Below are 54,973 nucleotides of genomic sequence, written 5' to 3'. Positions count from 1 at the left end.
TGCCTGATCCCGGCCAGCGGATTCTACGAATGGGCCGAAGGCGAAGGCGGCGCCCGCCTGCCCTGGTACATCACCCGCAGCGATGGCGCGCCGATGGCCTTCGCCGGGCTCTGGCAACGCTGGGACGGCGAGGGCGGCCCTCTCGATGCCTGCGCCATGGTCACGACCGATGCCGGCCCGGAAATGGCCCGCATCCATCACCGCCAGCCCGTGATCCTTGGCCCCGCCGAATGGCCGCTCTGGCTGGGCGAGGCCGGGCATGGCGCGGCGGTCCTGATGACGCCCTCGCATCCCGGTGTCCTGACGGCGCATCGCGTCGATCCGAAGGTCAATTCGAACCGCGCCCAGGGCCCCGATCTGATTGAACCGATCCCCGCCTGAACGGCTTGACCCCCGCGCCCCGGATGATAAACAGACGCCAGAGCGGCGGGTATGGTGTAGTGGTAGCGCCTCAGCCTTCCAAGCTGATGGGGCGGGTTCGATTCCCGCTACCCGCTCCAGAATTTCCCGAAAAATCCTCGGTATTCACAACGGTCTGTTCAACCCGGTCCCGATGCCCGGCTCTGACAGCCGCAAAGGATCCATCGCCAGCTACGGGCGGCCTTCCCGGGACCGAAACGGCCGCCGTTTCAACCTGATCCAAATACCCGAAACCCTGAGCCAAGCGGCACATGCCGCGCAGGCGAGGCAAGAGACATGCGCCGAAGGCGCGCAATCAGATCAGAGATTGTCCTGCTGCGGCATGCCGAGGATGTGGAAGCCGCCATCGACGCGCACCACCTCGCCCGTGGTCAGCGCGCCATAGTCCGACGCAAGCCACACAGCCGTTCCCCCCACGGTTTCCAGCGTGGCGTTCTTGCGCAGGGGCGCGTTCGCCTCGGTATGGCGGAAGGTGGCGCGCGCGCCGCCGATCGCCGCGCCTGCCAGCGTCTTCATCGGGCCGGGGCTGATTGCGTTCACCCGCACGCCTTGCGGACCCAGATCGTTCGCCAGATAGCGGACCGAGCTTTCCAGCGCCGCCTTGGCCACGCCCATCACGTTGTAGTTCGGCGTGACGCGGTTCGATCCCTGGAAGGTCAGCGTGATCAGGCTGCCCCCCTCCGGCATCAGTTCGGATGCGCGGCGGCTCACGTCGATGAAGGAAAAGCACGAGATCGTCAGCGAATTCTTGAAATTCGCCCGGCTGGTGTTGATGAACCGGCCGGTCAGTTCGTTCTTGTCGGAATAGGCGATCGCATGGACGAGGAAATCCATCGTCCCCCAGCGGTCCTTCAGCGCGGCAAAGCAGGCATCAAGGCTTGCGTCATCGGTCACGTCGACATCGACAAGGAAATCCGATCCGACCGATGCGGCCAGCGGGCGCACGCGGCTTCCGAAGGCCTCGCCCTGGTAGGAAAACGCCAGTTCCGCACCTTCCGTGGCCATCGCGCTGGCGATGCCCCAGGCAATCGACCGTTCGTTCGCGACGCCCATGATCAGGCCCCGCTTCCCCTTCATCAAATCCGCCATGGACCCGACCTCACTCGTTGTATCTGCTCATCACCAGCGTGGCGTTTGTCCCGCCAAAGCCGAAGCTGTTGGACAGGACCGAATCCATCGCGACACCGTCGCGGTAGGTTGTCGCAATCTCTTCGGGTTTCAACTCCGGGTCGAGTTGGGTGACGTTGGCCGAGGCCGTGATGAAGCCCCCCTGCAACATCAACAGCGAATAGATCGCCTCGTGCACGCCCGTAGCACCCAGGCTGTGGCCGGTCAGCGACTTGGTGGACGAGATCGGCGGCACGGCATCCTCGCCGAAGACGCGGCGGATCGCCTTCACTTCGGTCACGTCGCCCGCAGGCGTCGAGGTGCCATGTGCGTTGATGTAGCTGATCTTGCGGCCCTCGGGCAGGGTGGACAGCGCCAGCCGCATCGACCGTTCGCCACCCTCGCCCGAGGGGGCGACCATGTCATGGCCGTCAGAGGTGGCGCCATAGCCCGTCACCTCGGCATAGATCTTGGCGCCGCGCGCCAGCGCGTGGTTCAGTTCCTCCAGAACGACGACCCCGCCGCCGCCCGCGATCACGAACCCGTCGCGGGTGGCGTCGAAGGCGCGGCTCGCGGTCGCGGGCGTGTCGTTGTATTTCGACGACATCGCCCCCATCGCGTCGAAGAGGCACGACAGCGTCCAGTCCAGTTCCTCGCCGCCGCCGGCAAAGACGATGTCCTGCTTGCCCATCTGGATCAGCTCGGTGCCATTGCCGATGCAATGCGCGCTGGTCGAGCAGGCCGAGGTGATCGAATAGTTCACGCCCTTGATCCGGAACGGCGTGGCAAGGCAGGCCGAATTGGTGGACGACATGCAGCGCGTCACCATGAAGGGCCCCATCCGTTTCGGCGCGCCCTTTTCGATCACGATCTGATGCGCCTGGAAGAAGTTCGAGGTCGATGGCCCGCCCGAGCCCATGATCAGCCCGGTGCGCGGGTTCGAGATGTCGCCGTCCTCAAGCCCGCTGTCGGCGATGGCTTGCTGCATGGCCAGGAAATTGTAGGCCGCCCCCGGCCCCATGAAGCGCAGGTCGCGCTTGTCGATGTGGTCCTCCAGCACGATCTGCGGCATGCCGTGGATCTGGCTGCGGAAGCCGTGTTCGGCGTATTCGGGGGCAAAGACGATGCCGGATTTCCCCGTCCGCAAAGACGCTTCGACCTCGGCGGCGTTGTTGCCGATAGACGAAATGATGCCGATCCCGGTGATGACGACACGACGCATGGGGGCCTCCCTTTCCTTCTTTCGCCTGTGTAGGGCAGCCCGCGCGAAGGGGCAAGCGGGAAGGGGGAGGGGTGATCCCGGGGCCAGCTTCCCGGGCAGGCGGGGATGGTCCTCTTCCGGGTCCGGCCTTCCGCCCCCAGACCTGCCGCCGGTCGTGTCACGGGGCCACGAAACGGTTCTGCCTCGCCCATGTCGCCCCATCGCGGGCCGGGCTTTTCCCCGACGGCCCAATTTCTGACGAAGTTCTCGATCACATGCGATGGTTGTGGAGTATGTGTTGCGGATGTCTGATCATCCGAAGGTAAAGAAAAGCCCGAAATGCAAAGACTGTTTGACGTGCTTTTTGGTGTCAGTCTGATTGCGCTGGCGTTGTCAGGCTTGCTTGCGATCCCATCCGATACTTTGACGACTGGCTTTGCTCGGGTCGCGTTTGCGGCCTTGTCCCCGGTGACGGTTGTTCTGTTCGTGTTACGCCGTCGGGAGCGGGCAAAAGCCGGAACCGGGTTGATGAAGCCCGGCACCCCGGGCCTGACCAAGGCACAGGCCACCTCGATGCGGCTGGCTGTTGCCAACGCCCTGATGGCCGCGAAAACACATCCGAACGCACAGGGCACAGAGATCTATGCCATCGCGCAGGAAATCAGCCGTCTTTCGACAGAATGGAAGGCGGCGCGCAAGACCGGCACCCAAACGGATGCCGAGCTTCAAAGCCTGTTTCTCTTGCTCAGCTACGCATTGGATACCGGGCCGGAAGACCGGCGACAGGCTCTCTTGGTCGATGTTGCCGACACCTCCCCGTTCTTCGCCTTGCGCAAAAAGGTGGAGGAGTTGCGCCGTCGGGACGCATCGGACCGGCAGGCCTACAGCGAATGGATGGCCGCGGTCGGCAACACCAACATGGACCATCTTTTGAAAGATGGCTGGATCCCCTTTCTGCGCAGCCTTTCGCATCCGGACCCGTATCTGTGGCATGGCATTGCGACCGATTTCCACGATATCGATCACCGGGGACGTCTTGAGGCCGCCTTCTGGATTCTTGAACAGCCCGAATGTGATCGTGCGACCGCATCGGATTTCATTCGTGGCTTTGTCGCAAACGAACTGTTCGAGATCGCCGCCAAGACCAAGGACACGGCCCGCCTGAGCGCGTTTCAAGCGGTCATCAACCGATATAACGCGGGTTCTTACACGTGGTTCGGCATGGTGCCGGACGCCGAAGGCATCACGCCGATTGCCGAAATGCTTGACGGGCCCTTTGATGACAAGGCTGTTGCGGCCATGATGAACCGGATCACGTGGTCGGCAGGTATCCCAGCCTTTCCCGCGCCGATCGGTCTGCTGGCAGGGGATGATCGGCCCAAAAACCCGATGCCGGGCCTTGTCCGGTCACCCTATGACTTCTCGGATGATGCCGGATTACACCTCAGGTATCCCGGCCGGGATTGGCGCAAGACCTCTTCGCGCAGCTAGGGGAATGGGGGCGCAGGAGGGCATGGCGAAGCGAGGCCGGAAACGGCACGCGGATTTCCACATCCGGTGCAAACATCCCGACGATGTCGTCGCCAAGGTCGGCCGAGGCCCCCTCAGTTCGCGCTCAGCGCGACCTTCATGTCGGTGACCTGATAGATCACCTCGCCATCGGCCTCGACGATGCCGTTGGCCACGCCCATGGTCAGGCGGCGGGTCTGGATCGCCTTGGTGAAATCGACGCGGTAAGTCAGCATCTTGCGGTCGGGGCGGACCATGCCGGTCAGCTTGACCTCGCCCACGCCAAGGGCATAGCCGCGGCCTTCCCAGCCGCGCCAGCCCAGGTTGAAGCCGGTCAGCTGCCACAGCCCGTCAAGCCCGAGGCACCCCGGCATGATCGGATTGCCCGGGAAATGGCATTCGAAGAACCACAGGTCCGGGGTGATGTCGAATTCGGCCACGACATGGCCCTTGCCGTGTTCGCCGCCATCCCCGGAAATTTCGGTGATGCGGTCCATCATCAGCATCGGCGGCGCAGGAAGCTGCGCGTTGCCGGGGCCGAACAGCTCGCCCCTCGCGCATTTCAAAAGGTCTTCCTTGCTGAAGCTTGTCGGATAGCCCGCCATCTTTCCCCCGGTTCCCTTGTATTGTTGATCTTTCCTCTATCACCCGCGGGGAAGGGCTGGCAAGGGCGCGTCCCTGCCGCGTTTCCGGGACCGGCGGGGCCTGCGGGGCGAAAGGCGTTGAACTGGGCGGGCGCCGGCTCTATATTTGCGGTGTTAACGAAGGGCCTTCGACATGACGACACCGACAGCAACGGAACTCGGAACCCGGTGGCTGGCCAGCGCGGGGCTGCGGCCCACGCGTCAGCGCGTCGCGCTTGCGGCGCTTCTGGTGGGCGACGGGATGGATCGCCATGTGACCGCCGAAAGCCTTTTCGCCGCCTCCATGCAGACCGACGAACGGGTGAGCCTTGCCACCGTCTACAATACTCTCCGCGCCTTCTGCGATGCGGGGCTGATGCAGGAAGTCGTCGTCGACGGTTCGAAAAGCTATTTCGACACCCGGATGGACGACCATCCGCATTTCTTCTGGGAAGACAGCGGCGAGCTGACCGACGCACCCGCCGACCAGCTTGAAATAGCCCGCCTGCCCGATGCCCCCGCCGGGACCGAGGTGGCCAAGGTCGATGTCGTCATCCGGCTGAAGCGGGCCTGACGCCCCGGGGCACGCCCGGCGCACGGGCGATAACCTTTTTACCTGCGCCGGTGATCGGCCAGCGCCGCGCCCCCCCGATCAGCGTGGATTTCCCCGCGCCGGGTCAGCCGGGGATCAAAGCCACTGCCCCGGTTCCATCAGGCCAAGGTCCATCAGTTGCTGGGAATGCCACTGGAACTCGGTCGAGTTGCGCCAGCGGAAATCATGGATGTCCCACCGCGAGCCGGGGTTGGTCTTCAGCGCCTTGGCGGTGCGGAAGGAACAGACCGCAGCTGTCAGGTTATGGTGCCAGGGGCAGGAATAGGTGTTGTATTCCTCATCGTTGAAGGTGAAGTCGGGGCGAAGCACCAGCCCCTTCTTCGCCCGGAAGATCGAGATGCGGTCGATCTTGCGCTTGGTCCAGGTCACGTGTTCCTCGAACCGCCAGCGCAATCCGCCGAAGAAATCCAGTTGCCGTTCCTTGGGTTCCCAGTTCCGCGTTTCGTCCTTGCGGCCAAGCGCGTAATAGCCCGACCGGTCCAGATGCGCCTCTTCCAGCGACACGGCATTGGGGTGGCGGTTCAGGTCGCCCGCGTAAAGGTCGATCACATAGCTCAGCATCGCGTCGCGCCGTTCTTCCGTGTGGAAGGTCAGCAGGTCGCGGATCGTGCGGTTCTCGCAGAATGGAAAGAACAGGTATTCCGCGTTGAAGCAGTAATACATCCAGATCCCCGGTGCGGCTTCGGACAGCCGGTTCACCGCAGAGACCAGCGCATCCTCGCGATGCACCTCGTAATTCACCCGGTGGACCTTGGCGGCCAGATCCGCGGGCAGGGCGATCTCGTCGCTGGCCAGAAGGATCAGTTCGGGAAAGCCCAGCATCAGGTGGTGGCGGATCGTGGTATCGACCTCGACATCGTCCTCGGCCATCACGATGGCCACCGGCCCCTTGGCAAGCGCCTTGCCCCCCTTGGCCAGAAAATCCCGCAACCCTTCGTAACGCATCACCGCCCCTGTCGCCGGTCCGACCGGCTGTCGACTGCGAAAATCCGTCAAAGCCGGGCGCATTGCAAGTCGTCTTGCCCGTATCGGTTCCAGGCGGGAAAGGTCGCCCCCGGGCATCGGCGGGGCAGGTTCAGCGATATCCGTGGCCGAAGGGCTCCTTCAAGGCGGTCGCCGCCATGATCGCCCCGACCGGCGCGGGGCGAGCGGCGTTGCCTGCACCCCCGCTTTCGCCTATGTAGCGGGCTGCAGGAAAGAGGCCGCCGATGTCCGATACGCCCAAAAAGCTGTTCATCAAGACCTACGGGTGCCAGATGAACGTCTATGACAGCGAACGCATGGCCGAGGCCCTTGGGGCCGAGGGCTATGTGACGACCGAGACCGCCGAAGAGGCGGACATGGTGCTGCTCAATACCTGCCACATCCGCGAGAAGGCGGCCGAAAAGGTCTATTCCGATCTGGGGCGTCTGCGCCCGCTGAAACAGGCCAAGCCCGACCTCAAGATCGGCGTGGCGGGCTGCGTCGCGCAAGCCGAGGGCGAAGAGATCATCCGCCGGATGCCGATGGTCGATCTGGTCGTCGGCCCGCAGGCCTATCACCGCCTGCCCGACCTGATCCGCGCAAAGGGCCGCGCCGTCGATACCGAGTTTCCGGCCGAGGACAAGTTCGACCACCTGCCCGAACGCAAGGCGATGCGCGGGCCTTCTGCCTTCCTGACCGTGCAGGAGGGCTGCGACAAGTTCTGCGCCTTCTGCGTGGTGCCCTATACCCGCGGGGCCGAGGTCAGCCGCCCGGTGGACCGCATCCTGCGCGAGGCGCGTGACCTTGTCAGCCGTGGCGTGCGCGAGATCACGCTTCTGGGCCAGAACGTCAACGCCTACCACGGCGAGGGGGAGGGCGGCACCTGGGGCCTGGGGCGCCTGATCCGGGCCCTGGCCGAAATCGATGGCCTGGCCCGCATCCGCTATACCACCAGCCACCCCAACGACATGGATGACGACCTGATCGCGGCCCATGGCGATGTGCCCGCGCTGATGCCCTATCTGCACCTGCCCGTGCAGTCGGGCAGCGACCGGATCCTGAAGGCGATGAACCGCAAGCACACCGCCGAAAGCTATCTGCGGCTGATCGACCGGATCCGCGCCGCGCGCCCCGACATCCTTCTGACGTCGGATTTCATCGTGGGCTTTCCCGGCGAGACCGACCGGGACTTCGAGGACACGATGGACCTGATCCGCGCGGTGGGTTTCGGCGCGGCCTTCTCGTTCAAGTATTCCGCCCGTCCCGGTACGCCCGCCGCCGAACGGGCGCCGGTCGATTCGCAGGTGGCCGACGACCGGCTTCAGGCGCTTCAGGCGCTGATCACCGAACAGCAGCGCCGCGTTCAGGCCGCGATGGTCGGACGCGAGGTCGGGGTGCTTTACGAAAAGGCCGGGCGACTGCCAGGCCAGATGGTGGGCAAGTCCGACCACCTGCACGCGGTCCATGTCGAGGACACCGCGGGCCGGGTCGGAGAACTCGTCCGCGTGCGCATCTCAGCTTCGGCGCCCAACTCCTTGGCCGGGCAACGTCTTTCCTGAAAACGCGACAGTTTCCGTAAGGTCAACAATCCGCAGCCTTTGTTGGCGCAGCGGCCATTTTCGCAACAGTTAGTCGTCGCGACCCGCACCAACCCATAGATTTTGCTTTACTTCATCTCTTTCGAGGGGCAATCCTGCCCCAAATAGACCACAATTTAACAAGTGCAAAAAGGAGCTGCCGCTGTGGAACGCTGGATGTCCAAAGCAGTGCGGATGACCTTGGGGGGGCTGGCCTTTGCGGGGGCTGTCGCGGGGGCGACGGCTGCCATGGCTCAGGGAAGTCCGCAGGTCGTCGGCAAGATCGAGTGGGGTGTTTGGGTCGATGACGACGGCTGCATGCACTGGTGGGCTGACGGCGGGCTTGAAGGCTACATGGTGCCGCGGCGCGATCCGCGGACGGGCAAACCCGTCTGCCTGAAGAAGAACACGTGCCTGGTCGAGAATACCGATGTGCTGTTCGCCACCGACAGTGCCCAGCTGACGGGCCAGGGCCGCGCGCGGCTGCAAAGCTTCTTCCAGAGCAACGGCTCGGTCGGCTATGCGATCTACGGCCATACCGATGCCCGCGCGTCCTCGGGCTACAACCAGCAACTGTCCGAAGAACGCGCCCGCGCGGTGGCCGATGTCGCCGCATCCGTCGGTGCGCCGGTGGAACGGGTGCTGGGCTTTGGCGAAAGCCGCCCCGTCGCCTCCAACGGCACGGCGGCCGGAATGGCCAAGAACCGCCGCGTCGAAATCGTTTGTTACAGGTGGTGACGGAAATGAAAGCGATCAAACTGGGCGCAAGCCTGATCTCGGCGCTGGTCCTTGCGGGCTGTGTGGGCGAGGGCTTCGAGGGAACCGAACGCTACAGCGGCCCGAATTCCGTGATTGCCACCGGACAGGACCAGGGGCGCGATACCGGCGTTCTGGTGGCTGGCCGCGCGGCCATCGCCTATGACCCCGACGGATGCCAGAACTGGATCATTGACGATGGTCTGGAGGGTTATTCCTCGCCGCGCTACGATCCGCGCAGCGGCCTGCCGGTCTGCAACAACCGTTACCCGCCGGGAACGGTGATCGCGAACCCGGTCACGGGGACCTACCAGACCGGAACCGAAGGCATCCAGGACCGCGTCTCGGGGCCTGGCATCGACACCGTGGTCAATCGCCACGTCCTGCCGCCCGGCACCCGGGTGCAGACCCAGTATGTGCTGTCCGACGGCACCCCGATCACCGACAACTCCGCCGCCGTGATCCAGGTCAACCAGTGACGGGCCGCGCCGCAGGAACGATCGACAGGGCCGCAGCGAAAGCTGCGGCCTTTTTCGTTTCCGGTGGCGTTCTGCCGATTGTCACACAAGCTGCACAATTTTTGGGCAACGTCCCTTGCGGGAACAATCGGCACTTGCCAACTCGGCCCGATGGGCCGCAGACTTCTTTCATCAACGCCACCTAGAGGAGACCCACTTGGGCATCAGCGCGCTGACCCCCCCGACCCGTCCCGAGGATGTTGTGGAAACGACCTTGGAATTCCCGGACAATCGCCTGCTGATCGAGCTGTGTGGCGAATTCGACCGGAACCTTGCCCAGATCGAACACCAGATGGGGGTTCATATCCTGCGGCGCGGAAACAGGCTGGCGGTGATCGGCGACAAGGACAGCCGCGAACAGGCCTCGGCGATCCTGCGGTCGCTTTACGCACGGCTGGAAAGCGGGCGCAGCGTGGTGGCGGGGGATGTGGACGGGGCAATCCGCCTTGGCCGGACCCAGCCCGACGAGATGCGCGATGGTGAGCAGATGGAGATGTTCACGGGCGGCAAATACGAATTGCGCACCCGGAAAAAGCCGATCGAGCCCCGGACCGAAGCGCAGAAGGCCTATGTGAAGAACCTGTTCGATCACGAACTGGGCTTCGGCATCGGGCCTGCGGGCACCGGCAAGACCTATCTGGCGGTGGCCGTGGGCGTCACGATGTTCATCGCGGGCGCGGTCGAGAAGATCATCCTCAGCCGTCCGGCGGTCGAGGCGGGCGAACGGCTGGGCTTCCTGCCGGGCGACATGAAGGAGAAGGTCGATCCCTACATGCAGCCGCTATACGACGCGCTGAACGATTTCCTCCCGGCCAAGCAGGTGCAGAAGCTGATGGAGGAAAAGCGGATCGAGATTGCGCCGCTGGCCTTCATGCGGGGCCGGACGCTGTCCAACGCCTTCGTGGTGCTGGACGAGGCGCAGAACGCCACCACGATGCAGATGAAGATGTTCCTGACCCGCCTGGGCGAGGGCAGCCGTATGGTAATCACCGGCGACCGCACCCAGATCGACCTGCCGCGCGGCGTCGACAGCGGGCTGGCCGAGGCCGAGCGCATCCTCAAGGGCGTCCGGGGCGTGAGCTTCAACTACTTCAACTCCAAGGACGTGGTCCGCCACCCCCTGGTGGCGCGGATCATCGAGGCCTACGAGGCCGACGAGGTGCCGCCCGCACGGAAAGGGTGAAGATTTTTCGACGAAAAATCTTCGAAGAAGGGGGGCTGTCTGCCCCCCTCTTGGCCTGACGGCCAATTCACCCCCCGAGGATATTTTCGCCAGGTTGAAGGCGGGTGTTGTCTGGTTGCGCGCGAGGCCCTAAAGGGCGGGAATGGACCCGATCGTGGATTGCATCATCGAGGATGACCGCTGGCAGGCCTTCGGGCTGGAGGCGCTGGCCGACCGCGCCACGCGCGCGGCCCTGGCCGAGTTGGAGTTGCCGGCCTCAGGCTATCTGATCAGCCTGATGGGCTGCGACGACGACCGGATCGCGGCGCTGAATGCCGATTTCCGGGGCAAGCCGCAGCCGACGAACGTGCTGTCCTGGCCCTCCGAGGAGCGGGGAGCCGACGCGCCAGGCGCCATGCCGGACCTGCCGGGGCCGGGCGGCCCGGATGATCCCGAGGAATTGGGCGACATCGCCATCGCCTATGACACCTGCGCGCGCGAGGCGGACGCTCAGGGCAAGCCGATGGCCGACCATGTGACCCATCTTGTCGTGCACGGGGTGCTGCATCTGTTGGGATTCGATCACATCGACGATGCCGATGCGGCGCTGATGGAGGCCTGCGAGGTGCGGATACTTGCCAGACTTGGGGTGGCTGACCCATATTAGGGCGGTGCGGGCAGGACCCGCATCGTTTTGGACAAAGGACCCATGGGCAGTAGCATCAGCGGATCGCCGGCCACGGACACGGCCGGGACCGAAACCGGAGACGACAGTTCCGAACAGGGACAACGCGGTTTTCTTGGACGTATTTTCAGTGTCTTTTCCGGGGGAGAGTCGTCCGCCGACGCGCCAGAGGGGGGGGCGGCACCCGCTGCCTCGGCCAGCCCTGCACCGGGCGCCTCGCACGGGATCGCGAATCTGCGCCGTCTCAGGGTCGATGACGTGGCCATCCCCAAGGCCGAGATCGTGGCGGCCCCGGTGGACATCGGGCGCGACGCGCTGGTCGAGGTCTTCCGCGAACACGGCTTTTCGCGTCTGCCGGTCTACAAGGGTACGCTCGATCACCCGCTGGGTCTGATCCTCCTCAAGGATCTTGCCTTGCAGCATGGTTTTGGCGGGGGCGGCAAGTTCACCCTGCGCAAGATGCTGCGGCCCCTCCTGTATGCGCCGCCGTCGATGCCGGTGGGCGTTCTGCTGCAGAAGATGCAGCGCGAGCGCGTGCACATGGCGCTGGTCATCGACGAATACGGCGGTGTGGACGGTCTGGTCACGATCGAGGACCTGATCGAGACCGTGATCGGCGAGATCGAGGACGAACATGACGAGGCCGAGGGCGCCCTGTGGAAGGAAGAGAAGCCCGGGGTGTTCCTGGCGCAATCCACCGCGCCGCTGGACGAATTCGAGTCCGCGATCGGCATGAGCCTGCGGTCGGGCGAGGATGACGAGGATATCGACACGCTGGGGGGCCTTGTATTCCTGCGCACCGGCCGGGTGCCGGCGCGGGGCGAGGTCGTGCCGCATGAAAGCGGGGTCGAATTCGAGGTGGTCGATGCCGATCCGCGGCGTGTGAAACGCTTGCGGGTGCGCCTGCCGGGCGTTGCCTCGGCGACGGCGACGGCGACGGCGACGGCTACGGCGGCGGCTACGGCGACTGCGGCGGGGCCTGCGACGGTGGGCAAGGCCGGGGAATGAGGCGGGCGTTACGCGCCCTGCGCGCCGTCTGGCAGGCAAGGCCCGACGGGCGCGGTGCGGCAATGCCCCTGGCCGCCGGGGCCCTGGCCTCGTTGGGGCAGGCGCCGACGGGCCTGTGGTTCCTTGCCTTTCCCGCGCTGGCCTGGATCATTCTGGCGGTGGCGCGGGCCGGTGGCGGGTTGTCTGCGTTCTGGACCGGCTGGCTTTCCGGGATCGGGTATTTCGCCGTCTCGCTGCACTGGATCGTCTTTCCCTTTTTCGTCGATCCGCTGCGGCACGGCTGGATGTCGCCTTTCGCGCTGGTCCTGATGGCGGCGGGGTTGGGGCTGTTCTGGGCGGCGGCGGCCGCGCTGTCGCAGCGCCTGCCGCGTCCGGCCCTGGGGTTCGCCGCGCTTTGGGCCGGGGCAGAGGTGCTGCGCGGCCATGTCCTGACCGGCTTTCCCTGGGTTCTTGTGGGGCACATCTGGACCGACAGCCCCGCCGGGCAGGTCTATTCCCTTTTGGGCAGTTACGGGGTGACGGTCGCCACGCTGATCGCGGCGGCCTTGCCCGCGGCGATGGGGCGATGGTCGGCGGTGGTGCTGGTGCCGCTCGCGCTGGGTGCCGCGGGCTGGACGGCGCAGCGTCTTGCCCTGCCCGAACCGCCCCTGCGCGAAGCGGTGGTACGGCTGGTGCAGCCCAATGCCGAACAGTATCTGAAATGGGCGCCCGACTGGGCCGAGCGGCATTTTCGCAGGCTTCTGGACCTGACGGCGGGCGACCTGCGACTGGATCCTGCCTATGATCTTCCGGCGCGTGTCGATCTGGTCGTCTGGCCCGAGACGTCGGTTCCCTACAGGGTGGAACCGGGCGAGGCCATCGCGCGGGCGATCGCGGCCGCGGGGCGGGGCGCGCCTGTCGCCGCGGGTATCCAGCGGATCGAGGGCGACCGCGGCTGGAACGCGCTGGCGGTTTTCGGTGCCGGGGGGATGGTGACGGCCAGCTACGACAAGCACCATCTGGTGCCCTTCGGCGAATACGTCCCCTATGGCGACCTGATGTACGACCTTTTCGGCCTGCGCGCCTTTGCCGCGCAGGTCGGCGCGGGCTATTCGGCAGGCGCGGGGCCGCGTGTCATGGATCTTGGGCCGCGGCTCGGCCGGGTCCTGCCACTGATCTGCTACGAGGTGGTCTTTCCCCAGGACATCGCCCGCGCGCCCGAACGCGCCGACTGGATGCTGCAGATCACCAATGACGCGTGGTTCGGGCCTTGGGCCGGTCCGCACCAGCATTTCGCGCAGGCCCGGTTGCGGGCGATCGAACAGGGTCTGCCCCTTGTCCGCGTGGCCAATACGGGGATCAGCGCGGTGATCGATGCGCGCGGTCGTGTCACCGGGCCGCCGGCGCCCGGGGCGCAGGAGGGACAGGCGCCGCATCTTCTGGCCCTCGGTCAGGCGGGCGTGATCGACGCGCCCCTTCCGGGTGTCCTGCCGCCGACACCCTACGTCCGCTGGGGCGAGACGCCCACGGCGATCCTGTTGCTTCTGGGACTCGGCGCGGGGCTGGTGCGGAGGCGCGGCTTTGCGTCCGCTTGACCTTTGCCGCGCCGAAGCGTAGCGGGGGTTCGTACTCGTCACAACGGCTTCCTGGCGTGGCGATGATATCCCAATGGAGCACTTCTCATGACCAGAAAGAACTATGTCTTCACCTCGGAGTCCGTGTCCGAGGGGCATCCCGACAAGGTCTGTGACCGTATTTCGGATGCCGTCCTCGATGCGCTGCTGACCGAAGAGGCGAACGCACGCGTGGCCTGCGAAACCTTCGCCACCACGAACCGCGTCGTCGTCGGCGGCGAGGTGGGCCTGTCCGACCCCGACCGGCTGAGCGCGTTCATGGACCGCGTCGACAGTATCGTGCGCGACTGCGTGAAGGACATCGGCTATGAACAGAAGAAGTTCCACTGGGAAACGCTGAAGGTGCACAACTACCTGCACCGCCAGTCGGCCCATATCGCACAGGGCGTTGACCGTGACGGCGCGGGCGACCAGGGCATCATGTTCGGCTATGCCTGCCGCGAGACGCCCGAACTGATGCCGGCGCCGATCCAGTATTCGCACGCGATCCTGCGGCGTCTGGCAGAGGTGCGCAAATCCGGGCAGGAGCCGACGCTCCGGCCGGATGCGAAATCGCAGATCTCGCTGCGCTACGAGGATGGCCAGCCGGTCGAGGTGACCTCGATCGTGCTGTCGACCCAGCACGAGCTGAAGAAGCAGACCTCGGGCGACATCCGCGCCATCGTCGAGCCCTATATCCGCGAGATCCTGCCGAAGGCATGGATCACCGACAAGACCGAATGGTGGGTGAACCCGACCGGCACCTTCGTGATCGGCGGGCCGGACGGCGACGCGGGCCTGACCGGGCGCAAGATCATCGTCGACACCTACGGCGGTGCTGCGCCGCACGGGGGCGGCGCGTTCTCGGGCAAGGATCCGACCAAGGTCGACCGTTCCGCCGCCTATGCCGCGCGCTATCTGGCCAAGAACGTGGTCGCCGCGGGCCTGGCCGACCGCTGCTCGCTTCAGGTCAGCTATGCGATCGGCGTGGCCAAGCCGCTGTCGATCTATGTCGATACCTATGGCACCGGCCAGGTCGAGGATGCGGCCATCGAAAGGGCCGTGTCCGAATGCATGGACCTGACGCCCCGCGGCATCCGCGAACACCTGAGCCTGAACCGCCCGATCTACCAGCGCACCGCGGCCTATGGCCATTTCGGTCGCGCGCCCGATGCCGATGGCGGCTTCAGCTGGGAGCGCACCGATCTGGTCGAGGCGCTGAAGAAGGCCGTCCGCTGACGGCGGGGCCGGCGCGGCGGGCATCGAACCCGCCGCACCGGCATTGCCATGGACTGCGGCAAGGTCCGGCCCCGGTGCCGGGCCTTTGTCTTTGCGGTGCCGGGCGGTTTTGGGTATTTGGATCAGGTTGAAACGGAAGGCGCCTCGCGGGTTGTGGGGTGGGGACGGCGATGACGGAACAGGCTGACGCGCGGCCCGAGCGGCGCAACTTCTATGGCCGGGTGCACGGCAAGACGCTGCGCGCCAGCCAGAAGGTCTATCTGGCCGAGGATCTGGGCAAGGTCCGGCTGGAGGGCGTGAGCCGTGCCGACAACCCCGAACGGCGGGTGCTGGACCTGAACGCCGTCGCGGGGGGGCGGCCTCTGTGGCTCGAGGTCGGCTTTGGCGGGGGGGAACACCTTGTCCACATGGCGGCGTGTTATCCCGATGTGGTGATCATCGGCTGCGAGCCGTTCGTCAACGGCGTGGCGATGCTTCTTGGCAAGATCCGGCAGGCGGGGGTGGAAAACCTGTGGCTGCATCCGGGCGATGTGCGCGACCTGTTCGACGTGCTGCCCGCGGCCGCGATCGACAAGGCGTTCCTGAACTATCCCGATCCCTGGCCCAAGGCGCGCCATCACCGCCGCCGCTTCGTGACGCCGGGCTATCTGGACGAACTGGCGCGGGTCATGCGGCCGGGGGCCGAGTTCCGCGTGGCGACCGACATTCCCGACTATGTCCGCCAGACGCTTGAAGAGGTCCCGCCAGCGGGCTTCGAGCTGCTTGCCGAAGGGGGACAACCGTGGGATGATTGGCTGTCGACCCGGTATGAGCAGAAGGCCCTGCGCGAGGGCAGGGTGCCCCATTATCTGACCTTCCGGCGGGCAGGCGCGCGCCCCGGCGCCTGAGGCGGCGTCCGACAGGGTTGCGCACGCTTGCGGCGTGACATGGGGCAGGGAGCACCGCCCGATGCCGGACATCCGCATCACGAATTGTCACGTCCATACCTTCACCGACAGGCACATCCCGCGCCTTTATCCCCATCCGCTGCTGTGGCTGTTCAAGCGGGTGCCGGGGCTGGTGCGGTTGCTGGCCTTCGCGATGCGCCTTGCCGGGCAGGAAGGGCTGGCCGAAACGCTGGACCGGCTGCGCCGCTTCCAGCAGGAGGCGCGGGCGCCCGATCAGGAAACCGTCCTGCGGCAGGTTGCGCGCCATTACCCTCCAAGGACGCGGTTCGTGATCCTGCCGATGGACATGGCGGGGCTTGGCCACGGGCCTGTGCGGGACGGTCTGCGCGCCCAGCACGACGAGCTGGCCCGGCTGGCGGCAGCACCCGGATGGCAGGGCCGGGCGATCCCCTTTGCGACCTGCGACCCGAGGCGCGAGGCCTCGGTCGCCGAGGCCGAACGCGCGATCCGCGATCTGGGGTTCCGGGGGTTGAAACTTTACCCGAGGTTCGGCTTTGCCCCCGATCATCCCGCGCTGATGGAGCGGATCTATCCGATGCTGGTGGAAAGAAACCTGCCGGTCCTAAGCCACTGTTCGCGCGGCGGGGTGCGCGAGGCGGGGCTGTCGGCGGCGGTGGCCGACGAATACACGAAGCCCCAGGCCTTCATTCCGGTGATGCGGGCCTTTCCCGGGCTGCGGGTCAATCTGGCGCATTTCGGGGGGATGCGCGACTGGCGCGCCTATGTGAACGGCGATCTGACCCCGGGGGATGCCGGTGACGAGGCGGCCAACTGGCAGGTGGCGATCCGCCGCATGATCAGCAGCGGTGACTGGCCGGGCCTGTGGACCGACATCTCATACACCCTGTTCCAGTTCGATGATTTCCTGCCGTTCCTGAAGATCTTCCTTCAGGACGAACGGATTGCCGGGCGGGTGCTGTTCGGGTCGGATTTCTACATGACCCGGCAGGAGGCGCTGTCGGAACGCGCCGTCTGCATCCGCCTGCGCGCCTCGCTGGGAGAGGCCCTGTTCCGCCAGATCGCCGAGGAAAACCCGGCGATCTGGCTGGGCGAGTTGTCCGAGGCTCAGGCGAGGGGCGGGATGTCCCACACCTGAGCCGGGGCCAGGGCGCGGAACCTTTCCGGCGCGATCCCGCGCGAATAAAGCGCGGCGGCCAGCGCCGTGACGGGGTCCTCGCGGGCCTCGTCGGTCAACTGGAACGTGCCCCAGTGATGCCCGATGGCATGGGCCGCCCCCGACAGGGCAAAGCCCTCGACCGCTTCGGCGGGGTTCTGGTGCTGGGGTTCCATGAACCAGCGCGGCTCGTAGGCGCCGATCGGCAGGATCGCAAGGCGCAAGCGGCCGAGCAGGGCCGGCAGGTCGCGATAGGGGCGGCCACGGTCAAACCCGGTATCGCCCACGAACAGCACGGCCCCCCCGGCCGTCTCGATCGCGAAGGCGCCCCAAAGCGCCATCCGCCGGTCACGCGTGCCGCGCGCCGACCAGTGGTGGCAGGGCAGGCAATGGAGGCGCGCCGCGCCAAGGGGAAGCGCCTGCCCCCAGTCCATCGCCGCCGTGCGCATCCCCGGCACCCCGGCGCGGACGATCGCGTCATTGCCAAGGGGCGTAACCAGAAGCGGGTCATGCGCTGCCCGAAGCCGGGCGAGCGTAGGAATGTCGAGATGGTCGTAATGGTTGTGGCTCAGAAGCACCGCGTCGATCGGTGGCAGGTCGTCAAAGACGATGCCCGGCGGTGTCGTGCGGCGCGGTCCGGCAAAGCCCACGGGGCTGGCGCGATCCGACCAGACCGGATCGGTCAGGATGTTCAGCCCCGCCACCTGCACCAGCATCGTCGCATGGCCGACCATCGTGACGCGCAGGCCGCCGTCGCCGATCCGGGCCTCGGGCCGCCCCGGCGGGTGGGCCAGCGGCACCGTCTCGGGCCAGCGCGCCTTGTCGCGAGTGCGCCACCAGCGCATCAGGTCGCCCGCGCTGCGGGGCGGGATGCCATCGGGGTTGAAGAACCGCAGCCCGTCGTAATGGTCGCTGGCCGGGCCGTCGTAATAGGGGTTCGACCGGCGCGGCACCAGGCTGCCCCCGGCAAGGCCGAGCGAGGACAGCGTGGCGGACAGGGTCAGGAAGCGGCGGCGGTTCATGCAGCGGTGATATGGCCTGCGGCCGGTCGGGATCAACCCTTGCAGCCCCCATGGACCGGGCCTTGCGCTTGCGCTATCAGGCGGGCTGAACAGCGAAGGAGTGTCCCGCAGATGTCCGGCCATGGTGATGCGCAACCGATGACCGCCCGCAAGTCCGCGCCGCTGAAGGGCGTGGCCCAGGTGCCGGGCGACAAGTCGATCAGCCACCGCGCGCTGATCCTTGGCGCGATGGCCGTGGGCGAAACCCGCATCACCGGCCTGCTTGAGGGCCAGGACGTGCTGGACACCGCCAAGGCGATGCGCGCTTTCGGTGCGGAGGTGACCCAGCACGCCCCCGGCGAGTGGAGCGTGCATGGCGTGGGCGTCGGCGGCTTTCGCGAACCCGACAATGTGATCGACTGCGGCAATTCGGGCACCGGCGTGCGGCTGATCATGGGATGCATGGCCACCACCGCCATGACCGCCACGTTCACGGGCGATGCATCCTTGCGCAAGCGGCCGATGGGGCGGGTGACCGATCCGCTTTCGCTGTTCGGCGCGCGTGCCTACGGGCGCGCGGGTGGACGCCTGCCGATGACCATCGTCGGCGCGGCGGACCCGGTGCCGGTGCGCTATGTGGTGCCCGTGCCTTCGGCGCAGGTGAAATCGGCGGTTCTGCTGGCGGGGCTGAATGCGCCGGGGCAAACCGTCGTCATCGAACGCGAGGCGACGCGCGACCATTCGGAACGCATGCTCGCAGGTTTCGGCGCGACGCTCAGCGTGGAACGGACGTCCGAAGGCAATGTCATCACCCTGACCGGCCAGCCCGAACTGCGCCCGCAGGCGGTGGCCGTGCCGCGCGATCCGTCTTCGGCCGCCTTCCCGGTCTGTGCCGCGCTGATCGTCGAAGGATCGGACATCCTCGTGCCCGGCGTCAGCCAGAACCCCACGCGCAACGGCCTGTTCACCACCCTGGTCGAAATGGGCGCCGACATCGTCTTTGAAAACCCGCGCGAAGAGGGGGGCGAACCCGTGGCCGACCTGCGCGTGCGTTTCTCGGGCAGCCTGAAGGGGATCGAGGTGCCACCCGAACGCGCCCCTTCGATGATCGACGAATACCCAATCCTGTCGGTGGTTGCGGCCAATGCCACGGGCACCACGGTGATGCGCGGGGTCAAGGAATTGCGCGTGAAGGAAAGCGACCGGATCGACGCGATGGCGCGCGGTCTGGAAGCCTGCGGCGTGCGGATCGAGGAAGACGAGGACACGTTGATCGTGCACGGGATGGGCGCAGGCGGCGTGCCGGGCGGTGCCACGGCGGCCACGCATCTGGACCACCGCATCGCGATGAGTTTCCTGATCTGCGGGATGGCCGCGAAGGCACCGGTCTCGGTCGATGACGCCTCACCGATCGTCACGTCCTTCCCGATCTTCGAGGGTCTGATGACCCGGCTTGGCGCGACGCTGGAGCATGGCTGATGCGCGCCGCGCTGCGGCACCTTGCGCTCTGGCTGGACCTTGAACGGTTGCGCAGCCTGCAGGACCGGGTCGAGGCCTGGCATGCCTGGGTAGTCGCGCGGCTCGGGTATCCGTGGCTCAAGGCGCATTTCAGGGAACGCACGGGGTACGATCTGAACCTCGATCAGCCCCGGACGATGAACGAAAAGGTCAACTGGCAGAAAGTGCATGACCGCCGGCCGGTGTTCCGGACGATCCTCGACAAATACGCGGTGCGCCATTACGTCGCCCGCCGGATCGGCAAGGACCGGGCCGAAGGGCTGTTCCCGCCGCTTCTGGGCGTCACGCGGAAACCGACCGCCGACTGGCTGCGCGAGGTGCCGCCGAAGGCACCCCGTTTGCCGAAATGCTTGCCCTTTCCCGGGAACTCGCGCAGGGGTTCGATTACATGCGGATCGATTTCCTGATGGTCGACGACCGGTATTACCTGAACGAACTGACGCTCTATGCGGGCAGCGGGTTCGGACGGGTCAAGCTGCCGGAGCGCGATCTGGCACTGGGCCGGATGTGGCCATTGCCGCGCGGGAGCAGGCCGTTCCGGCGCCCCGGCTTACTGTCGCGCCTGAGGGCCCGGTTCGGTCTTCGGGGGAAAGGGAAAGGAAGGACATGAAGTTCACGGTCGCGATCGACGGGCCTGCGGCGGCGGGGAAAGGCACGATCAGCCGCGCCGTGGCCGATCACTTCGGTTTTGCCCATCTCGACACCGGCGCGCTTTACCGGGCCGTCGGGGCGAAGGGCGGCGATCCGGTGGCCGCCGCGCTGAACCTTTCGGCCGCCGATCTGGCGCGGCCCGACCTGCGCACGCTGGAAGCAGGGCAGGCGGCATCCCGTGTCGCGGTGATCCCCGAGGTGCGGGCGGCGCTGCTGGACTTCCAGCGCCGCTTCGCCGGGCGCGAGGGCGGCGCGGTGCTCGACGGGCGCGACATCGGCACGGTGATCTGCCCCGAGGCCAATGTGAAGCTGTTCGTGACCGCCAGCGCCGAGGTGCGCGCCCGCAGGCGGTGGCTGGAACTGGGCGGAGAGACGGCGCCCCGGCCCTATGCCGAAATCCTCGCCGAGGTCAGGGAACGCGACGACCGCGACATGAACCGTGCCGACGCCCCGCTGCGCGCTGCCGATGATGCGGTGACGATCGACACCAGCGACATGACGATCGACGAGGCGGTGGCGGCGGCCATCGCCCGTGTCGCCGCCCGCCTTTCCGCCCGGCCTGCCTGATCCCCGCGCTTTTCGGCGCCCCCCTCCGCCCGTGTCCTGCGGCCCCGCCTTCTCTGCATCTCCGAACAGCCCTTGTGCGGCGGCCCGGCTTTGCCTTGGGTCGTCCGCCCCCTAGATCCCGCGTCGAGGGATGATCGCGCGGGCCCATCGGGCCGCGCCGGCATGCAAAGGACGCATCATGTTGCTTGAACGGTTGAACTGGCGCTACGCCACCAAGAAGATGGACCCGGCCCGCGCGGTGCCGCAGGACAAGCTGGACCGCATCCTTGATGCGGCGCGGATGGCCCCCACTTCCAGCGGGCTGCAACCCTTCGAGGTGATCGTCGTCACCAATCCCGCGGTGCGCGCCGAACTGCGCGCGGCCGCCTTTGACCAGTCCCAGATCACCGAGGGCAGCCATGTCCTGGTCTTCGCGGCATGGGACAACTACACCGCCGAACGCATCGACGCGGTGGTCGCCCAGATGGCCGCCGAACGCGGCGGCGCCTCCGAGGCGCTGACAGCCTACTACGAGCGTCTGAAGACGATGTACCTGCCCCGCAGCGCCGAGGAAAACTTCCAGCACGCCGCCCGCCAGGCCTATATCGCCTTCGGCATCGCCCTGACCGCGGCGGCCTTCGAAGAGGTGGACGCCACCCCGATGGAGGGCTTCGACCCCGCGAAGGTGGATGCGATCCTCGGCCTGCGCGACCGCGGCCTGCGCGCGGTCACGGTGATGCCGCTCGGCTACCGCGATCCCGCGGGCGACTGGCTGGCCGGCCTGCCCAAGGTGCGCCGGCCGCTGGACCGGCTGGTCTCGCACGTCGGCTGAAGGCAAGGGGGCCCTGCCCCCTCGGGCCTTCGCCCCTCACCCCCGGGATATTGGGGCCAAAGTGAAGACAGTTTTGCTCAAATTGTCTTTCAACCTGGCGAAAATACCCTCGGGGGGTGAATTTGGCGCAGCCAAAGAGGGGGGCAGACAGCCCCCCTTCTTCGTGTTCCGGGCGGATTTCCACGCCCGCGCTTGCGCTTTTTCCCGTTCGGCACTATAGCCCGCCCATCCCGACAGAGTCGCCTTGCCCGGTTTTCCGGCAGGGCCGCGCTTTTTCCGGGGCCACCAAAGACCGGCGGAGCCAACCGCATGGCCTGAAAAACCATGAAAAGGAACTGACTGCACATGTGCGCCAAAGCATCCATGGAAGAATTCGAAGCCCTTCTGAAGGAAAGCTTCGAGATTGACACCCCCGAAGAGGGTTCGGTTGTCAAAGGTCGCGTCATCGCCATCGAGGCGGGACAGGCCATCATCGACGTCGGCTACAAGATGGAAGGCCGCGTCGACCTGAAGGAATTCGCAAATCCGGGCGAGGCCCCCTCGATCGCCGTGGGCGACGAGGTCGAGGTCTACCTGGACCGCGTCGAGAATGCCCGTGGCGAAGCTGTGATCAGCCGCGACAAGGCTCGCCGCGAAGAAGCCTGGGATCGCCTGGAAAAGGCCTATGCCAGCGAGCAGCGCGTCGACGGCGCGATCTTTGGCCGCGTCAAGGGCGGCTTCACCGTCGATCTGGGCGGTGCCGTGGCCTTCCTGCCCGGTTCGCAGGTTGACGTGCGCCCCGTGCGCGACGCCGGCCCCCTGATGGGCATGAAGCAGCCTTTCCAGATCCTGAAAATGGACCGTCGCCGTGGCAACATCGTCGTGTCGCGCCGCGCCATCCTGGAAGAAAGCCGCGCCGAACAGCGCGCCGAAGTGATCGGCAACCTGACCGAAGGCCAGACCGTCGACGGCGTGGTGAAGAACATCACCGAATACGGCGCCTTCGTGGATCTGGGCGGCGTTGACGGCCTGCTGCACGTCACCGACATGGCCTGGCGCCGCGTCAACCACCCGTCCGAGATCCTGTCGATCGGTGAGACCGTCAAGGTCCAGGTCATCAAGATCAACAAGGACACCCACCGCATCAGCCTCGGCATGAAGCAGCTGCAGTCGGATCCGTGGGACACCGTCGAAAAGGCCTATCCGATCGGTTCGGTCCACAAGGGCCGCGTCACCAACATCACCGACTACGGCGCCTTCGTCGAACTGGAAGCCGGTGTCGAGGGCCTGGTGCACGTTTCGGAAATGTCCTGGACCAAGAAGAACGTCCACCCCGGCAAGATCGTCTCGACCAGCCAGGAAGTCGACGTCATGGTTCTGGAGATCGACAGCGCCAAGCGTCGTGTCTCGCTCGGCCTGAAGCAGACGCAGCGCAACCCGTGGGAAGTCTTCGCCGAGACCCATCCGGTGGGCAGCCAGATCGAGGGCGAGGTCAAGAACATCACCGAGTTCGGTCTGTTCGTCGGTCTCGACAACGACATCGACGGCATGGTGCACCTGTCCGACCTGTCCTGGGACCAGCGCGGCGAGGAAGCGATCCAGAACTACCGCAAGGGCGACGTGGTCAAGGCCGCCGTCACCGAGGTGGACATCGAGAAGGAACGCATCTCGCTGTCGATCAAGGCGCTTGGCGACGACACCTTCTCGGATGCCGTTGACGGCGTGAAGCGTGGTTCGGTCATCACCGTGGCCGTCACCGCGATCGAGGATGGCGGCATCGAGGTGGATTACAACGGCATGAAGTCGTTCATCCGCCGGTCCGACCTGTCGCGCGACCGCGCCGAACAGCGCCCCGACCGTTTCCAGGTCGGTGACAAGGTCGACGTGCGCGTCACCAACGTCGACAGCAAGACCCGTCGTCTGGGCCTGTCGATCAAGGCGCGCGAGATCGCCGAAGAAAAGGAAGCCGTGGAACAGTACGGTTCGTCCGATTCGGGTGCCTCGCTGGGCGATATCCTTGGCGCCGCTCTGAAGGGCGACAAGGGCTGATCGTTTCTGCCTGCGAAACAACGGGGCCTCGCCGAACGGCGGGGCCCTTAACGTTTGTCTGCCTGCGACCGCGCATGACGCCCCCGCACCGCCCATTTCCTGTTTGAGCCAAGGTTTTTTTTGCCTATAGTCGCCGGGAAAACAAAAAACGTGGCGAAAGCAGTCCTTCACGCCACAGGGGGGACGTAACGGATGATCCGGTCGGAACTGATCCAGAAGATCGCAGACGAGAATCCGCATCTCACGCAGCGCCACGTCGAGCGCATCGTGAACACCGTGTTCGACGAAATCATCGAAGCCCTGGCACGGGGCGACAGGGTGGAACTGCGCGGTTTCGGCGCATTTTCCGTCAAGTCGCGGGATGCAAGGGTGGGGCGCAATCCCCGCACCGGCGAGGCCGTGGCGGTGGAAGACAAGAAGGTGCCCTTCTTCAAGACGGGCAAGCTGCTGCGTGACCGCCTGAACGGCAAGTGACGGCGCGCGCGGCGGAAAGACAGGAATTGGACCCATGATCCGCCTCTTGCGTCTGTTGTTTCTGGTTGTGCTGGCCATCGTGCTGATGACGGTCGCGCTTGCGAACCGCGCGCCGGTGACGCTGCGCGCCCTGCCCGAGGATATGGCCACGCTCCTGGGGTATTCCTCGGCGGTGGAACTGCCGTTGTTCCTGGTGATTTTCGGCGGCATCGCGGCGGGGCTTCTGATCGGCTTCGTCTGGGAATGGTTCCGCGAACACAAGCACCGTGCCGCCGCCTCGACCAAGGCGCGCGAGGTTGCGCGGCTGGAGCGCGAACTGGCGCAGATGCGCGACGCCAAGGGCAACACGGGCGGGGACGAGGTTCTGGCGATCCTGGAACAGCCCCGCAAGGCCGGTTGATCCGGGAAGGCTGATCCATGCCAGAAATCCGGGTGAAGATCTGCGGGTTGCGAACACCCGCCGATGTCGCCGCCGCCGCGGCTGCGGGCGCGGCCTATGCGGGCTTTGTCTTCTTTCCGAAATCCCCGCGCCACCTCACGCTTGAAGCCGCGCGCGACGCGGCCCTTGCCGCGCCTCCGGGGCTGGCAAAGGTGGCGCTGACCGTCGATGCCGATGATGCGGCGTTGGATGCGATCGTCGAGGCGGTGCCGATCGACATGCTGCAACTGCACGGCCATGAAACCCCCGACCGCGTGGCCGAGGTGCGCGCGCGCTATGGCCTGCCGGTGATGAAGGCCATCGGCGTGGCCGACGAGGGCGATCTGGCGGCGATCTTCGATTATTCCACCGTCGCCGATCAGTTGCTGATCGATGCCAAGCCGCCCAGGAATGCCGCGCTTCCCGGCGGCAACGGCCTGTCCTTCGACTGGCGGCTGGTCGCGCAACGCCGCTGGCTGCGTCCGTGGATGCTGGCCGGGGGGCTGACGCCCGAAAACGTGGCCGAGGCGATCCGGCTGACCAATGCGCGGCAGGTCGATGTGTCCTCGGGCGTGGAAAGCGCGCCGGGGGTGAAGGACGCCTCGCGCATGGCGGCTTTCGTCAGGGCGGCCGTGTCGGCGGGCGGTGGCGGTCTGCCCGGCGGCATCCCCGACCTGCGGGCGGCGCGGCGATGATCTTTCGCGACGCGATCGCCGAGGACGTTCCCGCCATCGCGGCGCTTCTGGCCGACGACCCGCTTGGTCAGGGGCGTGAAGGGGCGGACATGGCGCCCTACCGTGCCGCATTCGCCGCGCTGTCGGCCAATCCGATGCATCAGCTGATCGTGGGCGAGGATGATGCCGGCCGGATCGTCGCCACCTGCCAGCTGACCATCCTGCACGGGCTGTCGCGGCAGGGGATGATCCGGGCGCTGGTCGAGGCCGTCCGCGTGGCGCCCGACCTGCGGTCGAAGGGGGTAGGGGCCGCGCTGATGCGGATGGCCGAGGCGCGGGCCAGGGCCGCGGGCGCGCGCATCATCCAGCTTGCCACGGACAAGTCGCGCCACCGCGCCCATGCCTTCTATGAACGGCTGGGTTACGAGCCGAGCCATCTGGGCATGAAGAAGCCGCTGGACTGATCCCCCTTTCCCCGCAGCCCGAAGGGCGCTACATCCGGTCTGTTCATCAAGGAGGGCGCAGCATGGCCGAGGACGGGATCAACAGCTTCATGACCGGGCCGGACGAAAAGGGCCGTTTCGGCATCTTCGGCGGGCGGTTCGTGTCGGAAACCCTGATGCCGCTGATCCTGGATCTTGAGGCGGAATACGAAAAGGCCAAGACCGACGCCAGCTTCTGGGCCGAGATGGACGACCTGTGGAAGCATTATGTCGGCCGCCCCTCGCCGCTTTATTTCGCGCCGCGCCTGACCGAACAGCTGGGTGGCGCCAAGGTCTACATGAAGCGGGACGAGCTGAACCATACCGGCGCGCACAAGATCAACAACGTGCTGGGCCAGATCATCCTGGCCCGCCGCATGGGCAAGACCCGGATCATCGCCGAAACCGGCGCGGGCCAGCATGGCGTGGCCACCGCCACGGTCTGCGCCAAGTTTGGCCTGGAATGCGTGGTCTACATGGGCGCGCATGATGTGGAACGGCAGGCGCCGAACGTCTTCCGCATGCGGCTTCTGGGCGCCAAGGTGGTGCCCGTGACCTCGGGCCGGGGCACGCTGAAGGACGCGATGAACGACGCGCTGCGCGACTGGGTGACGAATGTGCGCGACACGTTCTACTGCATCGGCACGGTGGCGGGGCCGCATCCCTATCCGGCGATGGTGCGCGACTTCCAGTCGATCATCGGCAAGGAAGTGCGCTGGCAGCTGGCCGAACAGGAAGGCGAGGGCCGCCTGCCCGATGTGGTCGTGGCCGCGATCGGCGGCGGGTCGAACGCCATGGGCTTGTTCTATCCCTTCCTCGACGATCCGTCGGTCCGCATCATCGGGGTCGAGGCGGGCGGCAAGGGCGTGGACGACCGGATGGAACATTGCGCCAGCCTGACGGGCGGGCGCCCCGGCGTGCTGCACGGCAACCGCACCTATCTGTTGCAGGATGCCGACGGGCAGATCCTGGAAGGGTTCTCGATCTCGGCGGGGCTGGATTATCCGGGCATCGGGCCGGAACATGCCTGGCTGCATGACACGGGCCGTGCCGAATATGTCTCGATCACCGATGCCGAGGCGCTTGAGGCGTTCCAGCTGTGCTGCAAGCTGGAAGGGATCATCCCTGCGCTGGAACCCAGCCACGCCCTGGCCCATGTGATGAAGCTGGCGCCGACCCTGCCCAAGGACCAGATCATCGTGATGAACATGTGCGGCCGGGGCGACAAGGACATCTTCACCGTGGCCAAGCATCTGGGCTTTGACATGAAGATCTGATCCCGCCCGGATCGGTCTAAACCTTTGTTTATGGGGCGCGGCCTTCCCGGAGGGCCGCGCCCTAAACATTCGCCAGATGGACTTTCCGGTCCGATTCGCCCTCGCCTGCAGGGGCCGACCGGATCACCCGGCCGGCGTGTAACGGAGGCAGGTATGTTCGAATTCAAACGGACGGCAGGAATGGCGCTGACGCTGGGCGTGGCGCTGACGGCATTGATGACCACCACGGCCGCGGCCGGACCCGTCCGCGCGGGTCTTGTGGTTCATGTGAACGAACCGGGCGTTGTCCTGGTCACGGGTGAAGCGGGCGACGACAGCGGCGTTTCGGATGCCGGCGAGGCTGGCATCGGGGACCGCGATCCCGGCGAAGGCGATCCGGGCGAAGGCGATCCGGGTGAACCGATGCCGGTCGACGATGACGGCATGGCCTATACCGGCGGCGACCCGGACTTCTGCGAGGCCTGCGGTGGCGAGATCGTCGAGGACGGCGGCGAGGGCACTGTCGAAGACGGAAGCCATTTCGATGGCGAAGCCGTGGCCACCACGACCGCCGTCGAAACGCGCGGCGCGGGCGGCGACCGGATGCGCAGCTTCGCGGGCGGCGGCACCGAATCCGGCCGGTCCAATGACGGATGCGTCGTGCCGCAGTGGCGCCGCGGTCGCGAGGCGCTCTGCGCGGCGGGCAACTGAAACCGGTCGGCCGGCCCCGTGCCGCGTTCATCCCCGCGCAGCTCGCACGCTGCCGGCCGGCTGTCATCTCTGCCCCGAAAGGGGCAGAGATGCGATATCTTCCGAAACGGGAATCGGGGCCGCACCCCGAAAAAACGCCGCTCTGATCGCGAGGAACGCAGATGTTCAGGCACATGTCCGCCGCCCTTCTGGTGCTGGCCCTGACCGCCCCCCTGGCGCGGGCCGAGTCGATGGAACAAAGCCTGATCCGCCAGCTTGAGGCGCAGGGCTACACCACCGTCAGCATCTCCCGCACCCTGCTGGGGCGGCTCTATGTCGTGGCCGAGGCAGGCAAGATCCGGCGCGAGATCGTCATCAACCCTTCGACGGGCGAGATCCTGCGCGACTACCTGCGCGAACCCTCGCGCCTGGCGACGATCCAGCGCGAGCGGGGCAGGGACGGCCAGGGGCGCGGCGCCGCGGTGGCAGCCGTCGACCTGCCCGAGCGCACCGTCACCGACTCGGCGCTTGGGGGCACTGACAAGGGTGTCGGCGTCGCGGGAGACGTGACCGAGTGACGTTTTCTTCGCGTGTTTCCCGCCGGACCGTCGTCTGGCTGGCTGTGTTGGTCGTCGTGCAGTTGCTTTGCGCGGCCTTCTTCATCTTCGATATCCTGTCAGCCCTGACCGGCATCGTGACCGAGCCGCTGAACTGGCGGCTGCGCGAATTCATGGAGATCGGCGCGGCGCTTGGTCTGGTGCTGGGGATCTTTGCCGGGGGATACGCGCTGCATCGCGCGCTTGGCGACCGCAACGACGCCCGCGAACAGCTGGAACGCGCCTCGGGCGTGTTCATGGGGCTTCTGGAACAACGCTTCGACGAATGGCGGCTGACACCGGCGGAAAAGGATGTGGCGCTGTTCGCGCTCAAGGGGCTATCCACGGCCGATATCGCCCGGTTGCGCCAGACCTCGGAAGGGACGGTCAAGGCGCAGACCTATGCCATCTACAAGAAGGCCGGGGTGACCGGGAAATCGCAGCTTCTGTCGCTGTTCTTCGAGGATCTGATGGCCGACGATTCGCCGATCCGCGCGGTCCTTTCCGAAAACGGCAAGGCCGCCCCCGCCGCCCCGCCGTCGGCCGAATCGCGCCAGTAGACGGCCAGGACCGGCACCCTTTGCGGCGCCGCCCGCCCTGGCCGATGGAGAGAGGCGCATAAACCACGGGAATAGGCGGTCGTTGCCGCATCGGCCCCGCCTTCCCGGCGGGACTGCGCCGGATCCTGCTCTGCCCCGGAATTCCAAGGCAATTCGCCTAAACCCGCGGTCTATCCCTGCAAACCCAGGGTCGATTGGCCCGCCAATAACCCCTGGGTCAATATCCCGGCGCCCCGGAATGGCGCCAGATGGGTTCATCGACGGACCGACAGCCAGACGCCAGACACCGATGCCAGGACGGTACGGAAGGGCAGGCGGGGTCCGGCGGGACGGAACGATCCAGGGAACCGATCACAAGTAAACGGGGATATGACCATGAAACTCTTCACCACCTTCACCGCAGGGCTCGTGTTTGCCGGCAGCATGGCGTTCGCGGAAATCTCTCCGCAGACGCTGGCCGCCGATTACCAGGCACAGGGCTATACGCGGGTCGAGATCAAGACCGGGCCGAACCAGATCAAGGTCGAGGCCATCCGCGGCATGCAGAAGACCGAGGTGATCTATGATCGCCGGACCGGGGCCATCCTGAAATCCGAGGTCGAGGGCGTCGATAGTGACGACAACACCCGCCCCGGCGTGCAGATCCGCGAACGGGCGCGGGACTTCGTGCGCGGCATCGACAGCAGCCGCCCGGGCCGCGGCTGGGACGATGATGACGATGATGATGATGGCAAGGGTCGTGGTCGTGGCCGCGGCGGGCGCGATGACGATGACCGCGACGATGACGACCGCGGCCGGGATCGCGGATCGGACGACGATGACGATGACGACCGCGGCCGGGGGCGCGGATCGGACGACGACCACGATGACGACCGCGGCCGTGGCCGTGGATCGGATGACTGACCGGTCGGCATGAGGTCACAGGGCCCGGCGGAAGCCGGGCCTTGCGGCATTGAAAACTGACGCTAGTCTACACCGGATACGGTCTGTTCCGGTGGCGGACCATGAAGGAGAGCGCCGTGCAACGCAGGCAGGTCCTGAAAATTCTGGCGGGGGCGATGGTCCCGCTTGGCCTTGGCTCTGTCGCCGAGGCGCAGTCGATGGCCGACAGCATCCTCAGCCAGTTGCGTCGGCAGGGCTATCAGGACTTTGTCATCGAAAAGACCTGGCTTGGCCGGACGCGCATCGTCGGCATCCGTGGGCGCAAGCGGCGCGAGATCGTGGTGGACCTGCGCACGGGCGAGATCCTGCGCGATGTCACCTCGGGTGGCGGAACCGAGATCAGGGATGACCGGTCGGGGCGCGATTCCGGTTCCTCCGGGTCGGATCGGGACGACAGTGACGACGACAGGGATGACGACCGAGACGACGACAGGGACGATGACCGCGACGACGACCGCGACGACGACCGCGACGACGACAGGGACGACGACCGCGACGACGACAGGGATGACGACCGCGGGCGCGGTCGCGGGCGGGGCGGCGACGACGGCAGGTCAGGCCGGGACGATGACCGCGATGACTGATCCGGTGTGTGCCTGTGCTGTCTGGTTGTTCGGGAAGGGTTGGCCATGACCCCGCGTTATCTGATTGGCGGTGTCTTCGGAATCCAGGCCTTCTGTGCCGTCTTTTTCGTCTATGACATTCTTGGCCCGTTCATCGGGCTTCGCTCCGATCCGATCCCGTGGCAGGTCCGCGAGGCGATCGAGATCGGCGCCGCCCTCGGCCTGATCCTCGGGCTGCTGATGGGGGGGCTGATGACCCGCCGCGCCTTTCACGGCCGTCGCGAGGCCGAGGAACGCCTGCGCCGCGCCTCTGGCGCCTTCCTGGACCTGTTGCAGGAACGCTTTGCCGAATGGGAACTGACGCCCGCCGAAAGCGATGTCGCGCTCTTCGCCATCAAGGGCATGACCACGGGCGAGATCGCAAGCCTCAGGAAGACCTCGGAAGGCACCGTGAAGGCGCAGACGAACGCCATCTACCGCAAGGCCGGCGTCAACGGCCGGTCGCAGCTTCTGTCGGTGTTCATCGAGGATCTGATGCGCGATGACGGCGCGATCCGCGCCGCCGTATCGACCGGAAACGGCGAGGCTCAGTCCGCGCCGGTCCCGCCCTCGTCATCGGCCGCGTAAAGCCGCAGCACGTCAAGCGGCACGATGTCCAGCGTGGCCCGGTGCGTGGCCTTCAGCCGAACCTGCGGGGCTGCGCCTTCCTCATGCGCCTGAAGGAACCGCGCCGCGCAGAGGCACCAGTTGTCGCCCGCTTTCAGCCCGGCAAAGCCGTATTCCGGGCGCGGGGTGGACAGATCGTTGCCAAGGTATTTCGACAGCGCAAGGAATTCGTCCGTCATGATCGCGCAGACGCTGTGCATCCCCCGGTCTGCCGGGCCTGTGTCGCAGCAGCCGTTCCGCCAGAAGCCGGTCAGCGGATCGGTGGAACAGGGTTCCAGCGTCCCGCCAAGCACGTTGATCGAGGCCAGTCTTCCGTCGGTCATCCCATCCTCCGCCTTTGCGTTCAGTCTAATCCGGCGCGGGGTCGGGGCAAGGCCCCCGGCGCGGATCAGCGCGCCGCTGCGGCGATGGCGCGGAACATGGCGGTGTTCCGTGCATCGACGCCCTCGGCGGTAAAACCCCTGTCGGCGGCATTGACGGCGATCACCACGCCCGCGGGCCGGTTGACATAGATATACTGCCCATAGACACCCTGCGCCTGGAATTCGCCCTCGGTCGAACCCGGCGGGATCCACCACTGGTAGCCGTACCCCATCGCGCCCGGCGCGGTTGCCGCCTGCGGGCGGGTGGAGGCCAGAACCCAATCCTCGGGCACGATCTGGCGGCCGTCGGCGCGGCCAAGGTCAAGGAAAAGCTGGCCGATCCGCGCATAGTCGCGGGTGCGCAGGTTCAACCCGCCCAGAACGAAGGCCACGCCCTCGCCATCGGTCAGATAGCGGGGTTCGGCCTCAAGCCCCAGGGGACCGAACAGTTTTTCCGATACCAGGTCGGGGATCGTGCGCCCGGTCGCGCCCCGGATCACCATCCCGATCACATGCGTGTCGATCGAGACATATTGCCAGCCCGTCCCCGGCGCGCGGTCACGCGCCTTCAGGTCCGCGGCGAAACCGTCCATCGACCCGCCAAGCGCAAGGACCCGGCCCATCCGGTTGATGTCGCTGTTGAAATCCAGGTAATCCTCGTTGAAGGTCACGCCCGACTGCATCGTCAGCACATCGCGCACCGTCGCCCCGTCATAGGCCGACCCGGCCAGCGCGGGCGCGTGCCGCGTTACCGGATCATCCAGCGTGCCGACCGCGCCTTCAGCCAGCAGGATGCCGTAAAGCGCTGACAGCACGGACTTGGCCACCGACCACGAGATGCGCAGATCCTCGGCCGAAGTGCCGAGGTGATAGCTTTCATGCACGATAACCCCGTCCTTCAGGACGACCAGCCCGGTGACGGCGCGTTCGGCGATCCAGTCCCCGGCGCCCTCGGGCAGGGTCATCGCAGGGCCTTCGGGCAGCGGCAGCGCAGGCCCCGCCACGGGCACGGGCCGCGACAGGAAGGCCGCGTCCATCCGGCTGAAATTGGCGACGATCCGGTCTTCGTCGAACAGCGTCAGAACGGCGCGAAGCCGTGTGATCTCGTCCCATTTCCAGGCGGCAAGGGCGGCCAGAACCACGACCAGAACCGCAAGTCCGCGCATCAGAAGGCGCCGCATCCGCCAATCCCCCTCCGCCAATCCCCCGTTGTCCACCCGGCGGATGATGACCACAGCACACGCGGTCGGGCAAGGCCGGGGCGCCCAGGCCGCCGCAACGTCACCCCTGCGCTTGCCAGTCAACCCAGCGGCCGTGGAAATCGACCCGGCCAAGGCGGGTGGTCTGCCCGCCCGGCCAGAGGGTCAGCGCAAGCCCCGCGCCGGGCGTTTCGCCGTCAGCCTCCATCGCAAGCCGTGCAAGGGGCGCCTCATCCGTCGCGCGGGCGCCGGCCTCGGTCAGCAGTGCCTCGCCCCTTTGCCGGGCGGCGGCGGGGAAATATTGCCAGGCGACGGTGTGGAAGACCAGATGCAGGTGGCCGGGATGGGGCTGGGCCAGGCGACCCGCAAGCCAGTCGATCGCGTCTGCCTGCGCAATCTCGGGACGCAGCCGCGCGGCCAGGTCCAGCGCGGCCTCGGTCCTTGCGATGCGGTCGGCCTGATCGGCCCAGACATAGGCCAGAAGCCTGCCCCGGTCGCGCAGCGGATCAACCGGGTTGAGGTCAACCCCCGCCCGCGCGGCGATCCGGGGCGGGGCATCGGGCGGCAGCGGGCCCGACCATTCCGGGCAGAGTGTGACCGTCGCCTCCGCGGGGCCGAACCGCCTGCCGCCCGCAACCAGCGCGTGATGATCCCAGATCAGGTTCAGCCCGGCGCTTGCCCCCAGTTCCGACAGAACCATCGGCAGGCCGGTCCGCGCCGCAAGCCAGTGCCCCGCCGCGATCAGCGCGACCGACCGAAGCACCTCGTTCGTCTGGGGCGCACTGTCGAGCCAGCGCAGAAGCGCCGCCTCGTGCCTGTGCAGCGCGGCCAGAACCGGCGCCAGAAGCGCGGCGTCATCGTCGGGCGGGGCGGAATAGACGGCGGCAAGGTCCGGGTCTATCCCCTCGCGCGCCAGATGGTGAAGGCCCCCTGCCAGCCGCAGCGCCAGCGCGTCGGCCTTGCCGTCGGGGTCGCCTGGCCAGTCAAGCACCCGCGCCGCCACCGCCCCGTCGGGCATCAGCCCATCGGCCAGAAGCCGCAACAGGCGCGCGGTGAAGGGCGAACCCAGGGCCTCGCAATGGCCTGCCTGGACGTGAAAACTGTCCCTGACCCGCGCGTTCACCGGAAGCGATCCACCAGCCTTTGCAGCGGGCTGCGGCCGTCCTCGGGGGCGTTGGGGCCCGGGTTCGGATCGGGGGCCTTCGGATCGGGGGCGATCTGGGGCGCCGGTCTGGCGGGCGCCGCATCCGGGCGCCGGTCCCCGGTCGAGGGGCGCGGCGGTGCGATCCGCGCGGCCACCGCGTTCTGGAACCGCGCGCCATCGCCGGCGGCAAGGGCGGCCGCGCCATCCGAGATTCCGCGCAGCAGATCGTCAAGCCAGCCCTGATCGGCCTTGGCGAAATCATGCAGCACATAGGCCGCCACGGCATCCTTGTGCCCCGGATGCCCGATCCCCAGACGTACCCGGCCATAGCCTTCGCCTAGATGGGCGTGGATTGACCGCAGGCCGTTATGGCCCGCATGTCCGCCGCCCTGCTTCAGCCGCAGCTTGCCGGGGGCAAGGTCCAGTTCGTCATGGAAGACGACGATATCCTCGGGCGCGATCTTGTAGAAACCGGCCGCAGCCTGCACCGCCTCGCCCGACAGGTTCATGAAGGTCTGCGGTTTCAGCAGGATCACCCTGTCCGATCCGAACCGGCCTTCGGCGACCAGCGCCTTGAAGGCCGCCTTCCACGGGCCGAACCCGTGATCTGCCGCGATCCGGTCCAGCGCCATGAAGCCGATGTTGTGCCGGTTTTCGGCATATTTCGCCCCGGGATTGCCAAGGCCCACAAAGAGCTTCATCGCCTGCCGTCTCCTGTGCGTGATGCATCCTGAATGCCAGCAGGCGGGGCAGGGCGCAAGGCTTGACGCCCGGCTCCAGCCCGTGCAGGGTCCGCGGCAGAGGACCGGAGACCCCGACAGAAGTGCGCCACACCGTCGTCTGTTCCATGCGCAACGAAGGCCCGTTCATCGTCGAATGGGTCACCTGGTATCGGCTTCTGGGGTTCACCGACATCCTGGTCGTGACCAACGATTGCACCGATCCCTCGCCCGATCTTCTGGACGCGCTGGCGCGCGCGGGTTGGGTGCATCACCTGCGCTGCGACGTGCCGCCCGGCCAGCCGATCACCCGGCGCAAGCTGCGCGCGGCCAAGGCGCATCCCGCCGTGACGGGCGCCGATTGGGTGATGGTGGCGGATGTCGATGAATTCCTGGTGATCCACCGGGGCGAGGGGCGGATCACCGATCTGATCCCGCCGGGGCCGCCCGCCTTTCTGGGCATGTCGATCAACTGGAAGGTCTTTGGCTCCTCGGGGATCGAAACCTATGCCGATCAGCCCGTGCACCATCAATTCCTGCAATGCCAGCGCCCGCGCCACGCGATGGGACGCTGGGTCAAGGCGATCTTCCGCCGCCCCGACTGGTTCGGGCGTCTTGGCGAACACGGGCCGCGCCGGTTCGACATCGCCGCGGCGGGCGGCGACTGGGACACCCCCGGCCTGGGCTGGATCACAGCCGATGGCCGACCCATGCCCGGCTTCCGGGCCGAAGCGGGCGGCCCGCGCACGCTGCCCGCGGGGCTGGTCGGGCACAAGGTGGCGCAGATCAACCATTACATGCTGCGGTCCCACGAAAGTTTTGGACTGAAGCGCGGCACGCTGTCGCCCGTGGCGCTGCGCGATCGCTATGACGATGCCTATTTCGCCCGCGCCGACCGCAACGAGGCGATGGACATCACCGCGCTCCGCCACGCCGATGCGTTCGAGGCGCTGCGGCAGGACTGTCTGCGCCTGCCCGATGTCTGGCGGCTGCATCACCTGTGCTGTGCCGATCACGTGGCCCGGATCGTCGCCCGCGCCGGGGGACGTCCAGAGGATGACCCGCGCCACGCCGCGCATCTGCAAAAGGCCCAAGGCGCGCCCGAATTCCCCGAGGACTAAGGCGCGCGGGTGCCAAAGGAAAGGGCGCGAAGGTTTCCCCCCGCGCCCCGTCCCTCGTCCGCTGTGCCGGACTTATTCCTCGGCAGCCTCGTTGTCCGAAGACCGCAGCCCCGACGGGGCCGAGATGTTCGCGATCACGAAGTTCCGGTCGATCGTGGGCTTCACGCCTTCGGGCAGCGCCACATCGTTGATGTGGATCACGTCGCCGATCTGGCGGCCGGTCAGGTCGACCGTGATGTGATCGGGGATGTCACCCGCGGTCACTTCCAGTTCGACTTCCGGGCGCACCACGACCAGCGTGCCGCCACGCTTCAGGCCGGGGGCTTGTTCGTGGTTCTCGAAGGTCACGTGGATGAACAGGTTGATCCGCGAGGTCCGGCGCAGGCGCATGAAATCGACATGCCGGGGCAGATCCTTGACCACATCGCGCTGCACGCCGCGGCAGATCACGCGCACGTCGTCCTGGCCTTCGACCTTCAGGTTGAAGAGGGTCGAAAGGAAGCGGCCTGCCTTCAGGCGCTTCAGCAGGTAGTGGTAGTCGAGGTTGATCGGAAGCGGGTCCACGCCGCCGCCGTAAACGATGCCGGGTACTTTGTTATCGCGACGCGATTGACGAGCGGCCCCCTTGCCTGTCCCCGTCCGTACCTCGGCGATAAGATCCGGGATCTCACCAGCCATTGTCAGTCTCCATTTGCTGTTAGGTCCGCCGCCCTCCAAGGGTGTGCGGCGCGACCGGGGGCCTATAGCGGGGAATCGGCTGGAAGGGAAGCCCAAAAGCGGGCCGCGCACCGGCGCACACGGGCCGGGGCATGTCGCGCACAGGCTTGCCGCGACACTCCGAAGGGCCTAGCTCTGTCGCACTCACCCTGCGGAGCGCCTCATGCCATTCCTGACCACTCTGACCACCGCCCGGGCGGCGCTGGCGGCCTTTGCCGCGATGGGAATCCTGTGGGGCACCTTCGCAGCCGTCCTGCCCGACCTCAAGCTGCAACTGGGCGTGGACGAGGCGCAACTGGGCCGGTTGATCCTGTTCACCTCGCTCGCGGCGGTGGTCGCGATGTTTCTTGCCCCCTCGTTCGGGGTGGCGGCGGGGCGGCTGGCGCTGCCGCTGGCCACGATGGCGATGGCATTGGGATTCATCCTGCCGGGGCAGACGTCCTCGGTCTGGCTGTTTCCGCTGGCGATGATGATCGCGGGCGCGGCGACCGGGTTGACCGACGTTCTGATGAACGCCCGCGTGGCCGCGCTTGAAAACGCGCGGGCGCTGCATCTGATGACGCTTTGCCATGCGGGCTATTCCTTCGGCTATGCGGGTGGGGCCATCGCCACGGGCCTGATGCGCAACGCAGGCTGGCCGCCGGGTTGGGTCATGCTGACCACGGCGGGCTGCGCGGCGCTGCTGGCGCTTCTGACGTTCGAAAGCGACGGCCGGATCGACGGGCTTGCCCGCCCGAAGGAGGGGCCGGGGCGCAGCCTTGGCATGGTGCCGGTGATCGGCGGCGGCATGGTGCTGATCGCTTTCCTGACCGAGAACGCGGCCGAAAACTGGTCGGCCCTGCATATCGAAAAGACACTGGGCGGCAGCCCCGCCGAGGGCGCGATGGGGCCTGCCGCGCTGGCGCTGACGATGGGCTTTGCCCGGCTGGCGGGGCAGGGGATCGTCGCGCGGACCGATCCGTATTTCCTGTTGCGCGCGGGGGCGCTGGTTTCGGCCTGTGGTGCCCTGACGGCGGCCTTCGCGCTGAACCCGCTCATGGCCTATGCCGGATTCATCGTGATGGGCATCGGGTCATCGGTGATTGCGCCGACCGCCTTTTCGCTGGTCGGCCGCCGCGCCGCGCCCGAGGCCCGCGCCCGCGCCGTGGCGCGCGCGACGATGCTGGGGTATTTCGGCTATTTCGTGGGCCCCCCGATGCTGGGGCTGATCGCGGGCAGCTTCGGCCTGCGGATGGCCTTCGTCTTTGCCGCGCTGATGCTGTGCAGCCTGCTGGTGCTGGCGCCGGTCATGGCCCGGCTGCGGAGTTGAGGCGCGCCCTCAGGCCCAGTGGCCCTCGAACCCCTCGGGGATCAGCAGGTTGTGCCGGCCAAGCGCCTTGACATCGCGTTCGCCGCACAGCGCCATCGTCGTGTCCAGCTCCTTGCGGATCACCTCCAGCGCGCGGGTCACGCCCGCCTCGCCCATCGCGCCGAGCCCGTAGATGTAGGACCGGCCGATGTAGGTGCCCTTTGCCCCAAGCGCCAGCGCCTTCAGCACGTCCTGACCCGACCGGATGCCGCTGTCCATGTGGACCTCGACCTTGTCCCCCACGGCCCGCACGATCGAGGGCAGCATGCGGATCGCCGATAGCGCGCCGTCAAGCTGACGCCCGCCGTGGTTCGACACGATGATCGCGTCGGCTCCGAAATCGGCCGCGATGCGGGCGTCTTCCTCGTCAAGGATGCCCTTGATGATGAATTTTCCTCCCCACTGGTCGCGGATGCGGGCGATCTTCCCCCAGTCGAGCTTCGGATCGAACTGTTCCGAGGTCCAGCTCATCAGGCTGGCGGTGTCGCCCACGCCCTTGGCATGGCCCACGATATTGCCGAAGAACCGCCGTTTCGTGCCCAGCATCCCCAGGCCCCAACGCCATTTCGTGGCCAGGTCCAGCATCACCGGCAGGGTCAGTTTCGGCGGGGCCGAAAGGCCGTTCTTCAGGTCCTTGTGCCGCTGGCCGAGGATCTGAAGGTCCAGCGTCAGCACCAGCGCCGAACATTTCGCCCGTTTCGCCCGTTCGATGATCGCATCGACGAAATCCTCGTCCTGCATTACGTAAAGCTGGAACCAGAAGGGTTTGGTCGTGTGCGCCGCCACATCCTCGATCGAACAGATCGACATGGTGGACAGGGTGAAGGGCACGCCGAATTTCTCGGCGGCGCGGGCGGCCTTGATCTCGCCATCGGCGTGCTGCATGCCGCACAGCCCGACCGGCGCCAGCGCCACGGGCATGGCGACGTCATGGCCTGCCATCGTCCCGGCGGTGCTGCGGCCCGACATGTCAACCGCCACCTTCTGCCGCAGGCGGATCTGCGCGAAATCCGACGTGTTCTCGCGGAAGGTCTGTTCGGTATAGCTGCCCGATTCCGCGTAGTCGTAGAACATCTTCGGCACACGCCGCTTGTGCAGGCGCTTGAGGTCGTCGATGCAGGTGATCACGGGCATGGCGGCTGTCCCCTTTTTGGTCAGAAAGTTTTACCAATCGTGGCGGCGCAATGCAATGAAAAAGGGCCGCCCCCGTGGGCGACCCCCTGCACACGCGAAATCGCGGCGGTCAGGCCGAATGGGCGCCCTTGGCCAGCGCCGCGACATTGGCCAGAACCTCGGCCACGGGCTTGCCCGCGCCGATATCCTTGACGATGGCGGACCCTACCACGCAGCCATCCGCCACGCTGGCGATCGCGCGCGCGGCTTCGGGGGTGGTGATGCCGAAGCCCACGATCACCGGCAGGTCGGTCTTTGCCTTGATCCGGGCGACCTCGGGGCCAACGTCGGTGGCCTGCGCGGCGGCGGCCCCGGTGATCCCGGTGATCGAGACGTAATAGACAAAGCCGCTGGTGTTCTGCAGCACCTTCGGCAGGCGCCGGTCGTCGGTCGTCGGCGTCGCGAGCCGGATGAAGTTGATCCCCGCCTTCTGCGCCGGGATGCAAAGCTCGTCATCCTCTTCGGGGGGCAGGTCAACGACGATCAGCCCGTCGATCCCGGCTTCGGTCGCCTCGGCAAGAAAGCGATCGACGCCGCGCGAATAGATCGGGTTGTAATAGCCCATCAGCACGATGGGCGTCGTGGCATCCCCGGCCCGGAAATCGCGCACCATGTCCAGCACGCGGTCCATCGTCATGCCCGCTTCCAGCGCGCGCTGGCCGGCCAGCTGGATCGTCGGGCCATCCGCCATCGGGTCGGTGAAGGGCATGCCAAGTTCGATGATGTCCACGCCCGCCGCCGGCAGGCCCTTCATCACGGCAAGCGAGGTCGCCTGATCCGGATCGCCGCCCATGATGTAGGAGACAAAGGCCTTGCGGCCCTCGGCCCGCAGTCTGGCGAATGTCGCGTCGATCCGTGTCATCTGTCGTCCCCTCTGGTGGCTTTCAGCGGTTTGCACGGGGCGGGGGCGGAAATCAAGGGCAAGTCGCGGCTGTCAAAGCACATCCGCAAGGGTCGCGCGACCGGTGGCCAGATCGGCAAGCACATCGGCATGGACCTCCAGCGCGTCGATCACCGGATATCCCGGATCGCGCCCGTCGAAGGCCAGCAGAAGGTCGGTCCCCGCAAGGGCGACCGCCTCGGCCCCGCGATCCATCAACCGGCGACCTGCGGCGAACAGAAGGTCGCGTGTCGCCGCGTCGCAACGGCCCTGAACGGCCATGTCCTGATAGGCCGTCCCGACCTCGTCGAGGTTCTCGGGCACGATCACCGCTGTCCGCACCATCTGGCCGAACAGCGCCGTCGCCATCGCCCGCCCGGTCCCCAGAAGCCCGACGGCCCCAAAGCCCCGACCGGCACAGAACCGGTCAAGCGGCGTGATCGCCGACACCAGCGGCAGCGGGCTGAGCGCACGCGTCTCGGCCCAGCAGAAATGCGGCCCGATGGCGGTGATGCTGGCACATTCCGCCCCGGCGGCCTTCAGGCGGTGAAGCAATCGGGCAAAGATTTCGGCCTGCTCCTGCGCGCGGCCGGAAAGGTTGTTGGACAGCACGTCGCGGATGTTGGCCTCGACCATCGTCAGGTCAAGCCGGTGGCCCCGCTCTGCCGCCACCCCGGTCAGGTGGCGGTAATAGGCGACGGTGGCCGCGGGCCCGAGCCCCGTGATCAGGCCGACATTCATGTGCCCCTCCCGTCAGGCTGGCCCCGATCATCCCGCCGGGTCGGCGGCCTGTCAATCGCTACACCGCCGGTGCGCCTGCGGCCCCGACCTGCGGCACGCGCGCCCCTTGCCTTGCTGCCCGCGCCGGGGCAGAAGGGGCGCATGGACTGGGTCAAGATCATTCATCTTCTGTGCGTCATGGGCTGGATGACATCCGTCTTTGCCGTGCCGCGCGCGCTGATCTACTGGAAGCGCGAATGGGCGCAGCTTGGCGAATTCGGCCCGACGGGCGACCTGACCGTGCGACTCTACCGCTTTTCGGCGGGGCTGGCGGTGATCGGGGTCATCACCGGCCTGTGGCTGGGCTGGCAGGTCTGGGGCTGGGCGCCCTGGGTTCATGTCAAGCTGGCGCTCGTCTCGCTGCTGGCGGCGCATTATGTCTGGACCGGCGTTCTGGTCGTGCGCGCCCGCCGCGGGGTGTTCCGCGAAAGCGAGGTCTTCCTGCGCGTCTTCAACGAAATCAGCGTGATCGGCACGCTGGCGATCCTGTGGGTCGTCGTCGTCAAGCCGTTCTGATCGGCGCCCCCGCACGCGGCCTTGCCTCGACGCGCCCCGCGCGCTAGGGAGGCGGCGGTTTGATGGAGGGTCTGACATGGGCTTCAAGATGGGGATCGTGGGCTTGCCGAACGTGGGCAAATCCACCCTGTTCAACGCGCTGACCCGCACCGCGGCGGCGCAGGCTGCGAATTTCCCCTTCTGCACGATCGAACCCAACGTGGGCGAGGTTGCGGTGCCCGACGCGCGGCTGGACAAGCTGGCCGCGATTGCCGGATCGAAACAGATCATCCCGGCGCGGATGACCTTCGTCGATATCGCGGGGCTGGTCCGTGGTGCCTCGAAGGGCGAAGGCCTGGGCAACCAGTTCCTCGCCAACATCCGCGAATGCGATGCTATCGCCCATGTGCTGCGCTGTTTCGAGGACGGCGACATCACCCATGTCGAAGGCCGGATCGACCCGGTCGCCGATGCCGAGACGATCGAAACCGAACTGATGCTGGCCGATCTGGAATCCATCGAACGCCGCCGCGCCAACCTGGCGCGGAAGCTGAAGGGCAACGACAAGGAAGCCGCCGATCAGGACCGCCTGCTGGCCCTGGCGCAGAAGGAACTGGAAAACGGCCGCCCCGCCCGTGTGATCAAGGTCTCGGACGAGGACGAACGCGCCTGGCGGATGCTTCAGCTTCTGACCGCGAAGCCCGTGCTTTATGTCTGCAACGTCGAGGAATCGGCGGCGGCCAAGGGCAACAGCCAGTCCGCCCGCGTGGCCGAGATGGCCGCGGCGCAGGGCGCGGGCACGGTCGTGATCTCGGCCCGGATCGAAGAGGAACTGGCGCAACTGCCCGAGGACGAGGCTGCGATGTTCCTTGAGGAAATGGGGCTTGAGGAAGCCGGGCTCGATCGCCTGATCCGCGCCGGTTACCAGCTTCTGGGGCTGCAGACCTATTTCACCGTCGGCCCCAAGGAGGCCCGCGCCTGGACGATCACGAAGGGCATGCTGGCCCCTCAGGCGGCAGGCGTGATCCACGGGGATTTCGAAAAGGGTTTCATCCGCGCCGAAACCATCGCCTATGACGATTACATCGCCGGCAAGGGCGAAGCGGGCGCGAAAGAGGCCGGCAAGTTCCGCGTCGAGGGCAAGACCTATGAGGTCAAGGACGGCGACGTGCTGCACTTCCTTTTCAACGCCTGACGGGCGTTCCGGACGTGCGGGCCTAATCGCCCCGCCTGCGCGCCCGTGCTGTCCTGGCCGGGAACCGGCCGGGGGCAGGCTCAGAACAGGTCGGATGTCAGGCGGAAGCCGCTGTTTCCGCCGAACGTGGGTCCTTCGCCGGTGCCGATCGCCAGAAGGTGCAAGAGGTCTGCCGCATCCACCGTGCTGTTCTGGTCGCGATCCTCAAAGTAGTAGACGCCGAACCGGGTTGCGCTGGCACCGGTGATCACGAGGATGAGGCCCTCGTTCTCGGTCGGGTCGTTGTCTGCAAGACGCGAGCCGACCGCGTTTCGCACAGCCGTAAGCGACCCGAAAGCATCCCCCGCGATGCTGACCCCTGTAAGCCGTGCCGCGCTGAAATTGAGGCTGATGTCCTGGGCGGCTCCGACGAACCAGGTCGTCGCGTCGAGCAGGCCGAAGGCCACCCTGCTCACGACGATGAAGTTGTTGACGAATTCGGTGCCGTTCACGGTGTCCGCCATCGCCAGTTGGCCCGCAGAGAGCGTGCCGTTGATGTCGATCGTGCCGTCCGTGATCGAGGTATAGATCGCGCGGTCGAGGGTGGTCTCGCCGGTGCCAAGAAAGATCGAATCTCCGCCCGGCCCCCCGATCAGGTCATCGTTGCCCGCATTCCCGACAAGGGATTCGGAACCCGATGATCCATAAAGCGTATCCGCGCCGTTGGCGCCGTCCAGCCTTATGCCCCCGCCAGTGACCAGTCGCGCGTCGATCCTGATGCCGAATGATCCTGACGAGGTCACATTCAACGTGGACAGATCGCTTTGCAGCAAAAGATTCGCCGGAAGGATGACCGTCGCGCCTTCTCCGGTCGGTTGAAGCCACAGCCTGTCGATGCCGGATACCCCCGTGAAGGCCGTCGGGCCCATGAACTGCCCCGGAGCAAGTCCGATCTCGAGGCTGTCAAAGCCCGCCCCGCCGCTCACCGTATCGGCGCCCGTCAATTCGCCGGCGGCAAAGATGAACTGGTCGGCCTCGCCTCCTCCTTCCAGACGGTCGATGCCACGCCCGCCCTCGATGGTGTCGCGGAACGCGCTGCCCAGAACGGTATCGTCCCCGTGGCCGGCAACCACTTGCGTCCTTTTGGTGGAACCGGTCAGGTCGATCAGGTCATCGCCCGTGCCGCCGATGACGGTGAAGGCGAAAACATTGGTGGCGGCCGTCGCCGACCCCGCCAGGGCAAGGCTCATGCCCTCGTCGGACAGGACGAAACGTTCGATCCCGGTCACGTTCGCCTGATGGGCTGCGGTGATGGCGCCGCCGCCGTTGAAGACGATTTCGTCCTCGTTCCCCGCGCCCCCGTTCACCGTGGGGGCCAGCAGCATCTCGGTCCGGCGGATCAGGAACCGGTCGTTTCCGCTGCCGCCGTCGTAAAGGCCGGTGCCCGTGCCGCCGTCGATCGTGTCGTTGCCAAGCCCGCCGATCAGCGTGTCGATCCCGTCGCCCCCGCGCAGCAGCAGCCCGCGCCCCCCGGCCAGCACCGTCATCGCCGCCGCCGTGATCGAATCGTTCCCCGCCCCGCCGTCCACCGTCAGGAACGCCGCGTCATGGGACGCGATCAGCGTGTCGGTCAGCGTCAGCCGGTCGGCGCCGGCGCCCAGAACGATGCTTTCGATCCCGGTGATCCGGTCGGCGATGGCCGCCGAAATGACGATGGCCGCCGTTCCCGTGCCGCGCAGAACGTCGCCCGTGCCGGATTCGTCGGCGATCAGGTCATCGGCCGAAAGATCGCCCGCCGCGACAAGATAGGTATCGTTGCCCTCTCCACCGTCGGCCACGTCGGTGCCGCTTCCGATGGCTATCAGATCGTTCGCTGCACCGCCCGACAGCGTGTCGTTCCCGCTGCCGCCGAACAGCTGGTCATTTCCCCCGCGCCCGTTCAGCCGGTCGTTGCCGTCGCCCCCGTCCAGCCGGTCATTCGCCGCCCCGCCGGTCAGCGTGTCATTGCCCAGCCCGCCGATCAGGTTCACCGAAATCGAGGCAAGCGCCGCAGCAAAGGAATTCGCGCCCGCCGTGCCGATCAGCGTGACCTGCGCGCCCGACGTGGGCGCAAGCGTGCCGGGCAGAAGCAGGCTAAGGTTCGCAGACCCCAGCGCCGTCAGGTCGATCCGTTCGATCCCGCGCAGGCCTGTGAGGGCGGTGGGCGCCAGCACCCCGCCCGCCAGCACGCGCAGCGTGTCGGCGGAGCCGATGCCGCCATCCAGCAGGTCGGCCGAGGTCAGATCGGCGGCGGTGATTTCGAACCGGTCATCGCCCGCGCCACCGCTGGCGCGGTCGTTGCCCGAACCGGGGCGGATCACATCGGCCCGCGCGCCGCCGGTCAGGATGTCATTGCCGCCGCGCCCGTTCATAAGAAGCGCGCGATTGGTGATCGCGCCCGCATTGATCGTATCGCCGCCGCCCCCGCCGGTGACGGTGAAAACCGGCAGGGCAGAAAAGGCCGTGAGCCGGTTCACGAGTGTCAGCGCGACCGGCGAGGCGGTGTTGATCAGGATCGCCTCGATCCCCGCCACCTTCTGGAAGGCCGCTGCCCCCAGCGTCATGCCCGCCCGGATGACAAGCTGGTCGCCAGCCCCCGCGCCGCCCTTGATCGTATCTGCCCCGGTCAGGTGCCCGGGCGTGGACAGGATGAACCTGTCGGCGATATTGGCCCCTCCGATCAGACGGTCGGGGCCGGCACTCAGGCGGAAACGGGCCACGGAAAACTCCTTTGGAAATAAAGCTGAATATCCGGGTCAGGATAACGCATCGGCGGGCTGCGCAAAAAGGTTATTGACCTATACTAAAGAGTAGTCTCTCCCCCTTCCGCCCCCCCCCTTTGGCCCCTGCCATGCCCTCTATCCCCGCACCCCGAACGAGGGGGAAGGCACGCCGGCCGTTCGCCTTGGCGCGGCGCGCGTGCGGCAGGTGTTGCGGCAGCGGCTTTCCCATTTGATCAAATCCAGAACCCGCGTTAGCCTTGGCCAACAGGCGAAGGTGCGGAAGCGCAGGGGGGAAGATCGGCATGTCGGAATGGGAGGAGTTCAGGGCGCGGCATCCGGGGGTGCGGTTTCTGGATGCGGTGATGTTCGATCTTTGCGGCACGCCCGTGGGCAAACGCTATCCCGCGCGCGAGGCGGGCAAAGTCTGGTCCTCTGGCGTGGCCTTCTGCGCCGGGATCACCACGCTCGATGCGCTTGGGGCCTGCTGGGATGTGGAGGGGATCGGTTTTTCCGATGGCGATCCCGACGCGATCTCGTTCCCGGTGCCGGGCACGCTGGTGCCGGTGCCGTGGGCGGCCCACACGGCGCAGGTCCTGATCGCCCCCGCCCCGCCAGAAGGCGCCGCGGCGTGGTGGTTCGACCCGCGCGCGATCCTTGCCGCGGTGGTCAAGCGTCTGACGGATACGGGGCTGAGGCCCGTCGTCGCCTGTGAACTGGAATTCTACCTGACCACGCGCGATGAAGAAGGCAGGGTGATCCCGGCGACCCCGCTGCGCCGGGGGCGTGCCCCCGACGCGCCGCGGGTGCTGGCCTTCGACAAGCTGGACGAATGGGCCGACCTTCTGGCGGACATCGACGCCGCCTGTGCCGCGCAGGGCGTGCCCGCCGGGGCGGCCAGCGCCGAATACGGCGGCGGCCAGTTCGAGGTTAACCTCGCCCATCTGCCCGATCCGGTCGCCGCGGCCGATCATGCGCTTCTGTTGCGGCGCATCGTCAAGGGCGTGGCCGCGCGCCACGGGCTTGAAGCCACGTTCATGTCAAAGCCCTTCGCCGACCAGTCGGGTTCGGGCCTGCACATCCATCTTTCGCTGGCCGATGGCGAAGGGCGGAACCTGTTCGCCACCGATGACCGCCTGCTGGGGCAGGCGATCGCGGGGATGCAGGCCGCCGCCTATGACGCGATGGCGATCTTCGCGCCGAACCTGAACGCCTATCGCCGCTTCGCGCCCGACCAGTTCGTGCCGGTGAATACCTCCTGGGGGGTGAACAACCGGTCTGTGTCCTTCCGCGTGCCGGGGGGCGATCCTGCCGCGCGGCGTATCGAACACCGCATCGCAGGGGCCGAGGCGAACCCCTACCTTGTGATGGCGGCGGTCCTTGCGGGCGTGCATCATGGCATCGCCACGGGGCGGGAACCCGGCGCACCCTCGACCGGCAACGCCGGGGCCGAGGCCGATCCCGAGATGCCGATGAAGCTCTGGAGGGCGCTTGACCGGCTGGAAGGGTCCGCGCTGATGGCGGATTATCTGGGGCCGCGCTATCCTGCCGCCTATGCCGCGATCAAGCGGGCAGAGTTCGAGGCCTTCCTGGCCGATATCCTGCCCCGCGAACACGACTGGTATCTGTGACGGCGGGCAGGGGTCAGAGGCAGGAACGGGGGTAGGTGATGCGCAAGGGTGAGGTTTCCTTCTGGTATGCCGACATCGGGATGCCCGCGCGCCGCCCGGCGCTGGCGGGCGACATAGCGGCCGATGTGGCGATCATCGGCGCGGGCTATACCGGGCTGTGGTCCGCCTTGTATCTGGCCAAGGCCGATCCGACCCTGCGGATCGTGGTTTTGGAAAAGGAATTCGCCGGGTTCGGTGCATCGGGCCGGAATGGCGGCTGGCTCACCGGCGGATTTGCCTGGAACCACGACCGGTATCTGGAAAACGGCGGCGAGGCCGGCGTCCGCGCGATGGTCGCGGCCATGGGCGGCACGGTCGACGAGGTGATCGCCGTGGCCGAGGCCGAGGGGATCGACGCCGACATCCTGCGCACCGACGAGCTGATGGTCGCCGTCACCGCCCCGCAGATGGAACGGCTGGAGGCCGAGGTCGCCCACCGACGCCACTGGGGCGAGGACCGCGTGCACGCGATCGGCGCCGACGCGGCGCGGGCGCGGGTGAACATTCCCGGCATCCGGGGCGCGATGGTTGTGGGCGGCGTGGCCCGGGTGCAGCCGGCCAAGCTGGTGCGCGGGCTGGCGGCGGCGGTCGAACGGCGGGGCGTCACGATCTGCGAGGGAACCGAGGTCACGGATATCGCCCCCGGCCGGGTCAAGACCCCGCAGGGCACGGTCAGCGCGGGGGTGATCCTGCGCTGCACCGAAGGTTTCACCGCCACCCTGCCGGGGCTGAAGCGCGAGTGGCTTCCGCTGAATTCCGCGCAGGTCGTCACCGAACCCCTGCCCGAGGCGGTCTGGCAGCAGATCGGCTGGCAGGGGCACGAGATCCTCGGCGATTTCGCCAATGCCTATTGCTATTGCCAGCGAACGCGCGAGGGCCGGATCACGGTGGGCGCGCGGGGTGTTCCCTATCGCTACGGTTCGACCGTGGATGATCACGGCGCGCCCGATGGCGAGACGATCCGCCGCCTCATCGCCATCCTGCACCGCCATTTCCCGGCGGCGCGGACGGCCCGGATCGATCATGCCTGGTGCGGCGTTCTCGGCGTGCCACGCGACTGGTGCGCGACCGTGGGCTTCGACGCGGACAGCCGGATCGGCTTTGCCGGGGGCTATGTCGGCGTGGGCGTGTCGACCTCGAACCTCGCCGGACGCACGCTGGCCGATCTGGCGCTTGGCCGCGACAGTGATCTGGCGCGGTTGCCCTGGGTCAATCGCGGTGTCCGGAAATGGGAACCCGAACCCCTGCGCTGGCTGGGCGTGCACGGGATGTATGCGCTTTATGGGCTGGCCGACCGTCAGGAAGACCGCACCGGCCGCCGGTCGGGTCTTGCCGCCCTCGGCAACCGGCTGACCGGCCGGGGATGACGCCGGGGAGGATGCCGGGGAGGATGCCGGGGGAATAACGCGCGGGGATTGGACAAGCGCGCCCGAAGACCCCATATCCTTGCGGGCAAGCAGAGGAAGACGCAGATGACCAGGACCTATGCCAAGACGCCCGATGCGATTGCCCGGCTCACGCCCGAGCAATACCGCATCACCCAGCAGAACGGCACCGAACGCCCGTTCACCGGGGAATACGACCATCATTTCGCCCCCGGGCTTTATGTCGATGTCGTGTCGGGCGAACCGCTGTTCGCCTCGTCGATGAAATACAACTCGGGCTGCGGCTGGCCCGCCTTCGCAAAGCCCGTTGAGCCGGACAACATCGTCGAGTTGCGCGACGCGACCCATGGCATGATCCGCACCGAGGTTCGCTCGCGCCATGGCGACAGCCATCTGGGCCACGTCTTTCCCGACGGCCCGCGCGAGCTTGGCGGCCTGCGCTATTGCATCAATTCCGCGGCGCTGCGCTTCATTCCCAAGGACCGGATGGAGGCAGAAGGCTATGGCGACTATCTCGATCAGGTGGAGGGCTGAGACATGACGGAAGAACGCGCGATCCTTGCAGGCGGCTGTTTCTGGGGGATGCAGGACCTGATCCGCAGGCTGCCCGGCGTGATCCGGACCCGCGTCGGATACACCGGCGGCGATGTGGCCAACGCCACCTATCGCAACCATGGCACCCATGCCGAAGGGATCGAGGTGATCTTCGACCCCGCCGGGATCAGCTACCGGCAACTTCTGGAGTTCTTCTTCCAGATCCATGACCCGACCACACCGAACCGGCAGGGCAATGACATTGGCCTGTCCTACCGGTCGGGGATCTACTGGCTGACAGAAGCGCAGCGCCAGATCGCCCTCGACACGATCGCGGATGTCGAGGCCTCAGGCCTCTGGCCCGGGAAGGTCGTGACCGAGGTCGAACCCGCCGGAGATTTCTGGGAGGCCGAGCCCGAGCATCAGGATTACCTGCTGCGCTTCCCGAACGGCTATACCTGCCACTTCCCGCGTCCCGCCTGGGTGCTTCCACGCCGCGCGGCGGAATGATCGGGGAGGGGGGAAGGGGGGCTGTCTGCCCCCCTCTTTGGCTTCGCCAAATTCACCCCCCGAGGATATTTTCGTCAGGTTGAAAGCCATTTGAGTCAAACTTGTTTTGCTTTGGCTCAAATATCCCGGGGGTGAGGGCCGCAAGGCCCGAGGGGGCAGCGCCCCCTTGTCCTTCCGGTCACAGCTTGCGCATCCAGAATTGCAGGGGCTTCTTCGTCTCGGCCGTGTCGCCGACATCCCGCCACGAGAATTCGGCCACCACGCCCGGCAGGGGGGCATAGCCGCGGCCGCGCCAGAATGCATCGTTGGTGCGTGCGTTGGCGGGTTTCATCGGGTGGTCGCCCGGCCGCACGACCGAGCAGAAGGCCACATGGCCGCGTTCCATCCGGCGGGCGTGGTCTTCGCGCAGGTCGAAGAAGCGATGGCCGATCCCCTGGCCGCGATAGGCCGGAAGCAGCACGGATTCCGCGCCGTAAAGGATGTCGGTCAGCGGAATGCCGAGATCGCGGAAGGGCGCGGCGAATTCGGCCGCGTGATCCTCCATCGGGGTCGAGGTGGACGCCCCCACCAGCCGCCCCAGATCGAAGGCCCCCACCAGAAGCGCCCCCGGCGTGTCGCGATAGGTGGCCAGATACTGGCGTTCGTAGTCGAGCGTGCCGTCATAAAGATAGGGCCAGTCGCGGAACACCGCGATGCGCAGCGCCGCGACGTCATCGAGCGCGGTCTCGAGTTCCGCCCCCTGCAGCGCGCGGACCTCAATCATTCGGAAACCTGCCGGATCCAGTCGTTGAGGTTGTAGAAGGTGGTCACGCGCGTGATCCGGCCGTCCTTGACGTCGAAAAAGCCGCCCGCTGGCAGGATGTAGCCCTGTCCCTTCGCCTCGGGCAGGCCCGGATCGGTCTTGAGATAGGTGCCATGCACGACGAATTCGGCCGCGGCGCGGCTGCCGTCCTCGTTCGAGAAGATCACGATGTCCTTCAGTTCCTCGCGATAGCTGACGCCCATGTGCGAGCAGAATTCGCCAAACAGCACCTTGCCACGGCGGACCCCGCCTTCGTTCACCCGATGCTCGATATCGGAGGAGACGCAGTCGAGCATGGCTTTCGCATCGCCCGCATTGAAGGCGGCGTAGTAGCGGGCGATCAGGTCGCGTGTGGCTTGGGTCATGGCGGTCATCCTCGTGTTCGGGTTTGGGAAAGGTTTAGCGCGAAGTCCGGGCCGGGGAAAAGGCCGATGCGGACGGATCGGGGCAGGTTTGCGACACCACGGTTGGGCGCGGGGCGATTGACAGGGGGGGCCGGCGGGTCCTTCCTTGCCGGGTCACAGCAGGAGACCGGCCATGTCCAACCCCGCCCCCGATTCCGCCCAAGGTCCCGCCCAAGATCGCGCGAGGCCCCGCGCCCGCGACCTGGGCCTGCCCTTTCCCGGCACGCCGGGGCCCTGGAACGCCATCACCGATGTCGCGGGGGTCGAGGTGGGGTTCTGCACCCTTATCGATCCCGCCCGGCGGATGCGCACCGGCGTCACCGCGATCCGCCCGCGCCCCGATGCCGGCCATCCGGTGCCTGTAACGGCGGGCTTTCATGCGCTGAACGGCAACGGCGAGATGACGGGAACGCACTGGGTCGACCATGCGGGCTATTTCACCGGGCCGGTCTGCATCACCAACACCCATTCGGTTGGCGCGGTCCATCATGGCACGGTCCGCTGGATGATGGAGCAGTATGGCAGCTATTTCCGCGAGGAACATTCCTGGGCCATGCCGGTGGTCGCGGAAACCTATGACGGGGTCCTGAACGATATCACCGCGCTTCACGTGACGCCCGACCATGCGATCGAGGCAATCCGCGCCGCGCGGTCGGGTCCGGTGGCCGAAGGCTCGGTCGGCGGGGGCACCGGTATGATCGCCTATGAGTTCAAGGCCGGGACGGGCACCGCCTCGCGCCGGGTGGCGATCGGCGGGCGCGGATTTACCGTGGGGGTGCTGGTGCAGGCCAACCACGGGCGGCGCGACTGGCTCACCGTGCTGGGGCGGCCGGTCGGGCGGCTGATGCCCGAAGGCGCCTTCCGCCAGAAGGAAACCGGGTCGATCATCGTGGTGATCGCGACCGATGCGCCGTTGTCGCAGCTGTCGTTGCGCGCGGTGGCGCGGCGCGCGGCGCTTGGGATCGGGCGGGGCGGCACGCCGGGCGGAAACAGTTCGGGCGATATCTTTCTGGCCTTCTCGACCGCGGGCCCCGGCCCGATGCCCGAGCGGGACACCGATTTCGTGACCCGCGAAACGATGAACCCCGAGCGCATCGACCCGCTCTACCTGGCGGTGGTCGAGGCGGTGGACGAGGCCGTGGTCAACGCCATCGTGGCGGGCGAGGACACGCCCGCCGTAAAGCCCGAGGGCCTGATCGTGCGCGGGATCGACCGGGAGGCCCTCCGCCGGTTGTTCGCCTGAACAGGCGGTCGGATACAGCCGGTTGACGCATGGGAAGGTAGCGCTTGAATTCCGCTTTGTCCCGCCGTTAAGGTCCCCGGGTGATCCGACGCATGTGTCGGAATGTGCGAGTGAGAGGAGTTGCCGCCGATGACCACCTATTTCAGCACCGAAGGCGTTGTCTTCCAGTCGGACGAAAGCGGCGCGAATGCCCTGCTTCTGGGCACGGTCCGGCTAAAGGTGGTGGCGGAAACCGGGGCGGATGGTGTCACCATCTTTTCGGCCGCGTCCCAGTCGCTGACCTCGATCATGCGGGTCGGGCCGGGCGCGTCGTTTTCCGACCCCACACCGCATGACGTGCAGATATCGGTCGTGGGAACGGGCCTGCCTGCCACGCAATCCTGGACCTACCGGTTCGGCGTCGTCACCTGGTCGGGCGGGCAGATCATTGCCCTCATCGGGCAGGAGGCGGCCACGGATGTCGAGATTCTGATCCCGCTTGCGACCAGCGGCCAGGCGTTTGGCGGAACCGCATCGACCACTGCCTTGCGGGCGTTCCTTGCGTCCATCACGGGCACCACGCCCTTTAGCGGGACGGTGCAGTCGCTGTCGCAGTTGCAGGGGACGTTCTCGGAAAACGATGTCTATGTCGGCGGCACCGGTCCGGACGACATCAGCCTCGGGATCGGGAACGACACGGCCACCGGCGGGGCAGGCGCGGATGACATCTTCGGCGGCGAGGGCAACGACGCGCTTTATGGCGGGGCCGACAATGACGACGTGTCGGGCGATGGCGGCGACGATCTTCTGACCGGGGACGCAGGTGCCGACCGGCTTGTCGGAGGAACGGGAAATGACCGTCTGCAGGGCGGCGACCAGAATGACCGGCAGGAAGGCGGCGACGGCAACGATACGCTCTGGGGCGGGAATGATGATGACGATCTGTCCGGCGATGCCGGAAATGACCAGTTGCTTGGCGAGGCGGGGCGGGATGAGCTTTCCGGCGGGCTTGGCAACGATCAACTGGATGGCGGTGCCGGAAACGACACGCTGATCGCCGACTGGGGGGCGGACATCGTTCGCGGCGGCGACGGGGATGACCGCATCTATGCCGATGGCTATGTCTTCGGCGGCGCCATCAACGGTCCGGACGTTCTTGACATCGTCTTCGGTGGTGCCGGGAACGACAGGATCGAGGAAGGCACCGGGATCACGGGCGGCACGAACCGGATTTCGGGCGATGCCGGAAACGACACGATCACCGGGGCCGGGAATGACACTGTCTTCGGCGGGGCCGGGAATGACCGGATCGAACGCTCGTCAGGGAATTCGCTTCTGAAAGGAAACGGCGGTGCGGATTCGATCAAGGGCGGCCTCGGACGCGATACCGTTCTGGGCGGGGCGGGCAACGACACGCTCGATGCCAGCAGCGGGAACGGCAGCATTGTTCGCGGCGAGGGCGGCCGTGACACGATCCTGGCCTATCATGCCGGCGTGAACGTGATGAATGGCGGGGCTGGCGCGGACACTTTCGTTCTGGCCTTGACGGCCTCATCCGGCCAGCGCAGCAAGCTGATCGGCGGCGCCGGTGTGGACCGGGTCGAGGTCGACACGCTTGATTCCGTCCGCGACATCGTGCGCAACGGCAGCCAGATCACCCTGATCGGCAGCGACGGCGGACGGATCACCTTTGCCTCGATCGAGAAGTTCGTCCTGAACGGGGGCGATGTGATGACTGCGCGGCAGTTCTACAATTTCTGGGACGATCTCATCAACTGAGGCGCGCCCGCGTTGAATAGTGGGCCCGCAGCCAATCGGTTGGTCGCAGCCAATCGACGGTCGGCGGTCAATCGACGGTCGGCGGGCCGAACCGGGCGATCATGCGGTCGCGGATCTGGTCGCGCGCCTGGCGGTAGGCGGCAAGCTTTGCCTCGCGCGTTTCGCCCAGGCCCGTCGGGTCGAGGATCGGCCAGTATTCCACATCGAGGTGATAGTGCCGCGTCAGTTCCAGCGCCATGCGCTGGCTGGCGGGCGACAGGGCCACGATCAGGTCGAACTGGCCCAGATCATCGCCCCATTCCTGCATTTCCTCGAACGACCGGGCGCGGTGGCGCGAAAGCTCGATCCCCAGTTCGCGGCAGACGGCGATGGAAAAGCCGTCCACCTCCATGTCGTTCTTCACGCCCGCCGACTGCACATAGGCGCGTTGGCCGTAGAGCTTTTTCATCAACCCTTCGGCCATGGGCGAACGCACGGCGTTATGATCGCAACAGAACAGGACAGACTGGGGAAACTCACCCAAGACCTTACCCCCAGTGCAGGACGCAGATCAGGGTGAACAGGCGCCGCGCGGTGTCGATATCGACATCGGCCTTACCCTCAAGCCGCTCTTGCAACACCCGCGCGCCTTCGTTGTGGATGCCGCGCCGCGCCATGTCGATCGCCTCGATCTGGCTGGGAGGCAGGCGTTTGACCGCATCGAAATAGCTTTCGCAGATCTGGAAGTAATCCTTCACCACCTGACGGAACGGGCCCAGAGACAGGTGGAATTCCCCAACCTTCGTACCGTCCTCGGTGGCGATGTCGAAGACAAGCCGCCCTTCGCGGATCGCAAGGCCCAGACGGTAGGGGCCCGGTGGCACCTCGCGCCCGTCGCGGACCGGCAGGGCAAAGGAATTGTCCTCGAGCAGGTCGAAGATCGCAACCTTGCGTTCCTGTTCGATCTCGGGCGTAGGCCGCGCAAGCCCCTGTTCGTCGATGTCGATGGCACAGATACGGTTGGTCATGGGCACTTATCCTTTTCCACTGCCCGTGATGCCCGACAGGGCAGGGGCATGCAAGCCCTCGTGAGGGGCAGGCGCGGCCCGGGGCGCGCCTCTTCTTCCTGTGATGGTCTGCCCCTTCCCCAAACAGCAGAGGCGGCCGGCGTGGGGCTTCGCCGGCAATCCGCAGGGGGGTGTCATGCAGCGCGTCAGTCGGGGAAATTCAACCTGTCCAGCCGCGCCCGAACGCTCAGGCCGTGGGCCTCAAGGCTTTCGCTGTTGGCCAGCCGCTCGGCGGCGGGGCCGATGGCGGCCAGCGCCTCGGGCGTCATCCGCGCCAGTGTCGTGCGCTTGAGGAAATCCATCACCGACAGGCCCGACGAGAACCGGGCCGAACGCGCCGTGGGCAGCACATGGTTCGGCCCACCGACATAATCGCCGATCGCCTCGGGCGTCCAGGCGCCGATGAAGATCGCCCCGGCATGGGTGATCTTTTCCGCCAGCGCCTCGGGATCGGCCACGCAAAGTTCCAGGTGTTCGGGCGCCACGCGGTTCGACAATGCCGCCGCCTGTTCCAGATCGCGCGCGACGATCACCGCGCCATAGTCGCGCCAGCTGGCCCCTGCAATCGCGCGCCGGTCCAGCGTTTCCAGCCGCTTTTCCACGGCGGCGGCGACCGCCCGGCCGAAGTCGGCATCGTCGGTTACAAGGATCGACTGCGCGCTTTCATCATGTTCGGCCTGCGACAGAAGATCGAGCGCGATCCAGTCCGGGTCGTTGTCGCGGTCGGCGATGACAAGGATCTCGGACGGCCCCGCGATCATGTCGATCCCCACCCGGCCAAAGACCCGGCGCTTGGCGGCGGCGACATAGGCGTTACCC

At 66.8% G+C, this 54,973-nt stretch carries 59 protein-coding genes, 1 tRNA gene and 1 riboswitch (2 of these 61 only partly in view); of the genes, 41 read left to right on the top strand and 19 right to left on the bottom strand.

The features are described from left to right. Both E7811_RS03770 and E7811_RS03765 read left to right on the top strand, forming a co-directional pair. On the top strand, window positions 1–381 hold the 3' portion of the coding sequence (locus tag E7811_RS03770) for an SOS response-associated peptidase (RefSeq protein WP_136393232.1). Its footprint begins 285 nt before the window's first position; only the last 381 of its 666 coding nucleotides appear in the window; its start codon lies beyond the left edge, outside the window; its stop codon occupies window positions 379–381. 45 nt (window positions 382–426) lie between these two features. Beyond that, window positions 427–500: transfer RNA gene (locus E7811_RS03765), tRNA-Gly, on the top strand. Between the two features lie 220 nt (window positions 501–720). Here the strand turns inward: E7811_RS03765 and E7811_RS03760 are convergent. After that, the gene (locus E7811_RS03760) at window positions 721–1,509 is read right to left on the bottom strand and encodes an enoyl-ACP reductase FabI (RefSeq protein ID WP_136393231.1); all 789 of its coding nucleotides are present in this window, start codon (window positions 1,507–1,509) and stop codon (window positions 721–723) included. Between the two features lie 10 nt (window positions 1,510–1,519). After that, complete coding sequence (gene fabB, locus E7811_RS03755; RefSeq protein ID WP_136393230.1) at window positions 1,520–2,749, bottom strand: beta-ketoacyl-ACP synthase I; 1,230 nt, start codon at window positions 2,747–2,749, stop codon at window positions 1,520–1,522. Window positions 2,750–3,067: 318 nt separating this feature from the next. Here fabB and E7811_RS03750 point away from each other — a divergent pair, with 318 nt between their 5' ends. Further along, window positions 3,068–4,219, top strand: coding sequence for a hypothetical protein (locus E7811_RS03750; RefSeq protein WP_136393229.1), 1,152 nt, complete (start codon window positions 3,068–3,070; stop codon window positions 4,217–4,219). Between the two features lie 113 nt (window positions 4,220–4,332). Here E7811_RS03750 and fabA read toward each other — a convergent pair whose 3' ends face one another. Then, the gene (gene fabA, locus E7811_RS03745; protein ID WP_136393228.1) at window positions 4,333–4,842 is read right to left on the bottom strand and encodes a bifunctional 3-hydroxydecanoyl-ACP dehydratase/trans-2-decenoyl-ACP isomerase; all 510 of its coding nucleotides are present in this window, start codon (window positions 4,840–4,842) and stop codon (window positions 4,333–4,335) included. A gap of 172 nt (window positions 4,843–5,014) precedes the next feature. Here fabA and irrA point away from each other — a divergent pair, with 172 nt between their 5' ends. After that, window positions 5,015–5,434: an iron response transcriptional regulator IrrA gene (gene irrA, locus E7811_RS03740; RefSeq protein WP_136393227.1), complete on the top strand. Its 420-nt coding sequence runs from the start codon at window positions 5,015–5,017 to the stop codon at window positions 5,432–5,434. A 114-nt stretch (window positions 5,435–5,548) separates the two neighbouring features. Here the strand turns inward: irrA and E7811_RS03735 are convergent, their stop codons facing one another. Next, window positions 5,549–6,418, bottom strand: a complete 870-nt coding sequence (locus tag E7811_RS03735; protein WP_136393226.1) for a hypothetical protein — start codon at window positions 6,416–6,418, stop codon at window positions 5,549–5,551. Window positions 6,419–6,681: 263 nt separating this feature from the next. Between E7811_RS03735 and miaB the strand changes: the two genes are divergently transcribed. The 10 genes from miaB (at window position 6,682) to E7811_RS03685 (ending at window position 17,016) form a co-directional block, all read left to right on the top strand. Then, a complete protein-coding gene (gene miaB / locus E7811_RS03730) occupies window positions 6,682–7,995 on the top strand; it encodes a tRNA (N6-isopentenyl adenosine(37)-C2)-methylthiotransferase MiaB (RefSeq protein WP_136393225.1) in 1,314 nt (437 codons plus the stop codon). A 195-nt stretch (window positions 7,996–8,190) separates the two neighbouring features. After that, window positions 8,191–8,751 carry an OmpA family protein gene (locus E7811_RS03725; RefSeq protein ID WP_136393224.1) on the top strand — a complete coding sequence of 187 codons (561 nt, stop codon included), beginning with the start codon at window positions 8,191–8,193 and terminating at the stop codon, window positions 8,749–8,751. 5 nt (window positions 8,752–8,756) lie between these two features. After that, window positions 8,757–9,248, top strand: a complete 492-nt coding sequence (locus E7811_RS18100; RefSeq protein ID WP_211092082.1) for a hypothetical protein — start codon at window positions 8,757–8,759, stop codon at window positions 9,246–9,248. 196 nt (window positions 9,249–9,444) lie between these two features. Next, window positions 9,445–10,470 (top strand): PhoH family protein, encoded by a 1,026-nt coding sequence (locus E7811_RS03715; protein ID WP_168732915.1) that lies wholly within the window; start codon window positions 9,445–9,447, stop codon window positions 10,468–10,470. 142 nt (window positions 10,471–10,612) lie between these two features. Beyond that, window positions 10,613–11,116 (top strand): rRNA maturation RNase YbeY, encoded by a 504-nt coding sequence (gene ybeY / locus E7811_RS03710; RefSeq protein ID WP_136393222.1) that lies wholly within the window; start codon window positions 10,613–10,615, stop codon window positions 11,114–11,116. 42 nt (window positions 11,117–11,158) lie between these two features. Further along, window positions 11,159–12,142: a transporter associated domain-containing protein gene (locus tag E7811_RS03705; protein ID WP_136393221.1), complete on the top strand. Its 984-nt coding sequence runs from the start codon at window positions 11,159–11,161 to the stop codon at window positions 12,140–12,142. Further along, a complete protein-coding gene (lnt, locus tag E7811_RS03700; RefSeq protein WP_394345591.1) occupies window positions 12,139–13,716 on the top strand; it encodes an apolipoprotein N-acyltransferase in 1,578 nt (525 codons plus the stop codon). Before E7811_RS03705 ends, lnt begins: the two co-directional genes overlap by 4 nt. Before the next feature lie 32 nt (window positions 13,717–13,748). Further along, a riboswitch (SAM-SAH riboswitch) is annotated at window positions 13,749–13,797 on the top strand. Between the two features lie 6 nt (window positions 13,798–13,803). Then, window positions 13,804–14,973 (top strand): methionine adenosyltransferase, encoded by a 1,170-nt coding sequence (gene metK / locus E7811_RS03695; protein WP_136393220.1) that lies wholly within the window; start codon window positions 13,804–13,806, stop codon window positions 14,971–14,973. 170 nt (window positions 14,974–15,143) lie between these two features. Further along, window positions 15,144–15,860 (top strand): tRNA (guanine(46)-N(7))-methyltransferase TrmB, encoded by a 717-nt coding sequence (gene trmB, locus E7811_RS03690; RefSeq protein WP_136393219.1) that lies wholly within the window; start codon window positions 15,144–15,146, stop codon window positions 15,858–15,860. 61 nt (window positions 15,861–15,921) lie between these two features. Then, on the top strand, window positions 15,922–17,016 hold the full coding sequence (locus tag E7811_RS03685; protein ID WP_136393218.1) for an amidohydrolase family protein: 1,095 nt from the start codon (window positions 15,922–15,924) through the stop codon (window positions 17,014–17,016). Here the strand turns inward: E7811_RS03685 and E7811_RS03680 are convergent. After that, window positions 16,986–18,056 (bottom strand): MBL fold metallo-hydrolase, encoded by a 1,071-nt coding sequence (locus E7811_RS03680; RefSeq protein WP_136393217.1) that lies wholly within the window; start codon window positions 18,054–18,056, stop codon window positions 16,986–16,988. The genes E7811_RS03685 and E7811_RS03680 overlap by 31 nt on opposite strands. A 111-nt stretch (window positions 18,057–18,167) precedes the next feature. Between E7811_RS03680 and aroA the strand changes: the two genes are divergently transcribed. The 17 genes from aroA (at window position 18,168) to E7811_RS03595 (ending at window position 30,892) form a co-directional block, all read left to right on the top strand. Further along, entirely contained in the window at window positions 18,168–19,514 is a 1,347-nt protein-coding gene (gene aroA, locus E7811_RS03675) for a 3-phosphoshikimate 1-carboxyvinyltransferase (RefSeq protein ID WP_136393216.1), read from the top strand. Next, complete coding sequence (locus tag E7811_RS03670; protein ID WP_136393215.1) at window positions 19,514–19,960, top strand: hypothetical protein; 447 nt, start codon at window positions 19,514–19,516, stop codon at window positions 19,958–19,960. The genes aroA and E7811_RS03670 overlap by 1 nt, the downstream gene beginning before the upstream one ends. After that, entirely contained in the window at window positions 19,942–20,163 is a 222-nt protein-coding gene (locus E7811_RS03665) for a hypothetical protein (protein WP_246020200.1), read from the top strand. The genes E7811_RS03670 and E7811_RS03665 overlap by 19 nt, the downstream gene beginning before the upstream one ends. After that, entirely contained in the window at window positions 20,160–20,771 is a 612-nt protein-coding gene (locus E7811_RS03660) for a (d)CMP kinase (RefSeq protein ID WP_136393213.1), read from the top strand. The genes E7811_RS03665 and E7811_RS03660 overlap by 4 nt, the downstream gene beginning before the upstream one ends. Before the next feature lie 178 nt (window positions 20,772–20,949). Continuing rightward, the gene (locus E7811_RS03655) at window positions 20,950–21,582 is read left to right on the top strand and encodes an NAD(P)H-dependent oxidoreductase (RefSeq protein ID WP_136393212.1); all 633 of its coding nucleotides are present in this window, start codon (window positions 20,950–20,952) and stop codon (window positions 21,580–21,582) included. A 345-nt stretch (window positions 21,583–21,927) separates the two neighbouring features. Continuing rightward, complete coding sequence (gene rpsA, locus E7811_RS03650) at window positions 21,928–23,610, top strand: 30S ribosomal protein S1 (protein WP_136393211.1); 1,683 nt, start codon at window positions 21,928–21,930, stop codon at window positions 23,608–23,610. Between the two features lie 192 nt (window positions 23,611–23,802). Further along, entirely contained in the window at window positions 23,803–24,084 is a 282-nt protein-coding gene (gene ihfB / locus E7811_RS03645; protein ID WP_136393210.1) for an integration host factor subunit beta, read from the top strand. Window positions 24,085–24,118: 34 nt separating this feature from the next. Beyond that, window positions 24,119–24,484 carry a LapA family protein gene (locus E7811_RS03640; protein ID WP_136393209.1) on the top strand — a complete coding sequence of 122 codons (366 nt, stop codon included), beginning with the start codon at window positions 24,119–24,121 and terminating at the stop codon, window positions 24,482–24,484. Between the two features lie 17 nt (window positions 24,485–24,501). Beyond that, window positions 24,502–25,197: a phosphoribosylanthranilate isomerase gene (locus E7811_RS03635; protein ID WP_136393208.1), complete on the top strand. Its 696-nt coding sequence runs from the start codon at window positions 24,502–24,504 to the stop codon at window positions 25,195–25,197. After that, entirely contained in the window at window positions 25,194–25,640 is a 447-nt protein-coding gene (locus E7811_RS03630; RefSeq protein ID WP_136393207.1) for a GNAT family N-acetyltransferase, read from the top strand. Before E7811_RS03635 ends, E7811_RS03630 begins: the two co-directional genes overlap by 4 nt. Before the next feature lie 62 nt (window positions 25,641–25,702). Then, on the top strand, window positions 25,703–26,935 hold the full coding sequence (gene trpB / locus E7811_RS03625) for a tryptophan synthase subunit beta (protein ID WP_136393206.1): 1,233 nt from the start codon (window positions 25,703–25,705) through the stop codon (window positions 26,933–26,935). A gap of 153 nt (window positions 26,936–27,088) precedes the next feature. Beyond that, window positions 27,089–27,625 (top strand): hypothetical protein, encoded by a 537-nt coding sequence (locus E7811_RS03620; protein WP_136393205.1) that lies wholly within the window; start codon window positions 27,089–27,091, stop codon window positions 27,623–27,625. 161 nt (window positions 27,626–27,786) lie between these two features. Then, window positions 27,787–28,182 (top strand): hypothetical protein, encoded by a 396-nt coding sequence (locus E7811_RS03615; RefSeq protein ID WP_136393204.1) that lies wholly within the window; start codon window positions 27,787–27,789, stop codon window positions 28,180–28,182. Continuing rightward, window positions 28,179–28,760, top strand: a complete 582-nt coding sequence (locus E7811_RS03610) for a helix-turn-helix transcriptional regulator (protein ID WP_136393203.1) — start codon at window positions 28,179–28,181, stop codon at window positions 28,758–28,760. Before E7811_RS03615 ends, E7811_RS03610 begins: the two co-directional genes overlap by 4 nt. 375 nt (window positions 28,761–29,135) lie before the next feature. Then, window positions 29,136–29,663, top strand: a complete 528-nt coding sequence (locus E7811_RS18095) for a PepSY domain-containing protein (RefSeq protein ID WP_211092081.1) — start codon at window positions 29,136–29,138, stop codon at window positions 29,661–29,663. Between the two features lie 116 nt (window positions 29,664–29,779). After that, the gene (locus E7811_RS03600) at window positions 29,780–30,286 is read left to right on the top strand and encodes a hypothetical protein (RefSeq protein ID WP_211092080.1); all 507 of its coding nucleotides are present in this window, start codon (window positions 29,780–29,782) and stop codon (window positions 30,284–30,286) included. A 45-nt stretch (window positions 30,287–30,331) separates the two neighbouring features. Next, window positions 30,332–30,892: a helix-turn-helix transcriptional regulator gene (locus tag E7811_RS03595; protein ID WP_136393202.1), complete on the top strand. Its 561-nt coding sequence runs from the start codon at window positions 30,332–30,334 to the stop codon at window positions 30,890–30,892. Here the strand turns inward: E7811_RS03595 and E7811_RS03590 are convergent. From E7811_RS03590 to pth, 4 genes are all read right to left on the bottom strand, one after another. After that, a complete protein-coding gene (locus E7811_RS03590; protein ID WP_136393201.1) occupies window positions 30,853–31,254 on the bottom strand; it encodes a DUF2237 family protein in 402 nt (133 codons plus the stop codon). The genes E7811_RS03595 and E7811_RS03590 overlap by 40 nt on opposite strands. Before the next feature lie 65 nt (window positions 31,255–31,319). After that, on the bottom strand, window positions 31,320–32,459 hold the full coding sequence (locus E7811_RS03585; RefSeq protein ID WP_394345590.1) for a serine hydrolase domain-containing protein: 1,140 nt from the start codon (window positions 32,457–32,459) through the stop codon (window positions 31,320–31,322). Window positions 32,460–32,574: 115 nt separating this feature from the next. After that, the gene (locus E7811_RS03580) at window positions 32,575–33,615 is read right to left on the bottom strand and encodes a DUF2332 domain-containing protein (protein ID WP_136393199.1); all 1,041 of its coding nucleotides are present in this window, start codon (window positions 33,613–33,615) and stop codon (window positions 32,575–32,577) included. Beyond that, window positions 33,612–34,337 carry an aminoacyl-tRNA hydrolase gene (pth, locus tag E7811_RS03575; RefSeq protein ID WP_136393198.1) on the bottom strand — a complete coding sequence of 242 codons (726 nt, stop codon included), beginning with the start codon at window positions 34,335–34,337 and terminating at the stop codon, window positions 33,612–33,614. The genes E7811_RS03580 and pth overlap by 4 nt, the downstream gene beginning before the upstream one ends. A gap of 146 nt (window positions 34,338–34,483) precedes the next feature. On the opposite strand from pth, the gene E7811_RS03570 reads away from it, so the two are divergent. After that, complete coding sequence (locus tag E7811_RS03570; protein ID WP_136393197.1) at window positions 34,484–35,476, top strand: glycosyltransferase family 2 protein; 993 nt, start codon at window positions 34,484–34,486, stop codon at window positions 35,474–35,476. A gap of 72 nt (window positions 35,477–35,548) precedes the next feature. Here the strand turns inward: E7811_RS03570 and E7811_RS03565 are convergent, their stop codons facing one another. Further along, window positions 35,549–36,154 (bottom strand): 50S ribosomal protein L25/general stress protein Ctc, encoded by a 606-nt coding sequence (locus tag E7811_RS03565; protein WP_136393196.1) that lies wholly within the window; start codon window positions 36,152–36,154, stop codon window positions 35,549–35,551. A 202-nt stretch (window positions 36,155–36,356) separates the two neighbouring features. Here E7811_RS03565 and E7811_RS03560 point away from each other — a divergent pair, with 202 nt between their 5' ends. Beyond that, entirely contained in the window at window positions 36,357–37,502 is a 1,146-nt protein-coding gene (locus E7811_RS03560; protein ID WP_136393195.1) for an MFS transporter, read from the top strand. A 9-nt stretch (window positions 37,503–37,511) separates the two neighbouring features. Here the strand turns inward: E7811_RS03560 and E7811_RS03555 are convergent, their stop codons facing one another. The 3 genes from E7811_RS03555 to E7811_RS03545 form a co-directional block, all read right to left on the bottom strand. Next, window positions 37,512–38,675, bottom strand: a complete 1,164-nt coding sequence (locus tag E7811_RS03555) for an alpha-hydroxy acid oxidase (RefSeq protein ID WP_136393194.1) — start codon at window positions 38,673–38,675, stop codon at window positions 37,512–37,514. 109 nt (window positions 38,676–38,784) lie between these two features. Beyond that, window positions 38,785–39,576 (bottom strand): tryptophan synthase subunit alpha, encoded by a 792-nt coding sequence (trpA, locus tag E7811_RS03550; RefSeq protein ID WP_136393193.1) that lies wholly within the window; start codon window positions 39,574–39,576, stop codon window positions 38,785–38,787. A 72-nt stretch (window positions 39,577–39,648) separates the two neighbouring features. Further along, window positions 39,649–40,335 carry an aspartate/glutamate racemase family protein gene (locus E7811_RS03545; RefSeq protein ID WP_136393192.1) on the bottom strand — a complete coding sequence of 229 codons (687 nt, stop codon included), beginning with the start codon at window positions 40,333–40,335 and terminating at the stop codon, window positions 39,649–39,651. A gap of 141 nt (window positions 40,336–40,476) precedes the next feature. On the opposite strand from E7811_RS03545, the gene E7811_RS03540 reads away from it, so the two are divergent. Next, window positions 40,477–40,890, top strand: a complete 414-nt coding sequence (locus tag E7811_RS03540) for a CopD family protein (RefSeq protein WP_136393191.1) — start codon at window positions 40,477–40,479, stop codon at window positions 40,888–40,890. Between the two features lie 76 nt (window positions 40,891–40,966). Next, a complete protein-coding gene (gene ychF / locus E7811_RS03535; protein ID WP_136393190.1) occupies window positions 40,967–42,064 on the top strand; it encodes a redox-regulated ATPase YchF in 1,098 nt (365 codons plus the stop codon). Window positions 42,065–42,144: 80 nt separating this feature from the next. On the opposite strand, the gene E7811_RS03530 is transcribed toward ychF, so the two are convergent. Beyond that, the gene (locus tag E7811_RS03530) at window positions 42,145–44,802 is read right to left on the bottom strand and encodes a calcium-binding protein (protein ID WP_136393189.1); all 2,658 of its coding nucleotides are present in this window, start codon (window positions 44,800–44,802) and stop codon (window positions 42,145–42,147) included. Window positions 44,803–45,107: 305 nt separating this feature from the next. Between E7811_RS03530 and E7811_RS03525 the strand changes: the two genes are divergently transcribed. The 4 genes from E7811_RS03525 (at window position 45,108) to msrA (ending at window position 48,901) form a co-directional block, all read left to right on the top strand. Beyond that, window positions 45,108–46,433 (top strand): glutamine synthetase family protein, encoded by a 1,326-nt coding sequence (locus E7811_RS03525; protein ID WP_136393188.1) that lies wholly within the window; start codon window positions 45,108–45,110, stop codon window positions 46,431–46,433. Window positions 46,434–46,471: 38 nt separating this feature from the next. Beyond that, window positions 46,472–47,839 carry an NAD(P)/FAD-dependent oxidoreductase gene (locus E7811_RS03520; protein ID WP_136393187.1) on the top strand — a complete coding sequence of 456 codons (1,368 nt, stop codon included), beginning with the start codon at window positions 46,472–46,474 and terminating at the stop codon, window positions 47,837–47,839. Between the two features lie 105 nt (window positions 47,840–47,944). Next, window positions 47,945–48,391 (top strand): peptide-methionine (R)-S-oxide reductase MsrB, encoded by a 447-nt coding sequence (gene msrB, locus E7811_RS03515; protein WP_136393186.1) that lies wholly within the window; start codon window positions 47,945–47,947, stop codon window positions 48,389–48,391. Between the two features lie 3 nt (window positions 48,392–48,394). Then, window positions 48,395–48,901, top strand: a complete 507-nt coding sequence (gene msrA, locus E7811_RS03510) for a peptide-methionine (S)-S-oxide reductase MsrA (RefSeq protein ID WP_136393185.1) — start codon at window positions 48,395–48,397, stop codon at window positions 48,899–48,901. 178 nt (window positions 48,902–49,079) lie between these two features. Here msrA and E7811_RS03505 read toward each other — a convergent pair whose 3' ends face one another. Both E7811_RS03505 and E7811_RS03500 read right to left on the bottom strand, forming a co-directional pair. Continuing rightward, window positions 49,080–49,664 (bottom strand): GNAT family N-acetyltransferase, encoded by a 585-nt coding sequence (locus tag E7811_RS03505; RefSeq protein ID WP_136393184.1) that lies wholly within the window; start codon window positions 49,662–49,664, stop codon window positions 49,080–49,082. Next, complete coding sequence (locus tag E7811_RS03500; RefSeq protein ID WP_136393183.1) at window positions 49,661–50,068, bottom strand: ketosteroid isomerase-related protein; 408 nt, start codon at window positions 50,066–50,068, stop codon at window positions 49,661–49,663. Before E7811_RS03500 ends, E7811_RS03505 begins: the two co-directional genes overlap by 4 nt. Window positions 50,069–50,240: 172 nt before the next feature. On the opposite strand from E7811_RS03500, the gene E7811_RS03495 reads away from it, so the two are divergent. Next, window positions 50,241–51,350 carry a DmpA family aminopeptidase gene (locus E7811_RS03495; protein ID WP_136393182.1) on the top strand — a complete coding sequence of 370 codons (1,110 nt, stop codon included), beginning with the start codon at window positions 50,241–50,243 and terminating at the stop codon, window positions 51,348–51,350. A 129-nt stretch (window positions 51,351–51,479) separates the two neighbouring features. Beyond that, the gene (locus tag E7811_RS03490) at window positions 51,480–53,108 is read left to right on the top strand and encodes a calcium-binding protein (RefSeq protein WP_136393181.1); all 1,629 of its coding nucleotides are present in this window, start codon (window positions 51,480–51,482) and stop codon (window positions 53,106–53,108) included. A gap of 67 nt (window positions 53,109–53,175) precedes the next feature. On the opposite strand, the gene E7811_RS03485 is transcribed toward E7811_RS03490, so the two are convergent. The 3 genes from E7811_RS03485 to hisD all read right to left on the bottom strand — a co-directional run. Next, on the bottom strand, window positions 53,176–53,631 hold the full coding sequence (locus E7811_RS03485) for an arsenate-mycothiol transferase ArsC (protein WP_136393180.1): 456 nt from the start codon (window positions 53,629–53,631) through the stop codon (window positions 53,176–53,178). Window positions 53,632–53,635: 4 nt separating this feature from the next. Next, window positions 53,636–54,115 (bottom strand): UPF0262 family protein, encoded by a 480-nt coding sequence (locus E7811_RS03480; RefSeq protein ID WP_136393179.1) that lies wholly within the window; start codon window positions 54,113–54,115, stop codon window positions 53,636–53,638. Between the two features lie 185 nt (window positions 54,116–54,300). Further along, on the bottom strand, window positions 54,301–54,973 hold the 3' portion of the coding sequence (hisD, locus tag E7811_RS03475) for a histidinol dehydrogenase (RefSeq protein ID WP_136393178.1). Its footprint extends 638 nt past the window's final position; the window shows 673 of its 1,311 coding nt (coding positions 639–1,311); its start codon lies beyond the right edge, outside the window — the gene reads right to left on this strand; the stop codon is at window positions 54,301–54,303.

The organism is Aliigemmobacter aestuarii, from assembly GCF_004799285.1.
Lineage (GTDB): Bacteria > Pseudomonadota > Alphaproteobacteria > Rhodobacterales > Rhodobacteraceae > Aliigemmobacter > Aliigemmobacter aestuarii.
This window is presented reverse-complemented; position numbering and strand designations above follow the sequence as displayed.

Coding starts and splice junctions, on each gene's coding strand:
- E7811_RS03760 (WP_136393231.1), bottom strand. CDS start 1,509: ATGGCGGATTTGATGAAGGGGAAGCGGGGCCTGATCATGGGCGTCGCG.
- fabB (WP_136393230.1), bottom strand. CDS start 2,749: ATGCGTCGTGTCGTCATCACCGGGATCGGCATCATTTCGTCTATCGGC.
- E7811_RS03750 (WP_136393229.1), top strand. CDS start 3,068: ATGCAAAGACTGTTTGACGTGCTTTTTGGTGTCAGTCTGATTGCGCTG.
- fabA (WP_136393228.1), bottom strand. CDS start 4,842: ATGGCGGGCTATCCGACAAGCTTCAGCAAGGAAGACCTTTTGAAATGC.
- irrA (WP_136393227.1), top strand. CDS start 5,015: ATGACGACACCGACAGCAACGGAACTCGGAACCCGGTGGCTGGCCAGC.
- E7811_RS03735 (WP_136393226.1), bottom strand. CDS start 6,418: ATGCGTTACGAAGGGTTGCGGGATTTTCTGGCCAAGGGGGGCAAGGCG.
- miaB (WP_136393225.1), top strand. CDS start 6,682: ATGTCCGATACGCCCAAAAAGCTGTTCATCAAGACCTACGGGTGCCAG.
- E7811_RS03725 (WP_136393224.1), top strand. CDS start 8,191: ATGTCCAAAGCAGTGCGGATGACCTTGGGGGGGCTGGCCTTTGCGGGG.
- E7811_RS18100 (WP_211092082.1), top strand. CDS start 8,757: ATGAAAGCGATCAAACTGGGCGCAAGCCTGATCTCGGCGCTGGTCCTT.
- ybeY (WP_136393222.1), top strand. CDS start 10,613: ATGGACCCGATCGTGGATTGCATCATCGAGGATGACCGCTGGCAGGCC.
- E7811_RS03705 (WP_136393221.1), top strand. CDS start 11,159: ATGGGCAGTAGCATCAGCGGATCGCCGGCCACGGACACGGCCGGGACC.
- lnt (WP_394345591.1), top strand. CDS start 12,139: ATGAGGCGGGCGTTACGCGCCCTGCGCGCCGTCTGGCAGGCAAGGCCC.
- metK (WP_136393220.1), top strand. CDS start 13,804: ATGACCAGAAAGAACTATGTCTTCACCTCGGAGTCCGTGTCCGAGGGG.
- trmB (WP_136393219.1), top strand. CDS start 15,144: ATGACGGAACAGGCTGACGCGCGGCCCGAGCGGCGCAACTTCTATGGC.
- E7811_RS03685 (WP_136393218.1), top strand. CDS start 15,922: ATGCCGGACATCCGCATCACGAATTGTCACGTCCATACCTTCACCGAC.
- E7811_RS03680 (WP_136393217.1), bottom strand. CDS start 18,056: ATGAACCGCCGCCGCTTCCTGACCCTGTCCGCCACGCTGTCCTCGCTC.
- aroA (WP_136393216.1), top strand. CDS start 18,168: ATGTCCGGCCATGGTGATGCGCAACCGATGACCGCCCGCAAGTCCGCG.
- E7811_RS03670 (WP_136393215.1), top strand. CDS start 19,514: ATGCGCGCCGCGCTGCGGCACCTTGCGCTCTGGCTGGACCTTGAACGG.
- E7811_RS03665 (WP_246020200.1), top strand. CDS start 19,942: ATGCGGATCGATTTCCTGATGGTCGACGACCGGTATTACCTGAACGAA.
- E7811_RS03660 (WP_136393213.1), top strand. CDS start 20,160: ATGAAGTTCACGGTCGCGATCGACGGGCCTGCGGCGGCGGGGAAAGGC.
- E7811_RS03655 (WP_136393212.1), top strand. CDS start 20,950: ATGTTGCTTGAACGGTTGAACTGGCGCTACGCCACCAAGAAGATGGAC.
- rpsA (WP_136393211.1), top strand. CDS start 21,928: ATGTGCGCCAAAGCATCCATGGAAGAATTCGAAGCCCTTCTGAAGGAA.
- ihfB (WP_136393210.1), top strand. CDS start 23,803: ATGATCCGGTCGGAACTGATCCAGAAGATCGCAGACGAGAATCCGCAT.
- E7811_RS03640 (WP_136393209.1), top strand. CDS start 24,119: ATGATCCGCCTCTTGCGTCTGTTGTTTCTGGTTGTGCTGGCCATCGTG.
- E7811_RS03635 (WP_136393208.1), top strand. CDS start 24,502: ATGCCAGAAATCCGGGTGAAGATCTGCGGGTTGCGAACACCCGCCGAT.
- E7811_RS03630 (WP_136393207.1), top strand. CDS start 25,194: ATGATCTTTCGCGACGCGATCGCCGAGGACGTTCCCGCCATCGCGGCG.
- trpB (WP_136393206.1), top strand. CDS start 25,703: ATGGCCGAGGACGGGATCAACAGCTTCATGACCGGGCCGGACGAAAAG.
- E7811_RS03620 (WP_136393205.1), top strand. CDS start 27,089: ATGTTCGAATTCAAACGGACGGCAGGAATGGCGCTGACGCTGGGCGTG.
- E7811_RS03615 (WP_136393204.1), top strand. CDS start 27,787: ATGTTCAGGCACATGTCCGCCGCCCTTCTGGTGCTGGCCCTGACCGCC.
- E7811_RS18095 (WP_211092081.1), top strand. CDS start 29,136: ATGAAACTCTTCACCACCTTCACCGCAGGGCTCGTGTTTGCCGGCAGC.
- E7811_RS03595 (WP_136393202.1), top strand. CDS start 30,332: ATGACCCCGCGTTATCTGATTGGCGGTGTCTTCGGAATCCAGGCCTTC.
- E7811_RS03590 (WP_136393201.1), bottom strand. CDS start 31,254: ATGACCGACGGAAGACTGGCCTCGATCAACGTGCTTGGCGGGACGCTG.
- E7811_RS03585 (WP_394345590.1), bottom strand. CDS start 32,459: ATGCGCGGACTTGCGGTTCTGGTCGTGGTTCTGGCCGCCCTTGCCGCC.
- pth (WP_136393198.1), bottom strand. CDS start 34,337: ATGAAGCTCTTTGTGGGCCTTGGCAATCCCGGGGCGAAATATGCCGAA.
- E7811_RS03570 (WP_136393197.1), top strand. CDS start 34,484: ATGCGCAACGAAGGCCCGTTCATCGTCGAATGGGTCACCTGGTATCGG.
- E7811_RS03565 (WP_136393196.1), bottom strand. CDS start 36,154: ATGGCTGGTGAGATCCCGGATCTTATCGCCGAGGTACGGACGGGGACA.
- E7811_RS03560 (WP_136393195.1), top strand. CDS start 36,357: ATGCCATTCCTGACCACTCTGACCACCGCCCGGGCGGCGCTGGCGGCC.
- E7811_RS03555 (WP_136393194.1), bottom strand. CDS start 38,675: ATGCCCGTGATCACCTGCATCGACGACCTCAAGCGCCTGCACAAGCGG.
- trpA (WP_136393193.1), bottom strand. CDS start 39,576: ATGACACGGATCGACGCGACATTCGCCAGACTGCGGGCCGAGGGCCGC.
- E7811_RS03545 (WP_136393192.1), bottom strand. CDS start 40,335: ATGAATGTCGGCCTGATCACGGGGCTCGGGCCCGCGGCCACCGTCGCC.
- E7811_RS03540 (WP_136393191.1), top strand. CDS start 40,477: ATGGACTGGGTCAAGATCATTCATCTTCTGTGCGTCATGGGCTGGATG.
- ychF (WP_136393190.1), top strand. CDS start 40,967: ATGGGCTTCAAGATGGGGATCGTGGGCTTGCCGAACGTGGGCAAATCC.
- E7811_RS03525 (WP_136393188.1), top strand. CDS start 45,108: ATGTCGGAATGGGAGGAGTTCAGGGCGCGGCATCCGGGGGTGCGGTTT.
- E7811_RS03520 (WP_136393187.1), top strand. CDS start 46,472: ATGCGCAAGGGTGAGGTTTCCTTCTGGTATGCCGACATCGGGATGCCC.
- msrB (WP_136393186.1), top strand. CDS start 47,945: ATGACCAGGACCTATGCCAAGACGCCCGATGCGATTGCCCGGCTCACG.
- msrA (WP_136393185.1), top strand. CDS start 48,395: ATGACGGAAGAACGCGCGATCCTTGCAGGCGGCTGTTTCTGGGGGATG.
- E7811_RS03505 (WP_136393184.1), bottom strand. CDS start 49,664: ATGATTGAGGTCCGCGCGCTGCAGGGGGCGGAACTCGAGACCGCGCTC.
- E7811_RS03500 (WP_136393183.1), bottom strand. CDS start 50,068: ATGACCCAAGCCACACGCGACCTGATCGCCCGCTACTACGCCGCCTTC.
- E7811_RS03495 (WP_136393182.1), top strand. CDS start 50,241: ATGTCCAACCCCGCCCCCGATTCCGCCCAAGGTCCCGCCCAAGATCGC.
- E7811_RS03490 (WP_136393181.1), top strand. CDS start 51,480: ATGACCACCTATTTCAGCACCGAAGGCGTTGTCTTCCAGTCGGACGAA.
- E7811_RS03480 (WP_136393179.1), bottom strand. CDS start 54,115: ATGACCAACCGTATCTGTGCCATCGACATCGACGAACAGGGGCTTGCG.